This window comes from Pseudomonas sp. GM33, from assembly GCF_000282295.1.
Taxonomy (GTDB): Bacteria; Pseudomonadota; Gammaproteobacteria; order Pseudomonadales; family Pseudomonadaceae; genus Aquipseudomonas; species Aquipseudomonas laurylsulfatiphila.
Window position 1 is genome coordinate 1 of the sequence record NZ_AKJO01000077.1, and the last position, 57,671, is coordinate 57,671.

46 protein-coding genes (1 of these 46 running past the window's edge) are annotated in these 57,671 nt (G+C 57.4%); 29 read left to right on the forward strand and 17 right to left on the reverse strand.

Annotated features, from left to right (window positions below):
• Positions 1-183: 183 nt before the first annotated feature.
• On the reverse strand, positions 184-1,647 hold the full coding sequence (locus PMI26_RS16970) for a glyceraldehyde-3-phosphate dehydrogenase (protein WP_007974029.1): 1,464 nt from the start codon (positions 1,645-1,647) through the stop codon (positions 184-186).
• Positions 1,648-2,010: 363 nt separating this feature from the next.
• Here PMI26_RS16970 and mfd point away from each other — a divergent pair, with 363 nt between their 5' ends.
• Genes mfd through PMI26_RS16955 form a run of 3 tightly spaced genes read left to right on the forward strand, consistent with a single transcriptional unit; the run spans position 2,011 to position 8,749 of the window.
• Positions 2,011-5,460, forward strand: a complete 3,450-nt coding sequence (gene mfd / locus PMI26_RS16965; protein ID WP_007974032.1) for a transcription-repair coupling factor — start codon at positions 2,011-2,013, stop codon at positions 5,458-5,460.
• Between the two features lie 10 nt (positions 5,461-5,470).
• Positions 5,471-6,049, forward strand: coding sequence for a CsiV family protein (locus tag PMI26_RS16960; RefSeq protein WP_007974034.1), 579 nt, complete (start codon positions 5,471-5,473; stop codon positions 6,047-6,049).
• Between the two features lie 6 nt (positions 6,050-6,055).
• Positions 6,056-8,749, forward strand: a complete 2,694-nt coding sequence (locus tag PMI26_RS16955; protein ID WP_007974036.1) for a DEAD/DEAH box helicase — start codon at positions 6,056-6,058, stop codon at positions 8,747-8,749.
• Between the two features lie 140 nt (positions 8,750-8,889).
• Here the strand turns inward: PMI26_RS16955 and PMI26_RS16950 are convergent, their stop codons facing one another.
• From PMI26_RS16950 to PMI26_RS16940, 3 genes are all read right to left on the reverse strand, one after another.
• The gene (locus PMI26_RS16950) at positions 8,890-9,627 is read right to left on the reverse strand and encodes an S-methyl-5'-thioinosine phosphorylase (protein ID WP_007974037.1); all 738 of its coding nucleotides are present in this window, start codon (positions 9,625-9,627) and stop codon (positions 8,890-8,892) included.
• Between the two features lie 12 nt (positions 9,628-9,639).
• Positions 9,640-10,650 (reverse strand): beta-N-acetylhexosaminidase, encoded by a 1,011-nt coding sequence (gene nagZ / locus PMI26_RS16945; protein ID WP_007974039.1) that lies wholly within the window; start codon positions 10,648-10,650, stop codon positions 9,640-9,642.
• Positions 10,651-10,808: 158 nt separating this feature from the next.
• Positions 10,809-11,516 (reverse strand): TetR/AcrR family transcriptional regulator, encoded by a 708-nt coding sequence (locus PMI26_RS16940; RefSeq protein WP_007974041.1) that lies wholly within the window; start codon positions 11,514-11,516, stop codon positions 10,809-10,811.
• Positions 11,517-11,745: 229 nt separating this feature from the next.
• On the opposite strand from PMI26_RS16940, the gene lexA reads away from it, so the two are divergent.
• Both lexA and sulA read left to right on the forward strand, forming a co-directional pair.
• Entirely contained in the window at positions 11,746-12,354 is a 609-nt protein-coding gene (gene lexA / locus PMI26_RS16935; protein WP_007974043.1) for a transcriptional repressor LexA, read from the forward strand.
• A 10-nt stretch (positions 12,355-12,364) separates the two neighbouring features.
• A complete protein-coding gene (gene sulA, locus PMI26_RS16930) occupies positions 12,365-12,841 on the forward strand; it encodes an SOS-induced cell division inhibitor SulA (RefSeq protein WP_007974046.1) in 477 nt (158 codons plus the stop codon).
• A gap of 93 nt (positions 12,842-12,934) precedes the next feature.
• Here the strand turns inward: sulA and PMI26_RS16925 are convergent, their stop codons facing one another.
• The 7 genes from PMI26_RS16925 to PMI26_RS16895 all read right to left on the reverse strand — a co-directional run bounded on the left by PMI26_RS16925 (position 12,935) and on the right by PMI26_RS16895 (position 21,582).
• Positions 12,935-13,168, reverse strand: coding sequence for a hypothetical protein (locus PMI26_RS16925; RefSeq protein WP_007974047.1), 234 nt, complete (start codon positions 13,166-13,168; stop codon positions 12,935-12,937).
• A gap of 94 nt (positions 13,169-13,262) precedes the next feature.
• Entirely contained in the window at positions 13,263-13,787 is a 525-nt protein-coding gene (locus tag PMI26_RS16920; protein WP_007974048.1) for a DUF6586 family protein, read from the reverse strand.
• 289 nt (positions 13,788-14,076) lie between these two features.
• Positions 14,077-16,704: a type I DNA topoisomerase gene (gene topA / locus PMI26_RS16915; RefSeq protein WP_007974049.1), complete on the reverse strand. Its 2,628-nt coding sequence runs from the start codon at positions 16,702-16,704 to the stop codon at positions 14,077-14,079.
• Positions 16,705-16,818: 114 nt separating this feature from the next.
• A complete protein-coding gene (locus PMI26_RS16910) occupies positions 16,819-17,055 on the reverse strand; it encodes a DUF1653 domain-containing protein (RefSeq protein ID WP_007974050.1) in 237 nt (78 codons plus the stop codon).
• Positions 17,056-17,154: 99 nt separating this feature from the next.
• Positions 17,155-18,330 (reverse strand): acetyl-CoA C-acyltransferase FadA, encoded by a 1,176-nt coding sequence (gene fadA / locus PMI26_RS16905; RefSeq protein ID WP_007974051.1) that lies wholly within the window; start codon positions 18,328-18,330, stop codon positions 17,155-17,157.
• 29 nt (positions 18,331-18,359) lie between these two features.
• Positions 18,360-20,507 carry a fatty acid oxidation complex subunit alpha FadB gene (fadB, locus tag PMI26_RS16900; protein WP_007974052.1) on the reverse strand — a complete coding sequence of 716 codons (2,148 nt, stop codon included), beginning with the start codon at positions 20,505-20,507 and terminating at the stop codon, positions 18,360-18,362.
• A gap of 637 nt (positions 20,508-21,144) precedes the next feature.
• Positions 21,145-21,582, reverse strand: a complete 438-nt coding sequence (locus PMI26_RS16895) for a hypothetical protein (protein ID WP_007974053.1) — start codon at positions 21,580-21,582, stop codon at positions 21,145-21,147.
• Between the two features lie 104 nt (positions 21,583-21,686).
• Between PMI26_RS16895 and PMI26_RS16890 the strand changes: the two genes are divergently transcribed.
• A complete protein-coding gene (locus PMI26_RS16890; protein ID WP_007974054.1) occupies positions 21,687-22,127 on the forward strand; it encodes a universal stress protein in 441 nt (146 codons plus the stop codon).
• Between the two features lie 184 nt (positions 22,128-22,311).
• Here PMI26_RS16890 and PMI26_RS16885 read toward each other — a convergent pair whose 3' ends face one another.
• Positions 22,312-24,231: an ATP-binding cassette domain-containing protein gene (locus PMI26_RS16885; protein ID WP_007974055.1), complete on the reverse strand. Its 1,920-nt coding sequence runs from the start codon at positions 24,229-24,231 to the stop codon at positions 22,312-22,314.
• 213 nt (positions 24,232-24,444) lie between these two features.
• Between PMI26_RS16885 and PMI26_RS16880 the strand changes: the two genes are divergently transcribed.
• Positions 24,445-26,373 (forward strand): transglycosylase SLT domain-containing protein, encoded by a 1,929-nt coding sequence (locus tag PMI26_RS16880; protein WP_007974057.1) that lies wholly within the window; start codon positions 24,445-24,447, stop codon positions 26,371-26,373.
• A gap of 234 nt (positions 26,374-26,607) precedes the next feature.
• On the opposite strand, the gene PMI26_RS16875 is transcribed toward PMI26_RS16880, so the two are convergent.
• Together PMI26_RS16875 and PMI26_RS16870 are read right to left on the reverse strand one after the other, a co-directional pair.
• Positions 26,608-27,651, reverse strand: a complete 1,044-nt coding sequence (locus PMI26_RS16875) for a Fic family protein (RefSeq protein ID WP_007974060.1) — start codon at positions 27,649-27,651, stop codon at positions 26,608-26,610.
• Positions 27,652-27,719: 68 nt separating this feature from the next.
• A complete protein-coding gene (locus PMI26_RS16870; protein WP_162130281.1) occupies positions 27,720-29,495 on the reverse strand; it encodes an ABC transporter transmembrane domain-containing protein in 1,776 nt (591 codons plus the stop codon).
• Positions 29,496-29,746: 251 nt separating this feature from the next.
• Here PMI26_RS16870 and PMI26_RS16865 point away from each other — a divergent pair, with 251 nt between their 5' ends.
• Positions 29,747-29,926, forward strand: coding sequence for a PA1571 family protein (locus PMI26_RS16865; RefSeq protein WP_007974065.1), 180 nt, complete (start codon positions 29,747-29,749; stop codon positions 29,924-29,926).
• 171 nt (positions 29,927-30,097) lie between these two features.
• Here PMI26_RS16865 and pdxB read toward each other — a convergent pair whose 3' ends face one another.
• Positions 30,098-31,240 (reverse strand): 4-phosphoerythronate dehydrogenase PdxB, encoded by a 1,143-nt coding sequence (pdxB, locus tag PMI26_RS16860; protein ID WP_007974067.1) that lies wholly within the window; start codon positions 31,238-31,240, stop codon positions 30,098-30,100.
• Between the two features lie 317 nt (positions 31,241-31,557).
• On the opposite strand from pdxB, the gene PMI26_RS16855 reads away from it, so the two are divergent.
• Positions 31,558-32,967 (forward strand): MATE family efflux transporter, encoded by a 1,410-nt coding sequence (locus tag PMI26_RS16855; RefSeq protein WP_007974069.1) that lies wholly within the window; start codon positions 31,558-31,560, stop codon positions 32,965-32,967.
• 48 nt (positions 32,968-33,015) lie between these two features.
• Here PMI26_RS16855 and tusA read toward each other — a convergent pair whose 3' ends face one another.
• Together tusA and rlmM are read right to left on the reverse strand one after the other, a co-directional pair.
• Entirely contained in the window at positions 33,016-33,267 is a 252-nt protein-coding gene (gene tusA / locus PMI26_RS16850; protein ID WP_007974070.1) for a sulfurtransferase TusA, read from the reverse strand.
• A gap of 191 nt (positions 33,268-33,458) precedes the next feature.
• Complete coding sequence (gene rlmM, locus PMI26_RS16845; RefSeq protein WP_007974072.1) at positions 33,459-34,532, reverse strand: 23S rRNA (cytidine(2498)-2'-O)-methyltransferase RlmM; 1,074 nt, start codon at positions 34,530-34,532, stop codon at positions 33,459-33,461.
• Between the two features lie 298 nt (positions 34,533-34,830).
• On the opposite strand from rlmM, the gene acnA reads away from it, so the two are divergent.
• From acnA to rfbA, 20 genes are all read left to right on the forward strand, one after another.
• Entirely contained in the window at positions 34,831-37,572 is a 2,742-nt protein-coding gene (gene acnA, locus PMI26_RS16840; RefSeq protein WP_007974074.1) for an aconitate hydratase AcnA, read from the forward strand.
• 222 nt (positions 37,573-37,794) lie between these two features.
• Positions 37,795-38,583, forward strand: coding sequence for a CPBP family intramembrane glutamic endopeptidase (locus tag PMI26_RS16835; RefSeq protein WP_007974076.1), 789 nt, complete (start codon positions 37,795-37,797; stop codon positions 38,581-38,583).
• Between the two features lie 214 nt (positions 38,584-38,797).
• The gene (locus tag PMI26_RS16830) at positions 38,798-39,232 is read left to right on the forward strand and encodes a low molecular weight protein-tyrosine-phosphatase (protein WP_007974078.1); all 435 of its coding nucleotides are present in this window, start codon (positions 38,798-38,800) and stop codon (positions 39,230-39,232) included.
• A gap of 24 nt (positions 39,233-39,256) precedes the next feature.
• Entirely contained in the window at positions 39,257-41,494 is a 2,238-nt protein-coding gene (locus PMI26_RS16825; RefSeq protein ID WP_007974079.1) for a polysaccharide biosynthesis tyrosine autokinase, read from the forward strand.
• A 54-nt stretch (positions 41,495-41,548) separates the two neighbouring features.
• Positions 41,549-42,055: a transcription/translation regulatory transformer protein RfaH gene (gene rfaH / locus PMI26_RS16820; RefSeq protein ID WP_007974080.1), complete on the forward strand. Its 507-nt coding sequence runs from the start codon at positions 41,549-41,551 to the stop codon at positions 42,053-42,055.
• 615 nt (positions 42,056-42,670) lie between these two features.
• Positions 42,671-44,062, forward strand: coding sequence for an undecaprenyl-phosphate glucose phosphotransferase (locus PMI26_RS16815; protein ID WP_157222266.1), 1,392 nt, complete (start codon positions 42,671-42,673; stop codon positions 44,060-44,062).
• 84 nt (positions 44,063-44,146) lie between these two features.
• Positions 44,147-45,403, forward strand: a complete 1,257-nt coding sequence (locus tag PMI26_RS16810) for an oligosaccharide flippase family protein (RefSeq protein ID WP_007974084.1) — start codon at positions 44,147-44,149, stop codon at positions 45,401-45,403.
• Positions 45,404-45,436: 33 nt separating this feature from the next.
• Positions 45,437-46,435: a UDP-N-acetylglucosamine 4,6-dehydratase (inverting) gene (gene pseB / locus PMI26_RS16805; RefSeq protein ID WP_007974086.1), complete on the forward strand. Its 999-nt coding sequence runs from the start codon at positions 45,437-45,439 to the stop codon at positions 46,433-46,435.
• Between the two features lie 3 nt (positions 46,436-46,438).
• Positions 46,439-47,599, forward strand: a complete 1,161-nt coding sequence (gene pseC, locus PMI26_RS16800; protein ID WP_007974088.1) for a UDP-4-amino-4,6-dideoxy-N-acetyl-beta-L-altrosamine transaminase — start codon at positions 46,439-46,441, stop codon at positions 47,597-47,599.
• Positions 47,596-48,291 carry a pseudaminic acid cytidylyltransferase gene (pseF, locus tag PMI26_RS16795; RefSeq protein WP_007974090.1) on the forward strand — a complete coding sequence of 232 codons (696 nt, stop codon included), beginning with the start codon at positions 47,596-47,598 and terminating at the stop codon, positions 48,289-48,291. The genes pseC and pseF overlap by 4 nt, the downstream gene beginning before the upstream one ends.
• An 11-nt stretch (positions 48,292-48,302) precedes the next feature.
• Positions 48,303-49,409, forward strand: coding sequence for a UDP-2,4-diacetamido-2,4,6-trideoxy-beta-L-altropyranose hydrolase (gene pseG, locus PMI26_RS16790; protein WP_033047802.1), 1,107 nt, complete (start codon positions 48,303-48,305; stop codon positions 49,407-49,409).
• Positions 49,410-49,417: 8 nt separating this feature from the next.
• The gene (locus PMI26_RS16785; protein WP_007974094.1) at positions 49,418-50,062 is read left to right on the forward strand and encodes a formyltransferase family protein; all 645 of its coding nucleotides are present in this window, start codon (positions 49,418-49,420) and stop codon (positions 50,060-50,062) included.
• On the forward strand, positions 50,055-51,125 hold the full coding sequence (gene pseI, locus PMI26_RS16780) for a pseudaminic acid synthase (RefSeq protein WP_007974098.1): 1,071 nt from the start codon (positions 50,055-50,057) through the stop codon (positions 51,123-51,125). Before PMI26_RS16785 ends, pseI begins: the two co-directional genes overlap by 8 nt.
• A complete protein-coding gene (locus tag PMI26_RS16775; protein ID WP_007974100.1) occupies positions 51,122-52,078 on the forward strand; it encodes a polysialyltransferase family glycosyltransferase in 957 nt (318 codons plus the stop codon). The genes pseI and PMI26_RS16775 overlap by 4 nt, the downstream gene beginning before the upstream one ends.
• Positions 52,060-53,418: a DUF6418 domain-containing protein gene (locus PMI26_RS31385; RefSeq protein ID WP_157222265.1), complete on the forward strand. Its 1,359-nt coding sequence runs from the start codon at positions 52,060-52,062 to the stop codon at positions 53,416-53,418. Before PMI26_RS16775 ends, PMI26_RS31385 begins: the two co-directional genes overlap by 19 nt.
• 17 nt (positions 53,419-53,435) lie before the next feature.
• Positions 53,436-54,299, forward strand: a complete 864-nt coding sequence (locus PMI26_RS30600) for a glycosyltransferase family 2 protein (RefSeq protein ID WP_007974103.1) — start codon at positions 53,436-53,438, stop codon at positions 54,297-54,299.
• On the forward strand, positions 54,287-55,303 hold the full coding sequence (locus PMI26_RS16770; protein ID WP_007974105.1) for an NAD-dependent epimerase/dehydratase family protein: 1,017 nt from the start codon (positions 54,287-54,289) through the stop codon (positions 55,301-55,303). Before PMI26_RS30600 ends, PMI26_RS16770 begins: the two co-directional genes overlap by 13 nt.
• Before the next feature lie 29 nt (positions 55,304-55,332).
• On the forward strand, positions 55,333-56,268 hold the full coding sequence (locus PMI26_RS16765; RefSeq protein WP_157222267.1) for a glycosyltransferase: 936 nt from the start codon (positions 55,333-55,335) through the stop codon (positions 56,266-56,268).
• The gene (rfbB, locus tag PMI26_RS16760; protein WP_007974109.1) at positions 56,268-57,338 is read left to right on the forward strand and encodes a dTDP-glucose 4,6-dehydratase; all 1,071 of its coding nucleotides are present in this window, start codon (positions 56,268-56,270) and stop codon (positions 57,336-57,338) included. The genes PMI26_RS16765 and rfbB overlap by 1 nt, the downstream gene beginning before the upstream one ends.
• Before the next feature lie 90 nt (positions 57,339-57,428).
• Positions 57,429-57,671, forward strand: the 5' portion of a protein-coding gene (rfbA, locus tag PMI26_RS16755) for a glucose-1-phosphate thymidylyltransferase RfbA (RefSeq protein WP_007974110.1). It continues 633 nt past the right edge of the window; the window shows 243 of its 876 coding nt (coding positions 1-243); the start codon lies at positions 57,429-57,431; the stop codon falls past the right edge of the window.

The following is a 57,671-nucleotide window of genomic DNA, read 5'->3' on the forward strand; positions in this document are numbered from 1 at the left end:
CGCGAGCAAGCCCGCTCCCACAATTTTGATCTTCAGTGACCGCCAATCCCACGGCCGGCCACAATCCCTGTGGGAGCGGGCTTGCCCGCGAAGAGGCCAGCACAGGCAACATATCCCTACTGACAACCCCACAAACAAAAACGCCCCGACCAAAGTCGGGGCGTTTTCATGTGCGGCTAAGGCTTAGCGCGGGAATGCTGGCGGGTTTACACCGGCCATGTCTTCCATCACGCGAACCACCTGGCAGCTGTAACCGAACTCGTTGTCGTACCAGACGTACAGAACAACGCGGTTATCCTGGGTGATGGTCGCTTCAGCGTCCACTACGCCTGCGTGGCGCGAGCCAACGAAGTCGGTGGAAACCACTTCCTGGGAGCTCACGTAGTCGATCTGCTTGTGCAGGTCCGAGTGCATGGCCATCTGGCGCAGGTACTCGTTGATCTCTTCGCGAGTGGTGGCCTTTTCCAGGTTCAGGTTCAGGATGGCCATCGACACGTTTGGCGTAGGAACGCGAATCGCGTTGCCGGTCAGCTTGCCCTTGAGCACTGGCAGCGCCTTGGCGGCTGCGGTGGCGGCACCGGTCTCGGTGATGACCATGTTCAGCGGCGCGGCGCGGCCACGACGGCTGCCCTTGTGGAAGTTGTCGATCAGGTTCTGGTCGTTGGTGAACGAGTGAACGGTTTCGACGTGGCCGTTGACGATGCCGTACTTGTCGTTGACTGCCTTGAGCACCGGCACGATGGCGTTGGTGGTGCAGGAAGCCGCCGAGATGATCTTGTCGTCAGGGGTGATGTCGCCGTGGTTGATGCCGTGCACGATGTTCTTCAGCGCGCCCTTGCCAGGTGCGGTGAGGATCACGCGGGCAGCGCCCGGGCAGGCCAGGTGCTGGCCCAGGCCGTCGGCGTCACGCCATACACCGGTGTTGTCGACGATCAGAGCGTTTTCGATGCCGTACTGGGTGTAGTCGACTTCGGCCGGGCTCTTGGCGTAGATAACCTGGATCAGGTTGCCGTTGGCGGTGATGGTGTTGTTGGCTTCATCAATGGTGATGGTGCCATCGAACGGACCATGTACCGAGTCACGACGCAGCAGGCTGGCGCGCTTGACCAGGTCGTTCTCGGCGCCCTTGCGGACAACGATGGCACGCAGGCGCAGGCCGTCGCCGCCACCGGTTTTCTCGATCAGGATGCGCGCCAGCAGACGGCCGATACGACCGAAGCCGTAGAGGACTACGTCGGTGCCTTTGCGGGCCGATGCGTTTTGCTGGCCAACCACGTCGGCCAGTTCTTCACGGACGAACTGCTCGGCAGTACGGCCATTGCCTTCGGCCTTGAACTTGGCCGCCAGCTTGCCCAGGTCCACCGAAGCGGCGCCGAGCTTGAGTTCGCTCATCGCCTTGATCAGCGGGAATGTTTCGTGGACGGACAGCTCGCTTTCGTCGGACTGACGGTGACGAGCAAAGCGGTGAGCTTTGAGAATCGCAATGACTGAACGATTGATCAGGCTGCGGCCATAGATCGAGCTCACCACGTTGTTATTGCGGTAGAGCTGACCGATAAGCGGAATCATCGCTTCTGCGAGTGCTTCACGGTCGATCCATTCACCAAGACACTGGTCGGGCTTCTGAGTCACGGGAACCTTCCACATGTAGGGGCAGAAAAAAGGGGCTACATTATGCCGCCGAGTGACAGCGGTAGCAATGCGCGCCCGTCGTGCTTTACGTAACAATTCGTCGTTCAAAAAAATTGCGCCTCGCGCAAACCCAATAAAACCGGGGCTTTCAGCGCAGTCAACTTTTTGGAGGTCGCGCTACCTTATCCGTAACCCTCCGTAACACTCGTTGTATTTGCCACTACATATTCAATAATTTCGGGTAAAAAACCCGCGAATTTTGTCTTTACCACTACATTTCGCCAAACCCGTGCTTTAGACACAGTCAGCAACTGACAGGCGGCATCCTAGACCGCTACAATTACCGACTTTGTCGCAACGCTTGGAGCTCAACCTTCCGTGCCCGTTCTGCGTCTACCGCTTCTCCCTGCCGCGGCAGGTAAACAGCACTGGGGCAACCTGCCCGGTGCAGCCCTCAGCCTGGCCATCGCCGAGGCCGCCAGCGCTGCCAAGCGCTTTACCCTGCTGCTGACCGCCGACAGCCAAAGTGCCGAACGGCTGGAACAGGAGCTGGGTTTCTTCGCCCCGGATTTGCCCGTACTGCACTTTCCCGACTGGGAAACCCTGCCCTACGACCTGTTCTCGCCGCACCAGGACATCATTTCCCAGCGCATCGCCAGCCTGTACCGGTTGCCGGAACTGAGCCATGGCGTACTGGTGGTGCCGATCACCACCGCCCTGCATCGCCTGGCACCGACCAAATTCCTGCTCGGCAGCAGCCTGGTGCTGGACATCGGCCAGAAACTCGACGTCGAGCAGATGCGCACCCGGCTTGAAGCCACGGGTTATCGCTACGTCGATACGGTGTATGAACACGGCGAGTTCACGGTTCGCGGCTCGTTGATCGATCTGTTCCCGATGGGCAGCAAGCTGCCGTATCGCATCGACCTGTTCGACGACGAAATCGAAACCCTGCGCACCTTCGACCCGGAGAACCAGCGTTCGATCGACAAAGTCGACTCGGTCAAGCTGTTGCCGGCCAAGGAGTTCCCGCTACAGAAAGAAGCGGTCACCCGTTTCAAGGCGCGCTTCCGTGAGCGTTTTGACGTCGACTTCCGCCGCTGCCCGATCTTCCAGGACCTGAGCAGCGGGATTACCCCGGCCGGCATCGAGTACTACCTGCCGCTGTTCTTCGAAGAAACCTCGACGCTGTTCGATTACCTGCCCCAGGACACGCAAGTGTTTTCCCTGCCGGGCATCGAGCAAGCCGCGGAAAACTTCTGGAACGACGTGCGCAATCGCTATGAAGAACGCCGCGTCGACCCGTCCCGTCCTTTATTGCCGCCGGACGAACTGTTCCTGCCGGTAGAGGATTGCTTTGCCCGCCTGAAAAGCTGGCCACGGGTGGTCGCCAGCCAACAGGACGTGGAGCCCGGCGTCGGCCGCGAACGCTTCCCCGCGCGGGAACTGCCGAACCTGGCCATCGAAGCCAAGGCCACCCAGCCGCTGGCGGCGCTGGCCGGTTTCCTCGACGAGTTTCCCGGTCGCGTGCTGTTTACCGCCGAATCCGCAGGCCGTCGCGAAGTGCTGCTGGAACTGCTGGAACGCCTGAAGCTGCGACCGAAAACCGTCGACAGCTGGCCGGATTTCGTCGCCGGCAAAGACCGCCTGGCGATCACTATCGCGCCGCTGGATGAAGGTCTGGTGCTGGACGATCCAGCCCTGGCCCTGGTTGCCGAAAGCCCGTTGTTCGGTCAGCGCGTGATGCAGCGCCGTCGCCGCGAAAAGCGCGCCGATGCCAACAACGACGCCGTCATCAAGAACCTCACCGAGCTGCGCGAAGGGGCGCCGGTGGTGCACATCGACCACGGTGTCGGCCGTTACCTGGGCCTGGCAACCCTGGAAATCGACAACCAGACCGCCGAATTCCTTGCCCTGGAATATGCCGAAGGCGCCAAGCTTTACGTGCCGGTGGCCAACCTGCACCTGATCGCCCGCTACACCGGCAGCGATGACGCCCTGGCCCCGCTGCACCGCCTCGGTTCCGAGACCTGGCAGAAAGCCAAGCGCAAAGCCGCCGAACAGGTGCGCGACGTGGCCGCCGAGTTGCTCGACATCTATGCACGCCGCGCCGCCCGCGAAGGCTACGCTTTCGCCGATCCGAAAGCCGACTACGCCACCTTCAGCGCCGGTTTCCCGTTCGAAGAAACCCCGGACCAGCAAACCACCATCGAGGCGGTGCGCGAAGACATGCTCGCGCCCAAGCCGATGGATCGCCTGGTGTGCGGCGACGTCGGCTTCGGCAAGACCGAAGTGGCGATGCGCGCCGCGTTCATTGCGGTGCACGGTGGTCGCCAGGTGGCGATCCTGGTACCGACCACCCTGCTCGCCCAACAGCACTACAACAGCTTCCGCGACCGCTTCGCCGACTGGCCGGTGACCGTGGAAGTGATGAGCCGCTTCAAGTCGGCCAAGGAAGTGAATGCCGCCGTCGCCGATCTGGCCGAAGGCAAGATCGACATCGTCATCGGCACGCACAAGCTGCTGCAGGACGATGTGAAGATCAAAAACCTCGGCCTGGTAATCATCGACGAGGAACACCGTTTCGGCGTGCGCCAGAAAGAACAGCTCAAGGCCCTGCGCAGCGAAGTCGACATCCTGACCCTGACCGCCACGCCGATTCCGCGCACGCTGAACATGGCGGTGTCGGGCATGCGCGACCTGTCGATCATCGCCACCCCGCCAGCCCGCCGCCTGTCGGTACGCACCTTCGTCATGGAGCAGAACAAGAGCACGGTCAAAGAGGCCTTGCTGCGTGAGTTGCTGCGTGGCGGCCAGGTCTATTACCTGCACAACGACGTGAAGACCATCGAGAAATGCGCCGCCGACCTCGCCGAACTGGTACCGGAAGCACGGATCGGCATCGGTCACGGGCAGATGCGCGAACGCGAACTCGAACAGGTGATGAGCGACTTCTACCACAAGCGCTTCAACGTGCTGATCGCCTCGACCATCATCGAGACCGGCATCGACGTGCCGAGCGCCAACACCATCATCATCGAGCGTGCCGACAAGTTCGGCCTGGCCCAGTTGCACCAGCTGCGCGGCCGGGTCGGACGCAGCCACCACCAGGCCTATGCCTACCTGCTGACGCCACCACGCCAGCAAATCACGCCGGACGCGGAAAAGCGCCTGGAAGCGATCGCCAACACCCAGGACCTCGGCGCGGGTTTTGTGCTCGCCACCAACGACCTGGAAATCCGTGGTGCCGGCGAACTGCTCGGTGACGGTCAGAGCGGGCAGATCCAGGCAGTCGGCTTTACGCTGTACATGGAAATGCTCGAGCGCGCGGTGAAGTCGATCCGCAAGGGCGAGCAGCCGAACCTCGATCAACCGCTCGGCGGTGGCCCTGAAGTCAACCTGCGGGTACCGGCGCTGATTCCGGAAGACTACCTGCCGGATGTCCACGCCCGTCTGATTCTCTACAAGCGCATTGCCTCGGCCACTGATGAGGACGGCCTCAAGGATTTGCAGGTGGAGATGATCGATCGTTTCGGCCTGTTGCCGGAACCGACCAAGAACCTGATCCGCATCACTGCATTGAAGCTGCAGGCCGAGCAACTGGGCATCAAGAAAGTCGATGGCGGCCCGCAAGGCGGTCGTGTCGAGTTCGCTGCGCAGACGCCGGTCGACCCATTGACCCTGATCAAGCTGATCCAGAGCCAGCCAAAACGTTACAAATTCGAAGGGGCCACGATGTTCAAGTTCATGGTTCCGATGGAGCGCCCGGAAGAGCGCTTTAATACTGTAGAGGCGCTGTTCGAGCGCCTCGTTCCGAAAACTGCTTGAAGGACGCCGCATGCGCCTGTTTCGCTCACTGACCTTGCTGACCCTTTTGATGCCAGCGCTGGTCGCCCCCACGGCCTTTGCCGATGACCTGTATCAGGTCGAAATGATTCTGGTCCGGCAAAACGCCGTTCCGGCGATTGTCAGCCGTGCCGCACCGGAAGACTGGGCCGCTGGCGCCCAACCCGTCAGCCCCGACAGCCTGCGTACGCCAAGCCTCAATGGCGAGGTGGAAAAGCTCACCAGCAGCGCCGACTACACGGTGTTGCTGCACAAGGCCTGGCAACAGACGCTCGGCGAAAACGCCAGCAAAGTGGCGATCAGCGACGGTAAGGAACAATATGGTCAGTTCCCGATCGAGGGCACGCTAAGCATGAAACTGGGACGCTTTACCGACGTCGACGCCGACTTCTGGGTCAATCAGATCGATGCCAATGGCATGGTGACAGCCAGCGAGCGCTTGAAACAGGAAAGCCACACCAAGAACGGCCAGTTGAACTTCCTCGACAACGGCCACCTCGGCCTGCTGATCAAAATCACTTCGCTGACCGCCCCCGCACCCCGAGCAGCTCCCGAAGAAATTCCGGACTGATTCCCTATGTCCGCGACCCTGAGCAAACCCCTGGCACCATCCTGGGTCAGTCGATTCAAGGAACAGAGCCTGGAGCGTGGTCGCCGTTACGCGCTGGAGAATCGAGTCAGGATTGTCGAGGCCGGCGACGCAACCATCGTCGCCGCGTGCGAAGGCTCGGGCGGTAACGTTTACCGTCAGACCATTCGCCTGCGCGAGTCAGCCAAAGGCACGCTGCTGATGGTCGACGCCATCTGCTCCTGCCCGGTCCACAGCAACTGCAAACATTGCGCAGCGGTGCTCCTGCAAGTGCAGGAAACCCTCGACTACCCCGCTGCCGCCAAAGACGCCGAACTCTTGGAAAAACTCCAGGCCGTCCTGGAAAACCGCAGCCCGAAAGCCCCGCCGCAAGTGCTGGTGGACAATGTGCAACCGGTACCGCGTCTGTGGCTGGCCAGCATCGAGTTCAGCGCCTTCGAACCGCGCAACGGCCGAATGCAGCGTTACATCCAGCATCGTGCGGCGCTGTCTTTCAGCTATCTGGACGAGTACGTCTCCGGACAGAAAAACACCGACATCCTGATTCGCCAGGAAACCCAGACGCTGCGGATAAAACGCCACCCGGACGTGGAACAGTCCTACCGGGAACAGCTGCGAATCCTCGGCTTCAAAGTCGCCACCCGGCAAAGCAAGGCCTTGCCGGAAAGCGCTGGCGAGCTGTTCGAAATGGTCAATGACAGCGCCTGGCTGACCTTTACCCTCAATGAACTGCCGAAGTTGCGCACCCAAGGCTGGGAATTGCAGATCGACGAGGACTTCGGGTTCGACCTGACAGCGGTAGACGACTGGTACGCCACGGTCGAACAGGCTCCGGAGCGAGACTGGTTCGACCTCGAACTGGGGATCATCGTCAACGGCGAGCGCCTGAGCCTGTTGCCGATCCTGCTCAACCTGATGCGCTCCCACACCGAAATCCTCAACCCGGAGCGCCTTGCCCGACGCCGCGACGACGAGTTGATCCTGGTCAACATCCCCCATCGCCCGAACTCCGAGCACGGCCCACTGCAAGTCGCCCTGCCCTTCGGCCGCCTGAAACCGGTGCTGGCCACCCTCGGCGAGTTCTACCTGCAGGAACCCGGCGACACCACGCTGCGCCTGAGCAAGGCCGATGCCACGCGCCTGAACCCGCTGGAAGACATGCCACTGCTCTGGGAGGGTGGCGAACAGATCCGCACCTTTGCCCAGCGCCTGCGTGACATCAAGGACCACACGGCCGTCGCCCCGGAAGGTTTGAATGCGACGCTGCGCCCGTATCAGCTTGAGGGCTTGAGCTGGATGCAATCACTGCGGCAGCTGGAAGTGGGTGGCATTCTCGCGGACGACATGGGCCTGGGCAAAACCCTGCAGACACTGGCGCACGTGCTGAGCGAGAAAAACGCCGGCCGTCTCGATCGGCCGTGCATGGTGGTGATGCCGACCAGCCTGATTCCCAACTGGCTCGACGAAGCAGCGCACTTTACGCCGCAGCTCAAGGTACTGGCGCTGTACGGCGCCAGCCGCAAAAAACACTTCGACAAGCTGGCTGACTACGACCTGATCCTGACCACCTATGCGCTGCTGCCCAAGGATGTCGAGCGCCTGGCGGCGCAGCCCTTGCACATACTGGTGCTGGATGAGGCGCAGTACATCAAGAATCCGACCAGCAAGGCCGCCCAGGCTGCCCGCGAGCTCAATGCCCGGCAGCGCCTGTGCCTGAGCGGCACACCGCTGGAAAACCACCTCGGCGAACTCTGGTCACTGTTTCACTTCCTCTTGCCCGGCTGGCTCGGCGACGTCAAAAGCTTCAACCGCGATTACCGCGTGCCGATCGAAAAACGCACCAGCGAGGTCAGGCTTCAGCACCTCAACGGCCGGATCAAGCCCTTCCTGCTGCGCCGCACCAAGGAACAGGTGGCCACCGAGTTGCCGCCGAAAACCGAGATCATCCATTGGGTCGAACTCAACGAGGCCCAGCGTGACGTTTACGAAACCATGCGCCTGGCCATGGACAAGAAAGTCCGCGACGAGATCACCCGCAAAGGCGTGGCCCGCAGCCAGATCATCATTCTTGAAGCGCTGCTGAAACTGCGCCAGGTGTGCTGCGATTTGCGCCTGGTCAACGAGGCGACCCTGCCAAGCCGTGGCAGCACCTCGGGCAAACTCGACAGCCTGATGGAAATGCTCGAGGAATTGTTCGAGGAGGGTCGGCGGATCCTGCTGTTCTCGCAGTTCACTTCAATGTTGTCGCTGATTGAAGATGAGCTGAACAAGCGTGGAATCGCCTACGCCCTGCTGACCGGCCAGACCCGCGACCGCCGCACACCGGTGAAGGAATTCCAGAGCGGCAAGCGTCAGATATTTCTGATCAGCCTGAAGGCTGGCGGCGTTGGCCTGAACCTGACCGAAGCGGACACGGTGATTCACTACGACCCGTGGTGGAACCCGGCGACGGAAAACCAGGCGACCGACCGGGCGTATCGCATTGGTCAGGAGAAGCCCGTGTTCGTTTACAAACTGATTGCGCGCGGCACGGTGGAAGAAAAGATCCAGCACCTGCAGAAGGAAAAATCCGACCTCGCGGCCGGCGTGCTGGATGGGCGCAAGGCCGGGGACTGGAAACTGCAGAACGACGATATCGAGGCGCTGTTTGCGCCGTTGCCGGAAAATCTCGGAAAGCGCTGAGATGTGCGGCGCTTATTCGTCCGCTATCGCGAGCAAGCTCGCTCCCACAGGTTCGGTGGCGTTCGTAGAATTTGCGTTCGACGCGGTCACTGTGGGAGCGAGCTTGCTCGCGATGAAGTCAACTCGATATCAAGCGGAGCTCAGCCCTTGAGCACCCGCGCCAGCGTCGATTTCACCTTGCCCATGCCGTCATGCAACGCCTGCTCGATCTCGGCCATGGTAATCACCGCCGTCGACTTACCCGCCGCCGGGTTCACCACCAGTGCCAGACAGGCGTAATCCAGTTCCAGCTCGCGGGCCAGGGCCGCTTCCGGCATACCGGTCATGCCGACGATGTCGCAGCCATCGCGCTCCAGCCGGGCGATTTCAGCCACCGTCTCCAGGCGCGGCCCCTGAGTGCAGGCATAAACGCCATGACTGCTGTAGCCCACACCCTCCGCCGCCAGCGCCGCGATCAATTGCTGGCGCAACGGCTCGCTATAGGGGTAGCTGAAGTCGATATGGGTGACATGCTCCAGATCATCGGCAAAGTAGGTGTGCTCGCGACCGCTGGTGTAGTCGATCAACTGATGCGGCACGCAAAAGTGCCCGGTGCCCATGGCAGCATGGATGCCGCCCACGGCGTTGACCGCCAGAATGGCTTCGGCACCGGCCTGTTTCAACGCCCAGAGATTGGCGCGATAGTTGACCTGATGCGGCGGGAAACGATGGGGATGGCCGTGACGCGCGAGGAACAGCACTTCCTTGCCAGCATACTCGCCGATCTGAACGTCGGCCGAAGGTGCGCCATAAGGCGTGTCCACTGCCAGTGACTGGCGAATGCTCAGGCCTTCGAGTTGAGTCAGGCCGGTGCCACCGATAATCGCGTAAACCGTCATAACGAACAGTCCTTAATCAATCAATTGAGCTTCTTTGAGCGCGCCGACAGCGGCCAGCCAGCGCGGGTCTTGACGGTATTCGGTGCTGGCGAACGACTGGCCGCGCATCCGCGCAATGCGCTCGGAAGGCTTGACCTTCAGACGCTGGGCAGCACTCAAAGCGAGCTCGGCGGCTGCACGATCGTTGCACACCAGCCCCATGTCGCAACCGGCCGTCAGAGCCGCTTCGATACGGCTGGCGGCATCGCCGACCACGTGAGCACCTGCCATGGACAGGTCGTCACTGAAGATCACGCCATCGAACTGCAATTCGCCGCGCAGGATGTCCTGCAACCAGCGGCGGGAGAAGCCTGCGGGTTGGGAATCGACCTGTGGATAAATAACGTGGGCCGGCATGACCGCGGCCAGTTGCTTGCTCAGCCTGGCAAACGGCACCAGGTCGTTGGCGCGGATCTCGTCGAGACTGCGCTCATCATTCGGGATCGCGACGTGGGAATCGGCTTCGGCCCAGCCATGGCCAGGGAAATGCTTGCCGGTAGCGGCCATCCCGGCGCTGTTCATCCCGCGGATGAATGCACCCGCGAGCAATGCAGCGCGCTCGGGATCACCTTCGAACGAACGGGTGCCGACAACGGCGCTGCGCTGGTAATCGAGGTCGAGCACCGGGGCGAAACTCAGGTCCAGGCCAACGGCCAGCACTTCAGTCGCCATGATCCAGCCGCACTGCTCGGCCAGGTATTCGGCGTTCGGATTGTCGGCAATGGCGCGCATGGCGGGCAGGCGCACGAAACCCTGGCGCAGGCGCTGCACGCGGCCGCCCTCTTGATCCACCGCCAACAGCAGATCGGGGCGAATGGCGCGAATCGCTGCACTCAGCTCGCGCACCTGACGCGGATGCTCGATGTTACGGGCAAAGATGATCAGGCCACCCACTTCGGGCTGGCGCAACAATTGGCGATCTTCAGCCGTCAGCCAGGTACCGGCGACGTCCACCATCAACGAGCCTTGCAAGCCAGCAGTCATAAAAATTCCTTGATAACAGAAAACCCGGCCCACACGCATTCGCCGCCAGGGGCAAGGCCTGGCAGATTGGCGAGTTCGATGGGAAACGGGTTCAGAACGAGAGTCGGCATGGGCGGCTAGCTTAGCGGATGTCAGCTGCCGCGCCCACCCGTGCGCGGTTAAACCTTGGCGGCAACCGGTGTCGATTTGCTGCGCGGACGCAACTGGGCAGTGGCCATGGCGGTATCGGTCACACCGGATTCGGCACGCATGCCGGCGGCCAGGAACGGCACCATCAGGCGCATGACCTGCTCGATCGAGGTGTTCACGCCGAAGTCGGTTTCGGCAATCGCGCGCAAGGCCTTGATACCGGACATGCTGAACGCCGCCGCACCCAGCATGAAGTGCACCCGCCAGAACAGTTCGATGGGCGGAATACGCGGCGCCGCTTCGTTGACCAGCATCATGTAGCGGCGGAACACCTTGCCGTACATGTCCTCCAGATAACGACGCAAGTGCCCCTGGCTCTGACTGAACGCCAGCCCCAGCAAACGCATGAAGATAGACAGGTCATTGCCGCTGCGCGGTTGCACCACCAGGGCCTGCTCGACGAGGATTTCCAGCAACTCTTCGAGGGTCGGCTTGATTTCAGGCTTGGCCTGACGCCGCTCCAGCTCTTTATCGAGGCTGATGCAGAACGGCCCGAGGAACCGCGAGAAAACCGCCTGGATCAACGCCTTCTTTGAACCGAAGTGATAGTTCACCGCCGCCAGGTTGACACCGGCCTTGCTGGTGATCAGGCGCAACGAGGTTTCGGCGAAACCTTTTTCCGCGAACAACTGCTCGGCTGCATCAAGAATGCGTTCAACGGTTTCCGACTGGGCCATGGCTACTCCGCCTGACAAACACTTGTTTGAAACATACGTTTCAGCCTGTGCCTTGTCAAGTCTGGCAGTTCGTTTCGGGAATGGTCGGTCAGATATTTAACCACACAACGGCGAAGCTTGAATCCACTGACTGATTGACCGTCTGGCGGCGACTGAAAAATGGAGCATTGCCAAGGCCGGCTTACTGTATATAATCCCAGTCACTGTATAAAAAAACAGAGCGATCAATATGCTAAAGCTGACGCCACGACAAGCAGAGATTCTGGCTTTCATCAAACGCTGCCTGGAAGACAACGGATACCCCCCCACCCGTGCGGAAATCGCTCAGGAGCTGGGTTTCAAGTCACCCAATGCGGCGGAAGAGCACCTCAAGGCGCTGGCCCGCAAAGGTGCCATCGAGATGACGCCTGGCGCCTCCCGTGGCATTCGCATCCCCGGCTTCGAAGCCAAGGCCGACGATTCCACCCTGCCAATCATTGGCCGGGTCGCAGCCGGCGCCCCGATTCTAGCGCAGCAACACATCGAAGAGTCCTGCAACATCAATCCTGCCTTCTTCCATCCGCGCGCCGACTACCTGCTGCGCGTCCACGGGATGAGCATGAAGGATGTCGGCATTTTCGACGGCGACCTGCTGGCTGTACACACTACCCGCGAAGCCCGGAACGGCCAGATCGTGGTTGCACGAATCGGCGACGAAGTGACCGTCAAGCGCTTCAAGCGTGACGGCAGCAAAGTCTGGCTGATCGCCGAGAACCCCGAGTTCGCTCCCATCGAAGTGAACCTTCAAGATCAGGAACTGGTGATCGAAGGCTTGAGTGTCGGCGTGATTCGCCGCTAAAGGAGGCACCATGCAGTTCCCACAGCCATCACCACAGCAAACCCAACTGCCGTTGTTCGAAGCGTTCATGGCACAGCCATTGACGCCGATCCTGAAAGACGTAGTCGAGTCCCCCTGGAGCGCCGAACCTGACGTTTTCAGCGAGCTGTCACTGCGTGGTGCAGCCGGGAACTGCCTGAGCCTTCTGGCACCGATCCTCAGGGAATTGAGCCAGGAGCAGGACGCACGCTGGCTGACACTGATCGCGCCGCCCGCCAGCCTGACCCAAGCCTGGCTGCGAGATGCCGGCCTCAACCGCGAGCGCATTCTGTTGCTGCACCCCCGAGGCACCCAAAGCGCTCAGCAACTGACCTGCGAAGCCCTGCGTCTTGGGCGCAGCCATACGGTTGTCAGCTGGCTCAACCCGCTGAGCAGCCAATCCCGGCAACAGCTGATCAGCGCCGCCCGGACCGGGGACGCTCAGAGCCTGAATATTCGTTTGGGATAACTGACAGCCGGGGCGCGAGCTTAACCGCGCGAGGCTTCTCCAGGGAGAGAGAAGCCGATGTGTAGCAACATCAGGAAAACCGACGGACGGGGATCAATGAAGAACCCGAGGCCCCTCGTCCTTGTCGAGTTCGCCTTCAACCAGGCGACCTGCCATCTGGACTCCCACGCTCAACATCGCCTTGGCGACTTCCACGTGCTGCCCTTGCAGGAACGCTTTGGCGTCCTCGGAGAAATCCAAAGTAACCAGAGAACCCTCGTCCTCGGCCCTGCGCAGCTCGATACGGCCGTCTGGTAACTCGACAATTTCTAGAAAGGACGTTGGCATAAAGGACTGTTCTCCACGAAAGGCGGGGATTATATAGGCATCGGCCAGGCTTCGCTCGGGATCTTGACCAGATGCCATCCCAAAACTGTTTCTGTCAGCACTCGTTCAAGCCTTCGCGAAAGCGGATCGCCAATCCTTTCAGATTCTGGCGCCAGCTCTCCAGCTCTTCCCGACTCAGCTCCTCTGGCTCATCCACTTCATCCAGATTGACCGCCTGAATCAGTGGCTGGGTCACGTCCCCTTTTGGCTTGTGGGGCGCGCGCGGCGGCTGAAACAACGCAGCATGGGCAGCCAACAACTTGGCCAGCCAGGTCTCCGGGTTATTGGCCAGTTCGACCAGCTCGGCCATTTCCGGAATGGCGATGGATTCCAGCACTTCGCGAGTCAGCAGCAGCTCCGCACGAGGTGCATTGGCCTGAGGCAGGCGATAGAAGCCGGCGATTTCATGACACAGGCCCAACAGCGCGCCGTACAGGTGAAACAGCGCAGATTCACGTCCGGCCTGGATCAGCGCCAGGGAATTCATCGCCCGCCCCTCTTCAGTGCGCGCCAGTGCTTCCAGCGACAAGCCGGCGAAGTAAATCTTCTGATTGGTGCGGGTATAAAGTTCGTGGGCCATGACGGCAGCCTCCACAACGAAATAATTGCTTCACGCAGGTCCTGCAGGAGCGAGCCTGCTCGCGATGGACTCGAGAGCAACGCGGGCATCCTGAAAGCCCGCGTTATCGTTGACGACCATCGCGAGCAGGCTCGCTCCTACAGGGGTCTTGCGATTCTACGCCTTCGCAGTTCCCATGCGGCCTTTTGTAGGAGCGAGCCTGCTCGCGATGGACTTGAGAGCAACGCGGGCATCCTGAAGGCCCGCGTCATCGTTGACGACCATCGCGAGCAAGCTCGCTCCTACAGTTTCAAGCCTTCGCAGCCGGGCGCTTGTCTTCAACCGTCCACTTGCCGCCGTCGTAGAACGCTTTCCAGCCAGTCGGCTTACCGTCAACTTCGGTCTGCACGTACTGTTCCTTGGTCTTGCGGCTGTAACGAATCACAGCCGGGAGGCCATCGGGATCTTTCTTCGGCGCTTCGCAGAGGAAGTGGTACTTCGGATCGATCTCATCCTTGTGCGGCACGATCTCGATAACCAGCGGAGCACGCGTCTCACGGTTTTTCGGGAACTGGCTGGCCGCCAGGAACAGGCCGGATGCACCGTCGCGCAGGATATAGGTGTCGTTGACCTTTTCGCATTTCAGCTCAGGCATCTTCACCGGGTCCATCTTCGGCGGCGCCGCATCACCGCTCTTCAGCAGTTTGCGGGTATTCTTGCAGGTCGCGTTGGTGCAACCGAAGAACTTGCCGAAACGGCCGGTCTTGAGCTGCATCTCGCTGCCGCACTTGTCGCATTCCAGGCTCGGACCTTCATAGCCCTTGATGCGATAGGTGCCCTCTTCGATTTCGTAGCCGTCGCAATCCGGGTTGTTACCGCAGATGTGCAGCTTGCGCTTCTCGTCCAGCAGGTAGGCATCCATCGCCGTGCTGCAGATCGGGCAGCGATGCTTGCCACGCAATACCAGCGACTCCGACTCACCTTCGTCGTCCGCGGCGATTTCGTCGCCCGGCACCAGGTTGACGGTGGCCTTGCAGCGTTCTTTCGGCGGCAGGCTGTAGCCCGAGCAACCGAGGAACACACCGGTCGACGCAGTACGAATCTGCATCGGACGACCGCAGGTCGTGCACGGAATGTCAGTCATCACCGGCTGGTTGGCACGCATGCCGTTTTCCGGGTTTTCGGCTACTTCGAGCTTCTTCTTGAAGTCGCCGTAGAACTCGTCAAGCACGTTTTTCCAGTCGCGTTCGCCCTGGGCCACGTCATCGAGATGCTCTTCCATGCCGGCGGTGAAACCGTAGTCCATCAGGTTCGAGAAGCTCTCGGCCAGGCGCTCGGTGACGATGTCGCCCATCTTTTCCGAGTAGAAGCGACGGTTGTGCAACGCCACGTAACCACGGTCCTGAATGGTCGAAATGATCGCTGCGTAGGTCGAAGGACGACCGATGCCGCGCTTTTCCATTTCCTTGACCAGGCTGGCTTCCGAGTAACGCGCCGGCGGCTTGGTGAAGTGCTGGGTCGGATCAAGCTTGATCAGCTTCATCGCGTCGCCCTGGGCCATGTCCGGCAGCACATCGTCGTCGCCTGGCTTGGCGATTTGCGGCATGACGCGGGTGTAACCGTCGAACTTCAGGATGCGGCCCTTGGCACGCAGCTCGAAGTCGCCAGCGCCCACAGTCACGGTCGTCGACAGGTATTGCGCCGGCAGCATCTGGCAAGCCAGGAACTGGCGCCAGATCAGCTCGTAGAGGCGTTCAGCGTCACGCTCCATGCCCGACAGCTTGCTTGGCTCGGTATTGGCGTCGGAGGGACGAATCGCTTCGTGAGCCTCTTGTGCGCCTTCCTTGCTGCTGTAGACATTCGGGGTTTCCGGCAGGTACTTCTTGCCGAACTCGCCTTCAATATAAGTACGCGCCATCGCCACGGCATCAACCGAAAGGTTGGTCGAGTCGGTACGCATGTAGGTGATGTAGCCGGCTTCGTACAGACGCTGGGCCATCATCATGGTTTTCTTCACCCCGAAGCCCAGGCGGTTGCTCGCGGCCTGCTGCAGGGTGGAGGTGATGAACGGCGCCGACGGCTTGCTGCTGGTCGGTTTGTCTTCGCGCTTGACGATGCTGTAGCTGGAAGCCTTGAGCTTCTCCAGCGCAGCCATGGCCTGGGCTTCGTTGAGCGGCTTGAAGGCTTCGCCTTTCTCGCGGGCCACGTCGAAACGCACGGTCGCGCCTTTTGCGGTGCCGAGGTCGGCGTGCACTTCCCAGTACTCTTCCGGGATGAACGCACGGATTTCACGTTCGCGCTCAACCACCAGCTTCACGGCAACCGATTGCACGCGACCGGCGGACAGACCGCGCGCGATCTTGGCCCACAGCAGCGGCGAAACCATGTAGCCCACGACGCGGTCGAGGAAGCGACGGGCCTGCTGGGCGTTGACGCGGTCGATATCCAGCTCGCCCGGCTGGGAGAAGGCTTCCTGGATTGCCTTCTTGGTGATTTCGTTGAACACCACGCGCTTGTAGCGGCTGTCGTCACCACCGATGGCTTCGCGCAGGTGCCAGGCAATGGCTTCCCCCTCGCGGTCCAAGTCGGTTGCGAGATAGATGGTGTCAGCATCTTTGGCGAGCCGGCGCAGCTCTTCGATGACTTTTTCCTTGCCCGGGAGGATCTCGTACTTGGCTTTCCAGCCATGATCCGGATCGACCCCCATGCGCGCGACCAGCTGCTTGCGCGCTTTTTCTTTAGGCGACAGTGCCGGCGCTTCACCCGCAGCAGCCTTGCCGCGCTTGGCGGCTGGCTCTTTGCTGGCGCTAGCCGAACCGCTGGTGGGCAGGTCTCGGATATGGCCGATACTCGACTTCACCACGTATTCGTTGCCCAAATACTTGTTGATGGTCTTGGCCTTAGCCGGGGATTCCACAATGACCAGCGATTTGCCCATGGATCAGAAAATTCCTGAATTCGAGAAGTGAAAGGCGATTGGCGCCTGACGCGGCACCGCTATATATAGTGGCTACAAGGTGAGGTCAAGCGCAGGGTATTGCGCGCACTCAGCTTATGGCTTGGTAAAAGGGCAGTCTTCGGCTTGCACCAAAGCAAAGCGTGGCACCTGTTCGCCGTCAACCTCGACCGACTCCAGGAACATGCTCAAGGGACGCACCCAAAAGCCGCAATCGCCATACAGGGCTTGATAGAAGACCACTTCTTCTTCGGATTCCGAATGCCGTGCAACACTGAATACACGGTACATCGGACCTTTGTAATGTTGGTAGAGCCCTGGTTGTATCGGCATGCTTTGGCCCTCACTCAAATTTTTTCAAAATAAAAACAAAATAAATCCGGAAAAACAAAAAACCGGGGCACTTGGCCCCGGCTTCCATCAACGAAACGCTTAAACGCGTTCGAAGACGGTGGAGATGCCTTGGCCGAGACCAATGCACATGGTGGCTACCCCGAAGGTACCGCCATTCTGCTTCATCACATTGAGCAAAGTGCCGGAGATACGCGCACCGGAGCAACCGAACGGGTGGCCCAGGGCGATCGCGCCGCCGTGCAGGTTAACCTTCTCGTTCATCTTGTCGAGCACTTTCAGATCTTTCAGCACTGGCAGGGCCTGTGCGGCGAAAGCTTCGTTGAGCTCGAAGAAGTCGATGTCGGAGATACCCAGACCCGCGCGCTTCAGTGCTTTTTGTGTGGCCGGTACTGGACCATAGCCCATGATTGCCGGGTCCACACCTGCCACTGCCATCGAGCGAATCACCGCCATAGGCTGGATGCCCAGGTCCTGTGCGCGCTGCGCCGACATCACGATCATGCACGAAGCACCATCGGTGATCTGCGACGAAGTACCCGCTGTCACGGTGCCGCCCTTCGGATTGAACGCCGGCTTGAGAGCCGCCAGGCTTTCCAGGGTGGTTTCCGGACGAATGGTTTCGTCGTAGTCGAAGGTTTTCAGGAAACCGTTCTCGTCGTAGCCCTGCATCGGGATGATTTCGTCTTTGAACTTGCCTTCCACGGTCGCCTTGTGGGCGAGTTGGTGGGAGCGCACGCCGAAAGCATCTTGCTGCTCGCGGGTAATGCCGTGCATTTTGCCCAGCATTTCCGCGGTCAGGCCCATCATGCCCGAGGCTTTTGCCGCGTACAGCGACATGTGCGGGTTCGGATCGACACCGTGCATCATGCTCACGTGGCCCATATGCTCGACGCCACCAACGACGAACACGTCACCGTTGCCGGTCATGATCGCTTGCGCAGCAGTGTGCAGAGCGCTCATGGACGAGCCGCACAGGCGGCTGACGGTCTGGCCTGCCGAGGTGTGCGGGATCTGGGTCATCAGCGACGCCATGCGCGCGATGTTCCAGCCCTGCTCCAGGGTCTGGTTCACACAGCCCCAGATCACGTCCTCGACTTCGCTCGGGTCGACCTTGACGTTGCGTTCCAGCAGTTTGCTGATCAGGTGCGCCGACATGTCTTCGGCGCGGGTGTTGCGGTGCATGCCGCCCTTGGAGCGGCCCATCGGAGTACGACCGAAGTCGACAATCACGACGTCTCTAGGATTCAAGCTCATAAGTTCACTCTCACTCTAGTTGGGGGCGCTTAACCGAAGAAGCTCTGGCCGTTCTTGGCCATTTCGCGCAGCTTCGCGGTCGGGTGGTACAGCGCGCCCAAATCAGCGTACTGGTCAGCCAGGGCAACGAACTCTGCCACACCGATCGAATCGATGTAACGCAGCGCACCGCCACGGAATGGAGGGAAACCAATGCCGTAGACCAGACCCATGTCGGCTTCGGCAGCGGTTTCGACGATGCCGTCTTCCAGGCAACGCACGGTTTCCAGGCACAGCGGGATCATCATCCAGTTGATGATGTCTTCGTCAGTGACTTCGCGCTGCTCGTAAACGATCGGCTTGAGCACTTCCAGTACCGACGGGTCGGCGACTTTCTTCTGCTTGCCCTTCTTGTCGGTCTCGTAGGCGTAGAAGCCCTTGCCGTTCTTCTGGCCCAGGCGCTTGGCTTCGTAGAGCACATCAACGGCCGAACGACGGTCGTCTTTCATGCGGTCCGGGAAGCCTTCAGCCATCACGTCACGGCCGTGGTGGCCGGTGTCGATGCCGACCACGTCCATCAGGTAGGCCGGGCCCATAGGCCAGCCGAATTTTTCCATGACCTTGTCGATACGGACGAAGTCCACACCGGCGCTGACCAGCTTGGCGAAACCGCCGAAGTACGGGAACAGTACGCGGTTGACCAGGAAGCCCGGGCAGTCGTTGACGACGATCGGGTTCTTGCCCATTTTCTTGGCGTAGGCAACGGTGGTGGCAACAGCCAGCTCGCTGGACTTCTCGCCACGGATCACTTCCACCAGCGGCATCATGTGCACCGGGTTGAAGAAGTGCATGCCGACGAAGTTTTCCGGACGCTTGAGGGCCTTGGCCAGCAAGGTGATGGAAATGGTCGAGGTGTTGGACGCGAGGATGGTGTCCTCTTTGACCTGGTCTTCAACTTCAGCCAGTACGGCCTGCTTGACCTTCGGGTTCTCGACGACGGCTTCCACCACCAGGTCCACGTGACCGAAATCACCGTAGGACAAAGTCGGACGAATGCCGTTGAGCACTTCAGCCATTTTCGCGGCGGTCATGCGACCTTTTTCAACGCGGCCAACCAGCAGCTTGGCGGCTTCGGCCAGCCCCTGCTCGATGCCGTGCTCGTTGATGTCCTTCATCAGGATCGGCGTGCCTTTGGAAGCCGACTGATAGGCGATACCGCCACCCATGATGCCGGCGCCCAGTACGGCGGCCTGCTTTACGTCCTTGGCAATTTCGTCGTAGGCCTTGGCCTTTTTCTTCAATTCCTGGTCGTTCAGGAACAGACCGACCAGGCTCTGCGCGGCAGAGGTCTTGGCCAGCTTGACGAAACCTGCAGCTTCAATTTCCAGGGCCTTGTCGCGACCGAAGTTCGCGGCTTTCTGGATGGTCTTGATCGCTTCAACCGGCGCCGGGTAGTTCGGGCCAGCCTGGCCTGCCACGAAACCCTTGGCGGTTTCGAAAGCCATCATTTGCTCGATGGCGTTCAGCTTCAGCTTTTCCAGCTTCGGCTGGCGCTTGGCCTTGTAGTCGAACTCGCCGGAAATGGCGCGCTTGATCAGTTCCAGCGCAGCTTCCTGCAGTTTTTCAGGAGCAACCACCGCATCGACAGCGCCAACTTTCAGCGCGTCTTCAGGACGGTTTTCCTTGCCGGCGGCAATCCACTCGATGGCATTGTCGGCACCGATCAGACGCGGCAGACGAACGGTACCGCCGAAGCCCGGGTAGATGCCCAGCTTGACTTCCGGCAGGCCGATCTTGGCCTTGGTGGACATGACGCGGTAGTCCGCCGCCAGGCACATTTCCAGACCGCCACCCAGCGCGATGCCATTGATCGCGGCAACGGTCGGAACGTTGAGGTCTTCGAAATCGCTGAAAATCTTGTTGGCTTCGAGGTTGCCAGCAACAAGCTCTGCATCCGGCAGCTTGAAGTTGTCGACAAATTCGGTGATGTCGGCGCCGACGATGAACACGTCCTTGCCACTGCTGACGATCACGCCCTTGATCGAAGCATCTGCCTTGATGGTGTCTACGGCCTGACGCAGTTCGTTCAGGGTTAGACGGTTGAACTTGTTGACGGACTCACCCTTGAGGTCGAACTTCAGTTCGACGATGCCACTTTCAAGAGCCTTAACCGTGATGGCTTTACCTTCGTAAATCATCAACTGATCTCCACGATATGGAAGCTGAACAGTACACGTCGGACGCAGGCGAATGGCTTGGCAGGGACGTTAATCGTCGATGCTACGCCCATTCCCCCGGCACACCCGCCAACGCGATAGTCGGGATTCTGTAGGAGCGGTCTGAAATACAAACGCTCAATTCATACGCCCGTTTGATTTGGGTACGTCACCTTCACGGAATTTCCGGCAATTGTCAATCGCCCGAAACACGGGTTGAAACGCGACTTTCCGGTCATGTCCGTACTGCGAAGACCTTAAACACGCCGAAGCATGCGGGGTCATTCATAGAATCAATTGTTAGAAAATGCGCCCTAATTCGCCGCAGCCCGTGTTTAACAAGCTACGCTGGCGGAACCAAGGGGAAAATTGTGAACGCTTTTGGCGAATGCCCAGCGTAAGATCAGCCAACACCGATTTACCGGCCTGCCTGGCCAACCCGCCCGATGATTTTGTCGGGCTTTTTATTGCGTACAAAAAAACGGCAATTGCGCTCCTCTGCACTCTGTAGGAGCGAGCCTGCTCGCGATGAACCTGAGAGCGCCACGGGGTGTCAGGCTTCAAGCATCATCGTTCACGTCCATCGCGAGCAGGCTCGCTCCTACAGGGGATCGGAGCTTCAGGCGAGCGCCTTGAGGGTGGCATCGATGTGCTGCAACACCTCGGCCTCGCCCTTCTCGCCCCAATACAAGGCGATGATTTGCTTGTCGGCCTCGACCTTGTAGACATTACCCGGCAATTTTTCGAAATGATTGAGCAGCGCCTGATCTTCACAGGTTTCCTGCCATTGATTGACCCAGACACCCGGTGATTTTTGCCAGTAACTCCAGCACGCCGGCTGACTGCCACGCCGCGGACGATGGTACTGGGCGCACGGGTTCGGCGGCTCCTGGCTGAGCCAGTGTGGCCACTCCTGGGGCGCCAGTTGCATGGCCAGCCCAATGCGCCGGGCCTCCATGCGCAGGGCGATGCGCCCGCTCTGGGCACGCGACGGGCGCAACCATGCCAGTGGGCTGAGTACCACCAGCAGGATTGACACCACTATCCACACCGTCATATCTGTACTCCCGATTCTTGATGAGCCCATTGTGTCACTTTGGAACCAATGCGCTTGAAACCAGCCATACTTACCAATATTGCAATCCTCAGGAGGAGCACCTCATGCCCTACAACCATATTCTGGTCGCTGTAGATCTGACCGAAGAGTGCGACCCTGTGATCCACCGCGCTCGCGAGCTGTCGGTGAGCAACGGCGCGAAATTGTCACTGGTGCACATTGTCGAGCCGATGGCGATGGCCTTCGGCGGCGACGTACCGATGGACCTGTCACAACTGCAACAGCAGCAGTTCGATCAGGCCAAGGAGCGCCTTGACCGCTTGATCCTCAAATACCCGGAGCTCTCCAGGGAATACAGCCACCTGACCTATGGCCAGCCACGCCAGGAGATCCACCACCTGGCCAAGGAGCAAACCTGCGACCTGATCGTGGTGGGCAGCCACGGCCGGCACGGCCTGGCACTGCTGCTCGGCTCCACCGCCAATGACGTGCTGCATGGCGCGCCTTGCGATGTGCTTGCGGTGCGCCTGCAAACCAAAAGCTGACAACACCTGCCCCTGTAGGAGCGAGCCTGCTCGCGATGAACCTGAGAGCGCCACGGGGTGTCAGGCTCCCCGTGTCATCGTTGACGACCATCGCGAGCAAGCTCGCTCCTACAGGGAACTGCAGTTCATATGAAAAGCCCGGCGTTCACGTGTGTGAAGCCGGGCTTTTTTATTGCAGGATCAATCAGGCATCCAGTTCGGCCCAGCGCTCGACCATCACGTCGAGTTCAGCCTGCAACTGCGCCAGCTGAGCGATCACTGCAGCCGTCTCGGCAGCCGGGCGCAGGTAGAAACCCGCGTCGGCCATTTGCGCTTCAACGGCAGCGATCTGCTGCTCCATGGCTTCGATCTCGCCGGGCAACGCTTCCAGCTCACGCTGCAATTTGTAGCTGAGCTTCTTCTTCGCCACTGGCGCTTCGACTGCCGCCGCAACCGGTGCCGGCTCGGCCTTCACCACTGCAGAGTTCAGGTCAGCCTTGCCGGACTTGCTTTCGGTTACGCCGAGCAGGCGCGGCGAGCCGCCCTGACGCAGCCAGTCCTGATAACCGCCGACGTATTCACGCACCTTGCCTTCACCTTCGAAGACCAGGGTGCTGGTCACCACGTTGTCGAGGAATGCCCGGTCGTGACTGACCATCAATACGGTGCCGTTGAAGGTCAGCAGGACCTCTTCGAGCAATTCGAGGGTTTCGACGTCGAGGTCGTTGGTCGGTTCGTCGAGTACCAGCAGGTTCGCCGGCTTGCTGAACAGCTTGGCCAGCAACAGACGGGCACGTTCACCGCCGGACAGCGCCTTGACCGGCGTGCGCGCACGCTGCGGGCTGAACAGGAAGTCGCCGAGGTAGCTCAGCACGTGGCGGCTCTGGCCGTCGATATCGATGAAGTCGCGACCTTCGGCGACGTTGTCGATCACGGTCTTTTCCAGATCCAGCTGATGGCGCAACTGGTCGAAGTAGGCCACATCGATCCTGGTGCCCTCTTCCACCTTGCCGCTGGTTGGCTGCAAGCCGCTGAGCATCAGCTTCAGCAGCGTGGTCTTGCCGGTACCGTTGGCGCCGAGCAGACCGATACGGTCGCCGCGCTGCAGCACCATGGAGAAGTCCTTGATCAGGAACGGACCGTCCGGGTGAGCAAAGCTCACGTTATCGAGGACCATGACCTGTTTGCCGGACTTGTCGGCGGTTTCCAGCTGGATGTTGGCCTTGCCGGTCCGCTCGCGACGTTCGCTGCGCTCGACGCGCAAGGCTTTCAGCGCGCGTACGCGGCCTTCGTTACGGGTGCGACGGGCCTTGATGCCCTGGCGAATCCATACTTCTTCCTGGGCCAGGCGCTTGTCGAACAGCGCGTTGGCGGTTTCTTCGGCCGCCAGTGCGGCTTCCTTGTGCACGAGGAAACTGGCGTAGTCGCCGTTCCAGTCGATCAGGCCGCCACGATCCAGTTCGAGGATGCGGGTTGCCAGGTTCTGCAGGAAAGAACGGTCGTGCGTGATGAACAGCACGGCGCCCTGGAAATCCTTCAACGCTTCTTCAAGCCAGGCGATGGCACCGATGTCCAGGTGGTTGGTCGGCTCGTCGAGCAGCAGCAGGTCCGGCTCGGACACCAGGGCCTGGGCCAGCAGGACGCGACGACGCCAGCCGCCGGACAACTCGGCGAGGGTCTTGTCGGCCGGCAGTTGCAGGCGGCTCAAGGTGCTGTCGACCAGCGTCTGCAAACGCCAGCCATCGCGGGCTTCGAGGTCGTGCTGGACGTGCATCAGCTTGTCCAGGTCGGCATCGGTGACGATGTTCTGGCTCAGGTGGTGATACTCGGCGAGCAGCGCACCGACGCCGTCCAGGCCTTCGGCCACCACGTCGAACACTGTCCGCTCGTCGGCCACCGGCAATTCTTGCGGCAATTCGCCGATCTTGAGGCCGGGTGCGCGCCAAACGGAGCCGTCATCGGGCTTCTGGTCGCCCTTGACGAGCTTCATCATGCTGGACTTGCCAGTGCCGTTGCGGCCGATGATGCACACCCGCTCACCACGGGCGATCTGCCAGGACACCTTGTCCAACAACGGCATAGCGCCGAAAGCAAGGGACACATCGCTGAATTTGAGCAGGGTCATGAGCTTCTCCAAAAACCGGGCGCGCATTCTACCTGACTTGAGGCTTCAGAAGGCCGGCAATTTCACTCTCGTAGCACTCTGAACGACAAATGTTGCGAACTGATGCGGGAAGACCCGCAAAGCTTTCGCCGGCTGCTGGCAAAAGGCTAAGCTACAGACAATTCAGTGCGGGCCTGCCCCGCACTTGTCATGTTTTCTCTGCCTGGACGTCTCATGCGCAGTCGCCTTTTCAATCTTTTGTCGTGTTTTTTACTTTCAGCCGCAGCGTTTCAATCCGCCCAGGCGGTGGACCTGTCCACCCAGCGCCAATATTACGATGAAGCCAAGCGCGCCCTGGCCAAGGGTGATACCGGCCCGTATTTCCGTTACAGCCAGGCCCTCGCCGATTATCCGCTGGAACCGTACCTGGCCTACGACGAACTGACCGCGCGCCTGAAAACCGCGAGCAACGCCGAAATCGAGAAATTCCTCGCCGAACACGGCGACCTGCCCCAGGCCAACTGGATGAAACTGCGCTGGTTGCGCTGGCTGGCGGATCGGGGTGACTGGGCGACCTTCGTCAAGTATTACGACCCGAAAATGAACTTCACCGAACTGGACTGCCTGAATGCGCAGTATCAGCTCAGCCACAACCTCAAGGCCGAGGGCAACGCCAACGCGGAAAAACTCTGGCTGACCGGCAAATCCCAACCCGATGCCTGCGACACCCTGTTCGGCATGTGGGCGGCCGAAGGCCAGTTGACCGAGCAAAAACGCTGGGAGCGCGCCAAACTCGCCGCCCAGGCGCGCAACTACCCGCTGGCCAACAGCCTGGTCAACGGCTTGACCACCCTCGCCCCGCGCGGTCGCTTGCTGGTGGACGTCGCGCAGAAACCGGAACTGCTCAACCAGCCATCACGCTTCACCCCGGCCGATGAAGCCATGTCCGACGTGGTCAGCCTCGGCCTGCGCCGCCTGGCCCGCCAGGACCCGGACAAGGCCATGGATCTGCTCGATGGCTACGCCAGCAGCATGCACTTCTCCCGGGATGAAAAAGTCGCGATTGCTCGGGAAATCGGCCTGACCCTCGCACGACGTTTCGACAGCCGTGCACTGGACGTCATGACCAAATACGACCCCGAGCTGCGCGACAACACGGTTTCCGAGTGGCGCCTGCGCCTGCTCCTGCGCCTGGCGCGCTGGGACGATGCCTATCAATTGACCCGCCGCCTGCCCCAGGACCTGGCCACCACCAACCGCTGGCGCTACTGGCAGGCTCGCAGCCTGGAACTGGCGCAACCACAGAATCCGGAAGTGCAGACGCTCTACAAGAACCTGGCCCGCGAACGCGACTTCTATGGTTTCCTCGCCGCCGATCGCTCGCAGTCGCCCTACTCGCTGCTGAACAAACCGCTGGTGCTCAGCCAGGCCACCATCAACAAGGTGCGCAACACCCCCGGCGTACGCCGCGCCCTGGAGCTGCACGCCCGCGGGCAGATCGTCGATGGTCGTCGCGAGTGGTACTACGTCAGCCGTCACTTCAGCCGCGACGAAATGGTCGCCCAGGCCAAACTGGCCTACGACCTGAAATGGTACTTCCCGGCGATCCGCACCATCAGCCAGGCGCAGTATTGGGACGACCTGGATATCCGCTTCCCGATGGCTCACCGCAACACCCTGGTGCGTGAAGCGAAGAACCGCGGCCTGCATCCGAGCTGGGCGTTCGCCATCACCCGTCAGGAAAGTGCGTTCATGGACGACGCCCGTTCCGGTGTCGGCGCCTCGGGCCTGATGCAACTGATGCCCGCCACCGCCAAGGAAACCGCACGCAAGTTCAGCATTCCCTATAGCTCGCCACAGCAACTGTTCGATCCGGAGAAGAACATCCAGCTTGGCGCCGCCTACCTGAGCCAGGTGCACAGCCAGTTCAACGGCAACCGCGTCCTTGCTTCAGCCGCCTACAACGCCGGCCCGGGTCGCGTGCGCCAATGGCTGCGCGGTGCCGACCACCTGAGTTTCGACGTGTGGGTCGAAAGCATCCCGTTCGACGAAACCCGCCAGTACGTGCAAAACGTGTTGTCGTACTCGGTGATCTACGGCCAGAAGCTCAACTCGCCACAGCCGATCGTGGATTGGCATGAGCGGTTTTTCGACGATCAGTGATTCAATCGACCCGCAAAAAAGCCCGCATCACAGAAGCGGGCTTTTTTTATGGTTCTTCACGCAGTACCTAGGAGCCAGCTTGCTGGCGATGTTCTCAAGTGCGCCGCGTTTACCCAGTTCTCACGCGTCATCGTTAACGACCATCGCTGTGATGCGGCGACCCGACAAACCAGCTCCCACAGGTATTGCGTTATCAGTGTTTCCCAGTATTGCGTGATGATCCTTTTTTATTCCTCAGAATTTCTTTGCTGATTTGAGCCGCGCGAAGACCTGTTTTCCAAGCTGGGTCAGGCGATACTTTTGTGCCGGACTACTTGGCGACTCGGGATGGGTCATCTCTATCCATTCAACCGCTAATGCAGGCCTGAGATAGTTAGCCCGAAAGGTCGCCTTGTGCACCAATCCGATGTCAGCCATCAATTCGCTGATCTTTCGCGGACCGTTAAGATGCAGTGCAGAAAGCAACTTCTCTACTGGGTCGCTTACTGGGTCGGTTACTGGGTCGATTCCTGGCTCACTCCGTACCGCCTCCAATAGTGCAAGGCTCATGGCTTGCAACATGAACTCCACGAAAGGCGTTGATTCGGCCAAATGATCGGCCGCCGACAATGCCGCGTAGTACGCCTCCTGCTGATCCCGAATCACGGCCTCAACCGGTAAATAAGACAATACCGGGCGCCACTGACTGAGTATCAGGGTTTGCCAAAGGCGCCCCATACGTCCGTTACCGTCAGCGAAGGGATGGATGAGCTCAAATTCATAGTGAAAGACGCAACTGGTAATCAGCGGATGCCAGTCCGAGGCACCAAGCCACGCCAACAAGTCCTCAATCAAGTGCACAACGCGACTCGGCGGCGGCGCCATATGGATCAACTTGTCGCCACGATAGATACCCACGCCGGCTCGACGAAACTGCCCGCATTCATCAATCAATCCGCCCATCAGCAATTCATGGGCACGCAGTAAATCGGTCCGGCTGCTTGGCTGCCAATCAGGTATGGCTTCGTATGCAGCAAACGCATTTCGTACTTCCTGGATTTCCCGAGGTAACCCCAGCACACGCTGTCCTGCCAGAACGGCAGTCACCTGCTCGATGCTCAGCGTATTGTTTTCGATGGCCAAAGAAGCCTGAATCGTTCGAATCCGATTGCCACGGCGTAACTGAGGTGTCTGCAGGCGTTCGTCCATAGCCGTAAGCTGACCGATCTGTTCGCTGATATCGGCGATCAGCGACAACATTTTCGTCGTCAAGGTCAACGGTGGTTGATAACGGCTCATATCCTCATCCGGGGTCATTACAGAGGACGACATAATGCCCGAACCGGGCGTCATTCATCAGCAGTCATTCATGCCACTTCATGTCCGTCACTGAACTGCAACGCCGCCAAACGCGCATACAAGGCATTGCTGGCGATCAGTTCCTGGTGCGTCCCTACCGCCACCAGTTTCCCCTGATCCATCACCGCGATCCGGTCGGCGTTTTTGACCGTGGCCAGGCGATGGGCGATCACCAGAGTGGTTCGATTCTTCATCAGGCTCGGCAGCGCCTGCTGGATCAGGTGCTCACTCTGGGCGTCGAGGGCGCTGGTGGCTTCGTCGAGGAGCAGGATCGGGGCGTCCACCAGCAACGCGCGGGCGATGGCCAGGCGTTGGCGCTGGCCACCGGACAAGCCGAGTCCGCCATCCCCCAGATGAGTCTGGTAACCGTTGGGCATGGCTTCGATAAAGTCATGGGCGTAAGCGATTTTTGCCGCGTCCTGTACCTCGGTCAGCGTCGCCTGCGGATTGCCGTAGCGAATGTTGTCTTCAATGCTGCCGAAAAACAGCGCCGGGGTCTGTGACACCAGGGCGAAGCAGCGGCGCAGATCCAGCGGATCGAGTTGAGTCAACGGCACGCCATCGAGCAGGATGCGCCCCTCGGCCGGGTCGTAGAAACGCAGCAGCAAGTCATACACCGTCGACTTGCCGGCCCCGGAGGGCCCGACCAGCGCCAGCGTTTCACCGGCATTGACCGTCAGGCTCAAGTCGTCGACGGCATAGCTTTCCGGCCGCGACGGGTAGGAAAAACGCACATTTTGCAGTTGCAGGCGGCCGTCGACCCGTTCCGGCAGCGTCACCGCGCCTGCGACCGGTGGCAGGATGATGTTTTCCGAACGCAGCAACTCGGCAATCCGCTCCGCCGCGCCGGCTGCCCGCTGCAACTCCCCGATCACCTCGCTCAAGGTGCCGAACGCACTGCCGACGATCAGGCTGTAGAACACGAACGCCGCCAGCTCGCCGGCGGAAATTCGCCCGGCAATGACGTCCATCCCGCCGACCCAGAGCATCACCCCGACCGCGCCCAGCACCAGCACGATCACCAGGGTAATCAGCCACGCCCGCTGGAAGATGCGCTTGCGTGCGGTGTTGAACGCCTCCTCCACGGTCACGGCAAACCGTTGCTCGTCCTGGACCTGATGGTTGTAGGCCTGCACGGTCTTGATCTGCCCCAGGGTTTCGGAAACATAACTGCCGATATCGGCAATCCGGTCCTGACTCAGGCGCGAGAGGTTACGCACCCGGCGACCGAAGATCAGGATCGGCGCGATCACCAGGGGCAAGGCCACTACCACGATACTGGTGAGTTTGGGGTTGGTGATGAACAACAGGACGATCCCGCCGATCACCATCAACAGGTTGCGCAGGAACAACGACAGCGAAGAGCCGATGACCGATTGCAGCAGCGTGGTGTCGGCGGTCAGGCGGGACTGGATTTCGGAGCTGCGATTGTCTTCGTAAAAACCCGGGTGCAGGTAAATCAGATGATTGAACACGTCACGCCGGATATCGGCAACGCAGCGCTCGCCGATCCACGACACCAGGTAAAACCGTGCAAAGGTTCCGATCGCCAGCCCTACGACCAGCAACATGAACAAGCCAATGGACTGATTGAGCAGATGTGGCGACTGGGTCATGAACCCCTTGTCCACCAGCAGGCGGATACCCTGCCCCATGGACAAGGTGATGCCGGCGGTGGCGATCAACGCCAGCAAGGCGCCGAAGGCCTGCCAGCGATACGGCGCAATGAAACGACTGGCCAGGCGAACAGCACGGCGGTGACGGGCAGAGAGCATCGCAAACATCCGGGACAAGACAATCATTAGGGTCAGCCTACACCGCTCAATGGGGTGGCTCGCTGCAAATCACAATGAGTCAGGTTAATTATGTCCACCAACACTAGAGGCTAGACGCTATTGGTCTAAAGTTCGGCTAGCCACGCGAAGGCATTTCTGCTGGACTGGTCCTGTCCCCCCGGAAAGATCGCAGGGAGTTGTCATAGCCCGGTCACCTGGCGGTTCTACAGTAAGCACACAACCTGAAGAGGAGACAGGCCATGTCCTTGCAACACAGCAGCGATGACAAGATTCAAGTGATCCGCACGCAACCAGACCAGTCTCTGGGCTGCTCGATTATCGACGAGCAGGGCCGCGAAGTACCGATCACTGAAGAAATGATCCAGAAAGCTTGCAGCGAACTGGAAAAGCGATTGGTCAAGCCTGCCGAACAAGAGTGATATAGCCACCGTCTTCTTGACCCGGCCCATTGTTGGCCGGGTTTTTTATGGGCGCCCGTCTGGACATTGGGGGGCGCCCTTCGCGAGCAAGCCCGCTCCCACACTGGATCTTCATGCACCACAAGCCCCCTGTGGGAGCGGGCTTGCTCGCGAAGGGGCCGCTGCGGTCTATCAGATTGCCGCAGCCCCCAACGCCACCACAATCCTCTGCAACTCAGGCGCATCCCCCTCGATCCGCACCTGCAACCCGTCGATCTCACGGCGCGAAGGATAATTCTTGCGCAGCACATCGAATGCCGCGCGCTGCTCGCTGACACTGCCGACAAGGCTGCGACGGAAATCCGCATCGTCACGACGCGGGTCATACACGCCACGGCACAGCATCGCCAAGGCCCAGGCCGGGTCGCTTTGCGCATTCAGGGTCACGTGCGACAGCCAGGGTGCCGGCAGCAAATCGCTCAGGCTGACGCGGGCCGGTTGCCCGAGGAAATCGCAATACGCCTGATAAACCTGCGCGGTGCCCCGCTGCTTGCCGTCGAGGCTGTAACCGGCAATGTGCGGCGTGGCCAGCACGCACAGCTCGGCCAGCGCCACGTCGACTTCAGGCTCGCCTTCCCAGACATCGAGCACTGCTTGCAGGTCCTCGCGCTCCAGCAGCACATCGCGCAGTGCCGCGTTGTTGACCACCGGTCCGCGGCTGGCATTGATCAGCCAGGTACCGGATCTGAGCTGGTTCAGGCGTTTTTCATCGAACAGATGCCAGGTCGATTGAGGACCCTGCTTGGTCAGCGGCGTGTGCAGGCTGATGACGTCGCACGCTTCGATGATCTGCTCGAGGCTGACGTAGTCACCGCCTTCAGTCGCCTGCCGTGGCGGATCGCACACCAGCACCTTCCAGCCCAGGCCCTGCAGGACCTTGACCAGTCGGCCACCCACCTCGCCGGCGCCGACCACGCCGTAGGTACGCCGGGTCAGATCGACCCCTTCGATTTCGGCCAGGGTCAGCAAGCTGCCGAGCACATAGTCGACCACGCCGCGGGCATTGCAGCCCGGCGCGCTGGACCAGGTGATGCCGGCCTGCTGAAAGTAATCCAGGTCCAGATGATCGGTGCCGATGGTGCACGTACCGACAAAGCGCACCTTGCTGCCTTCGAGCAGCGCGCGATTGACGTTGGTCACCGAACGCACCAACAGCACATCGGCCTGCTCGACCACGGCACGGTCGATGGCGCGACCCGGCACCCGGCGGATTTCACCGAAGCCTCCAAAGAAGGCATCGAGCAGGGGGATATTTTCGTCGGCAACAATCAGCATGGCAGGCTCCTTTGGCGGATCGGCAGTGTAGGCGTAGATGGCCGTTGTGAGCCAGCAAGCATTACGCGCCCCTTGTGGCGAGGGGGCTTGCCCCCGTTCGGCTGCGAAGCAGTCGCGAATTCAGTCTGCATGGTGTACCTGAAAGAATACTGAAGATGATTTGGGGCCGCTTCGCAGCCCAACGGGGGCAAGCCCCCTCGCCACAGAGATCGGGTACCTGTTTTGATTACAAATCGGTAACACGAGCTTTTTCCTGACTGCCGCGTCAACGCGTAGAATGCGCGGCTGTGCATCAAAACCTCTTGGACGTTTCGCTATTGAATCCTGTTATTGAAAGTACCGTCGCCACTGCTCCCGCGCGGACGACACCCGTTCGCCTGGAACTCAAGGGCCTGCTCGGCCTGGCCCTGCCCATCATGATCGCGCAACTGGCCACCACGGCCATGGGCTTCGTCGATGCGGTGATGGCCGGCCGCGTCAGCCCGCGGGACCTGGCCTCGGTGGCCCTGGGCAACTCGATCTGGATTCCGGTCTACCTGTTGATGTCCGGCGTTCTGCTGGCGACCACACCCAAGGTCGCGCAACGCTTTGGCGCCGCGCAGTTCGACGAGATCGGCCCGCTGGTACGCCAGGCGCTGTGGCTGGCATTGTGTGTCGGCTTGATCGGCAGCGGCCTGCTGCTCGGCGCCGAGCCGATCCTGCACTGGATGAAAGTCGATCCGCAATTGATCGAGCCGAGCATGGGTTACCTGCACGGGATCGCTTTCGGGTTTCCCGGGATGGCGTTCTATTACGTATTGCGCTGCTACAGCGATGGCATGGGGCGTACCCGCCCGAGCATGGTCATCGGCTTGTGCGGCCTGCTGCTGAACATCCCGCTGAACTATGCGTTGATCTACGGCCATTTCGGCGCACCGGCCCTGGGCGGCGTCGGTTGCGGCTGGGCCAGCGGCATCGTGATGTGGTTCATGGCGTTGAGCATGGCCGGCTGGACCTTCTGGGCCCCCTTCTATGCCCGCACCCGGGTGCTGGTGCGCTTCGACCGCCCGCAATGGGCCGTGATCAAGCGCCTGGTCGGCATTGGCCTGCCGATTGGCATCGCCGTCTTCGCCGAGTCCAGCATCTTCGCGGTCATCGCCCTGTTGATCGGCAGTCTCGGCTCGACCGTGGTCGCCGGACATCAGATCGCCCTCAATATCAGCTCGTTGCTGTTCATGATTCCTTATTCGCTGGGCATGGCGGTGACCGTGCGCGTCGGTCAGGCACTGGGGGCCGGCAATCCCTGGCAGGCGCGTTTCGCGGCGAAGGTCGGGCTCGGCGCGGCACTGGTGTTCGCGGCGTTCTCGGCGAGCCTGATCCTGCTGCTGCGCGAACCTATCGCCTCGATCTACACGCCTGACAAGGCCGTGATCCAGATTGCGTCGATGTTGATTGTCTATGCCGCGCTGTACCAGTTTTCCGATGCCATCCAGGTGATTTGCGCGGGTGCATTGCGTGGGTATCAGGACACCCGGGTGACCATGATCCTGACTTTGTTCGCCTATTGGGGCATCGGCCTGCCGGTCGGCTACGTGCTGGGGCTGACCGACTGGTTCGGTCCGGCCAGCGGCCCGAGCGGGCTGTGGGAAGGGCTGATTGCCGGTTTGAGCTGTGCGGCGCTGATGTTGTCGATCCGCCTGACGCTCAGTGCGCGCCGGCGAATTCGTAACAGCCGCTCGGCGGGCTGACTGCACAAACAAAAAGACCTGCGTTTGCAGGTCTTTTTTTGGGTGTCATCAGCCGGACTTCTTGCGAATCCAGTAGAGGTAGGTGCCCTCCTCCTCGTGCTGCGCCACCAGTTCGTGGTCGAGAAACACACAGAACTTGGGAATGTCACGACGGGTCGACGGGTCTGTGGCGATGACCTTGAGCAGGCCGCCGGGCACCAGGTCACGGATGTGCTGGTGCAGCATCATCACCGGCTCGGGGCAGTTGAGGCCGGTGGCATCGAGGGTGCCGTCTACCGGCGTATCAAGCATTTCACTCATGATTCACTCCTGAAACTGGCCGGCATTGTCGCGCATTGCCGGGTGTAACGTCATCTGTGGCATAACGCCGTACCCTTGTAGGAGCGAGCTTGCTCGCGATGATCGTTAACGATAACGCTGGATGCCTGACACCCCAATGCGCTCTCAAGTCCATCGCGAGCAGGCTCGCTCCTACAGGGGGTTGCGGTGCTTCAGCGGGACTTGGGTTTCTTCACGTCCAGCCGGCGCAAATGGCAGGTTACTTCCTCGCGGTCGTGGTACAGCTGCTTGCAGCCGATCTCGACCTTGATGCCCCGCGCCTTGAAACCCTCGGCAATGCGCTCGAGCAGACGCTTCACCTCGGCATAGCGCTGTTTCATTGGCAGCTTGAGGTTGACCACCGCCTCGCGGCAATGGCCGTCACCGATCCACTCTTCCAGCATCGCCGCATTGCGCGCCGGCTTCTCGACGATGTCGCAGACCATCCAGTCCACCGGCTGCTTGGGCTTGAAGGTGAAACCGTCGGCCATCAGGTGTTGCACCAGACCGGTGTCCATCAGGCTTTCGGCCATCGGGCCGTTGTCGATGGCGGTCACCAGCATGCCGCGGTTGACCAGTTGCCAGGTCCAGCCACCCGGAGCGGCCCCGAGGTCGACGCCGGTCATGTCGCTGTGCAGGCGCTCGTCCCACTGGTCGCGCGGGATGAAGTGGTGCCAGGCCTCTTCCAGCTTCAGGGTTGAGCGGCTCGGCGCCTCCCGAGGAAACTTCAAACGGGGAATGCCCATCGGCCACATCGCCGAGTTGTTCGACTCGGCCAGCCCCATGAACACCTCACGGCCGCTTTTGAAGGTCAGCAACAGCCGCGGCTTGTGAGCGTCTTCCACCAGTTTGCCGGCGGCCATCAGCGCCTTGCGCAGGTGCACTTCGAACTTTTTGCAGAAGTTCGACAGTTCCTTGCCATCATTGGTGTCGACCATTTCCAGCCACAGGCTGCCGCACAACGGAAAGTCCGCCATATGGGCGAGGATCACGCTGATGCGGTCGGTTTCCGGCAGATCGATGAAAATCCCCCGGGCCCATTGGCGCGGGAAGATCAGCTCGGCGAAACGCTGCCCGCGCATCAGGCGCTCGGCGCCGTCTTCTTCGGTGCAGACGAATTCGGCGCAAGCGGTGGCGGCTTTGGCCTTGGCGTAGCCGGCCACGTTCAAGCGCGCGGCGAGGTCGGAAATCTCGGAACAGACTTCACCTTCGAAGCCCGGCCGGCAATGCATGAATAGGGTGTTCATTCTTACTCCTGGACCCTGTAGGAGCGAGCTTGCTCGCGATGGACTCCAGGGCGGCGCATTTATTCAGGAAACACGCGTTATCGTTAACGTCCATCGCGAGCAGGCTCGCTCCCACAAAGAGAGACCGCTTGCCCTGAAGCAAAGCCTGTCACGAAAACCGGCGCATGATAGCCGAGATCGGAACCTGGGGTCTGTCCATAGAGTCCAGTTATTAGCCAGCTACCGAAAACAGGGCTAGGTTTAAGGCTCTGTCCGTCCCCTCAGTCCGTAGCCGTGCGGACTTCAAGGAGTGATCGCAATGCCGTCCCTCGATAGCCTGAAGACGTTGAAAACCCTGCAGGTCGGCAACAAGACCTACCACTACTTCAGCCTGCCCGACGCCGCCAGGAGCCTGGGCGAGCTGGACAGGTTGCCGATGTCGTTGAAAGTCCTGCTGGAAAACCTGCTGCGCTGGGAGGACGAAAAAACCGTCACCGGCGCCGACCTCAAGGCACTGGCCGCGTGGCTCAAGGAGCGTCGCTCCGACCGCGAAATCCAGTACCGCCCGGCGCGGGTGCTGATGCAGGACTTCACCGGCGTTCCCGCCGTGGTCGACCTGGCCGCCATGCGCGCGGCGATGGCCAAGGCCGGTGGCGATCCACAGCGCATCAACCCGCTGTCGCCGGTGGACCTGGTGATCGACCACTCGGTGATGGTCGACAAGTTCGCCAGCAGCAGCGCCTTCGAGCAGAACGTCGACATTGAAATGCAGCGCAATGGCGAGCGTTATGCGTTCCTGCGCTGGGGCCAGAGTGCCTTCGACAACTTCAGTGTGGTGCCGCCGGGCACCGGGATCTGCCACCAGGTGAATCTTGAATACCTCGGTCGCACGGTCTGGACCAAGGACGAGGACGGCCGCACCTATGCCTTCCCCGACACCCTGGTGGGCACCGACTCCCACACCACCATGATCAACGGCCTCGGCGTGCTCGGCTGGGGCGTCGGTGGCATCGAGGCGGAAGCGGCGATGCTCGGACAACCGGTGTCGATGCTGATTCCCGAAGTTATCGGTTTCAAACTCACCGGCAAGCTCAAGGAAGGCATCACCGCCACCGACCTGGTGCTGACCGTCACCCAGATGCTGCGCAAGAAAGGCGTGGTGGGCAAATTCGTCGAATTCTACGGCGACGGCCTTGCCGACCTGCCGTTGGCCGACCGCGCAACCATCGCCAACATGGCGCCGGAATACGGCGCCACCTGCGGTTTCTTCCCGGTGGACGACGTCACGCTGGAGTACCTGCGCCTGTCCGGCCGCCCCCTGGAAACAGTGCAATTGGTCGAGGCCTACAGCAAGGCCCAGGGCCTGTGGCGCCTGCCCGGCCAGGAACCGGTGTTCACCGACAGCCTGGCGCTGGACATGGGCAGCGTCGAAGCCAGCCTTGCGGGACCAAAACGCCCGCAGGACCGGGTGTCGCTGCCGGATGTCGCGCAAGCCTTCAGCGACTTCGTCGACCTGCAATTCAAACCCACCAGCAAGGAAGAAGGCCGCCTGGAGAGCGAGGGCGGCGGTGGCGTCGCGGTCGGCAACGCCGATCTCGCCGGAGAGGCGGATTACCATTACGAAGGCCAGACCTATCGCCTGAAAAATGGCGCCGTGGTCATCGCGGCCATCACCTCCTGCACCAATACCTCCAACCCGAGCGTGATGATGGCGGCCGGACTGGTGGCGAAGAAGGCCGTGGAAAAAGGCCTGAAACGCAAACCCTGGGTGAAGAGTTCGCTGGCCCCCGGCTCGAAGGTGGTCACCGACTACTACAAGGCAGCCGGCCTGACCCGTTACCTCGATGAATTGGGCTTTGCCCTGGTCGGCTACGGCTGCACCACTTGCATTGGCAATTCCGGACCGCTGCCGGAACCCATCGAGAAAGCCATCCAGCAAGCCGACCTCACCGTGGCATCGGTACTCTCGGGCAATCGCAACTTCGAAGGCCGGGTGCATCCCCTGGTGAAAACCAACTGGCTGGCTTCCCCGCCGCTGGTGGTCGCCTATGCGTTGGCGGGCACCGTACGCACCGACCTCAGCCGCGAACCGCTGGGCGAAGACAAGGACGGCAAACCGGTTTACCTGCGCGACATCTGGCCCAGCAGCAAAGAAATCGCCGACGCGGTGAGCCAGGTCAACACCGCCATGTTCCACAAGGAATACGCCGAAGTGTTTGCCGGAGACGAACAATGGCAGGCGATCGCGGTTCCGCAAGCGGCGACCTATGTCTGGCAGGACGACTCGACCTACATCCAGCACCCGCCCTTCTTCGACGACATCGGCGGCCCGCCGCCCGTGGTCAAGGATGTCAGCGCAGCGAACATTCTCGCGCTGCTCGGCGACTCGGTGACCACTGATCACATTTCCCCCGCCGGCAACATCAAGGCGGACAGCCCGGCAGGGCAATACCTGCGCGATAAAGGCGTGGAACCGCGGGACTTCAACTCCTACGGTTCGCGGCGTGGCAACCATGAAGTGATGATGCGCGGCACCTTCGCCAACATCCGCATACGCAATGAAATGCTCGGCGGCGAGGAAGGCGGCAACACCCGCTACATTCCCACCGGGGAAAAAATGCCGATCTACGACGCCGCCATGCGCTATCAGGCATCGGGCACACCGCTGGTGGTGATTGCCGGCCAGGAATACGGCACCGGATCGAGCCGCGACTGGGCGGCCAAAGGCACCAATCTGCTGGGCGTCAAAGCGGTCATCGCCGAAAGCTTCGAGCGCATCCACCGCTCCAACCTGGTGGGCATGGGCGTGTTGCCGTTGCAGTTCAAGCTGGACCAGAACCGCAAGAGCCTGAACCTGAACGGCAGTGAAACCCTGGACATCCTCGGCTTGACCGGTGTCGAGTTGACACCACGGATGAACCTGACACTGGTCATCACTCGCGAAGACGGCAGCCGCGAGAAGGTCGAGGTGCTGTGCCGCATCGATACACTCAATGAGGTGGAGTACTTCAAGTCCGGAGGGATTCTGCATTACGTGTTGCGGCAGTTGATTGCGTCGTAACTGACGAGCAATACACAGACACACACCGCCTTCGGGCGGTGTTTTTATATATGTCGCCTACATCCCTATAATCGCGCGCCGCAATCCCTTGTGGGAGCGAGCCTGCTCGCGATGGCGGTGTGTCAGTTGGAATCAATATTGACTGGCACAACGCTATCGCGAACAGGCTCGCTCCCACAGGGGGTTGGCGGTGCATCGCACATTCAGACACAAGGACTTCAAATGATTGCCCTGCCATGGACGTTTCTGGCCCTGCTCACCCTCGGCTACGGATTGGCGCTGAGCTATGGTCACCTCGATTGGCGGGCGGCAATCTCGGTGATGCTGCTGTTGACCGCAGGCTTCACCGTTCGCCAGCACGTGATTCCTGGTCTACGCATCCTCGGCCATGGCCTGTTCATCGTCCTGGCGCTGGCGCTGGCCTTGCACTGGCTACCGGGCTTCCATAACGGTCGCGGCATTGCGCCGCAGCGTTTCACCGACGACGCCGTGCCGTTTTCCATGTTCCTGAACCTGGACAAACCCCTGATCGGCTTCTGGCTGCTGTTGGTCTGCCCATGGATTGTCGGTCGTTGCTCGTTGCGCTCCTTTCTATATGTCACCGCACTGGCACTGACCTTGAGCACAGGGCTGGCACTGGGCAGCGCGCTGCTGATGGGCATCATCGCCTGGGCGCCGAAATGGCCGGACCAGGCCTGGTTATGGATGTCCAACAACCTGCTGCTGGTCACCCTGGTCGAGGAAGCGCTGTTTCGGGGCTATATCCAGGGCGGCCTGAGCCGGCTCATGAAAAACCTGCCCCGAGGTGAAAACCTCGCCCTGCTGCTGGCGTCTCTGATTTTCGGCCTGGCCCACGCGGGGGGCGGCTGGCAATGGGTTGTACTGGCCAGCCTGGCCGGGGTCGGTTACGGCTTCGCCTACCGTTTCGGTGGATTGGGCGCTGCCATCCTCAGCCACTTCGGCTTGAACCTGATGCACTTCGCACTGTTCACCTACCCGATGGCAGGATAATCACCGCAACGAACCAAACAACCGTATGACAGAAAGTAACAGCCGAGCCTTGACCCTCCATCCCTTCGTCACTAGAGTGCACGCTTTTAAAATGGCCCCGGTAGCAGTAAGCCATCGGAGATAGCCGTACAGTTGCGCGGGAAAGGAATCCACACGCCCTCTCCCTCCTGCCTGTGCGGTTTTCACACTTGATATCGCAACTTGCGCAGCCCCTATGTTCAATAAAATCCTGGTCGTTTGCATCGGCAACATCTGCCGAAGCCCCACCGTCGAGGCCCTGCTTAAAAGCAGACTGGCCGAGCGCGGCATTGATGTAAGTTCAGCAGGCATCCACGCCCTGGTGGACAAGCCCATGGACAGCACCGCGCTGGAAGTCTTGCGCGAACACAACGGCGACCACCCGGACCACAAAGGCCGGCAACTGACCCGCGAACTGCTGCAACAGGCTGACCTGATCCTCACCATGGAAACAGGCCACGTCAAACGCATCGTGCAAATGGCGCCGGAAGCACAGGGCAAAACGTTCCTGCTGGGCAAGTGGCAGAACAACCAGGAAATCCCCGACCCCTATCGCCAACAGAAGGTCGCCTTCGAACACGTCTACCAACTGATGACGCAAGGCGTCGACAGCTGGTCGCAAAAACTATAATCACCTCTTGCAAAAGTACCCCCCATGCAAAGCCCTAACAGCCTCCCCATCCAGGAACACCGCGACGACGATGACGACATCGATCTGCTCGCACTCTTCGGCACCTTGATCGACAGCAAGTGGATCATTGTTGGTATCACTGCGTTCTTTTGCGCGGTGGGTGTTGCTTATGCCCTTTTGTCGACGCCAGTTTACCAGGCGAATGCGCTGGTTCAGGTTGAAGAGAAAAAAGGCGGCATGGCTGCGCTGGGCGGCATGGCGGAAATGAGTGAGATGTTCGGCGGCACCTCTCCGGCGGTGACCGAGATTGAGCTGCTTAAATCCCGCGCGGTTCTGGGCAAGGCTGTGGAGAACCTGAAGCTCGATATTATTGTTGAGCCGAACTACTTCCCGCTGGTTGGCCAATTCTTGAGCCGACGCTTTGAGCCAGTGAGTGAAAACCAGGTGGCCTCGCCCCTGCTCGGCCTCAACGGCTTCACTTGGGGTGGAGAAAAACTCGATATATTCCAACTGGACGTGCCGGATGCCTACCTGGGCAAGGGGCTGACACTGCGCGCGGAAGGCAATGGCGCCTTCACCCTGCTGAATGACGATGACGAAGTGCTCCTCCATGGTCAGGCGGGCGAGAAACTTGAGCAAAATGGCTTCAAGCTACAAGTTGCCACCCTGAACGCGAATGCTGGTGCGCTGTTCCACGTCACTAAGCAGCGTCGCCTTAATGCAATTTTGCAATACCAGGAAGATGTGTCTGCCGCTGAACGTGGCAAGGAATCCGGCATCATCGCACTGTCGCTGGAAAGCCAAGATCCCGATCTGGCCAACAAGGTGCTGGACGAGATCAACCGGCTCTACGTACTGCAGAACGTCCAGCGTAACTCTGCCGAAGCCGCACAAAGCCTGGAGTTTCTGCGCACCCAGTTGCCGGATGTACGCAAGCAACTTGAGAAGGCCGAAGGTCAGTTGAATGCCTACCAGAGCAGTGCTCGCTCCGTAGACATCACTATCGAAACCAAAGCTGTACTCGATCAGATCGTTGCCCTGGAAACCCTGATTTCCGAGCTGAAGCTCAAGCAAGCCGAGATGGAACACCGCTTCACCCGCGAACACCCGTCCTACCAGGCACTGATGACCCAAATGGGTCAGCTCGATCAACAGAAACGCGGACTGGAAAAGAAGGTCAAGAACCTGCCGGAAACCCAGCAGGAATTACTGCGCCTGACCCGTGACATGCAAGTCACCACCGACATCTACACCCAGTTGCTGAACAAAACCCAGGAGCTGGATATTGTCCGAGCCGGTACGGTAGGTAACGTCCGCGTGATCGACTCGGCGGATGCGAACATCGAAAAACCGGTCAAACCGAAAAAAATGCTGATCGTTTTGATCGCAACGCTGCTCGGTGGCTTGATTGCCGTGGCCTACGTACTGGTACGTAAAGCGATGAATCGTGGCGTTGAAGACCCGGAGATCATCGAGCAACTCGGCATCCCGGTTTACGCATCGATCCCTCTCAGCAAGGGCCAGTCGCAGATTGAAGGTACGTTGAAAGGCAGCAACCGCGCCTCTACCGGTTCCCTGTTGCTAGCCGTGAACAACCCAGCAGACCTCGCCGTGGAGTCGTTGCGCAGCCTGCGTACCAGCCTGCACTTCGCAACCCTTGAGGCGAAGAACAACATCCTGATGATTTCCGGCCCAAGCCCGGCCGTGGGTAAATCCTTCGTCTCGAGCAACCTGGCCGCGATCATTGCCCAGACCGGACAAAAGGTACTGCTGGTCGACGCCGACATGCGTAAAGGCTACCTGAACAAAATGTTCCGCATGGACGTGAACAACGGCCTGTCCGACCTGCTCGCCGGCAAGATTGATCTGATCAAGGCAACCCTCTCCACCGAAGTGGACAACCTGCACGTCATCACCCGCGGTCAGATCCCGCCAAACCCGTCGGAGTTGCTGATGCACAGCAACTTCACCCGGTTCCTGGAGCAAGTCAGCAGCCAGTATGACCTGGTGATCATCGACACCCCGCCAATCCTCGCCGTGACTGATGCCGCCCTGGTGGGCCGCCAGGCCGGCACAAGCCTGATCGTGACCCGTTTTGGCGTCAACGCCGCCAAGGAAATCGCCGTGACCAAACGTCGCTTCGAACAGAACGGTATCGTGGTCAAGGGTGCGATTTTCAACGCCGTGGAACGCAAGGCTTCAGCCTACGGCTACGGCAGCTACAGCTACTATCAATACGAATACGCGTCGGACAAGAAGTGACACCGGATATCAGGGCAGCGCAGCTGCCCTGATTCACCCATGAGAGCCCTTAGCATGCCTCGCCCGCACCCGCCCCCACGCTGGTACCTGATCCAGTGCAAACCCCGGCAAGATGCCCGCGCCGAGGAAAATCTGATTCGCCAGGGTTTCACCTGCTACCGACCTACGCAACAGGTCGAACGCATTCAACGCGGTCGCCGCAGCACCTCAGTGGAGTCTCTCTTCCCCGGCTACCTGTTTATCCAGCTCGACCAGCTCAACGACAATTGGCACCCGATCCGCTCTACCCGCGGAGTCAACCAACTGGTGACGTTCGGCAAACTACCGATTGCGGTCGCTGACGATCTCATCGAGCAATTGCAACAGCAACTCAACGAGGCACCCGCAGAGCCCGCAACATTCGAACCCGGCGACAGAGTGCGCATCAACCGCGGCAGCTACAAGGAACTGGAAGCGATTTTCCTGGCCCGCGACGGCGCCGAACGCATCGTGATCCTGCTCCAGCTCCTGCACCGCGAACACACCCTCAGCATCCCGATCGACGCAATAGAAAAAACCTGATCCCCCCTATCGTTTTGCTCACCTAAAACAACAAAAATAAACACCAATGACTGACTTGTGAGTGCTGAAACTGCTTGCAATGTCGACCCCTGCCCGAACCACAGCAAGCCTGGCAGAAAACGGCTCCTCGCCCAATAAAAACGCGGCTTTTATTGGATCCATCCTACATATCAGTCTTCACTTTTCCTACGAACTCGGTAGAATACTCCCTCGGCTGAGGCTAACCACTTCATTCCGGCAGGATGCCTTGCACAGCCCCCGTTGTGCAGCCGTCAAGGAACAGACGCATAGTCCTCTGCTGAGCCATGGCTCGGCCTGCCCGATTGACTCCCTCACCCCCCAAATAAACTGCCAGCGCTCGCGCATCGGCTCATTCGTCGCACCCACGGCGCACGTTCTCAGGAAACCAACGGTCAATCCTGGGGCGGTAGCGTGCCCAAAACCTTGATATTGGCCAAGGCGAGTGCGTTCCCTGTCAAGGAAAAGGGAAACGCCACGACACAGACCGGTTTGCGCCAGAGGCTCAAACAGCAACTAAAGCGGCATGGAGTGAACACTCCAGACAGCAGGCATGCCCAGGAAGGCTATGTCCAAATCGACGCAAGGGACATTATTTTGATTCGCAAGCGCAATACCACGCTACCAGCCGGTCGCGGTCTTACGTTCTGGACCCAATGGCTTGGCGCAATCTCCGCACTCATCCTCCTGCTCTGTGCACTGGCAACCATAAAGACCGGGGAAGTCGAAGCCCACTACCGGATACTCGCGGCATTCATGCTGCTCGGTTCGGTACCCGCCTACTCCATGATGCAGGTCTACCATAAACACCATGGCTATTTGGTAGGACTAGGCCGATTGTTGGCTGGCTGGCTGGTGCTACTCTCCGGCTTGACCGTCGTGGCGTTTATCACCAAAACCAGTGAGCTTTTTTCCCGCGAAGTGATTATCAGCCTCGCGCTCGGTGGTTTCGTACTCCAAGCCTGTCTCTATGTGCCGCTGCATAACTTCTCCCGGCGTTACCAGCAAAAGCTGCAACTGGAACGTACGTCCCTGATTATAGGCACCGGTGACCTGGCCCAGGAACTCGCGGACAAATTGGTTCGCAACAGAAACGAACCACTGGTTGGCCTGGTAGCCGCGGACGACCAGCCCTCGCCCAGCAACGGCCTGTACCCGGTGATTGGCAGCCTTGCACACCTGCGGGACCTGATCGCAACCCACCGGATTCGCCGCCTCTACATCGCTTTGCCGCTGACAGAAGCCGAACAGATCGAAGGCCTGTACATCGACCTGTTGGACTCCAGCGTCGACGTCATCTGGACCCCGGATCTGCAAAGCCTGATCCTGCTCAACCACTCCGTCAGTGATATCGAAGGCCTTCCCGCCATTCACCTGAACGAAAGCCCACTGACGTCCTACCCCACCGCCGCCGCCTCTAAAGCGATAATGGACCGGACCGTCGCACTCATCGCGATCATCCTCCTCAGCCCGGTATTGCTGGCCACCGCCATCGCCGTCAAATGCTCATCCCCTGGCCCGATCCTGTTCAAACAGAAACGCCACGGCTGGAACGGCAAGATCATCAAGGTCTGGAAGTTTCGCTCGATGCGCATGCACGACGACCAGGAAGTCAAGCAGGCCAGCCGTGACGACCCTCGCGTAACCCGCGTCGGTCAGTTCATCCGCCGCACCTCCCTCGACGAACTGCCGCAACTGTTCAATGCCCTGCAAGGCCGCATGTCACTGGTAGGCCCTCGCCCTCACGCCGTGGCGCATAATGATTACTACACCGGAAAAATCGATGCCTACATGGCTCGACACCGAATCAAACCGGGGATTACCGGGCTTGCTCAAATCAGTGGTTGTCGCGGCGAGACAGAAACCATCGACAAGATGGAGAAACGCGTAGAACTTGATCTTGCGTATATCAATAATTGGTCGTTGTGGTTGGACATCAAAATATTGATAAAAACTCCCTTTACATTGTTGTCGAAAAACATCTACTGACCCCTGCAGAACGTGCTCAAGAGCGTCGCCTTGACGCGCAGTAACAATTCCATTAAATGAATCAAACTAGAAATTAGCCCCTGAATGCCAGCTAACAACATCACCCGCCTCATCAATATCGCCCTGCGAGGTCTGACACTAGCCAGCAAGTTCCTATTGATATTTTTTCTGGCAAGGTTCCTTGAGCCCGCCGAGCTTGGACTATATGGGCTACTCGCGGCTACCATTGGCTATGCGCTCTACCTACTGGGCTTCGATTTTTACACCTTCACCACCCGTGAAATTCTCAAGCGCGACCGGTGCGAATGGGGTGGTCTACTAAAGGACCAAGGCGCACTTTCACTGGTGCTCTACGCAATTTTTCTACCATTGCTTAGCCTCATATTCTTTAAAGGACAATTGCCCTGGCATGTCGCAAGTTGGTTTTTTGCACTACTGGTGCTTGAACATCTGACCCAAGAGCTAGGCCGTCTGCTGATTGCTATCTCGGAACAGTTGTTGGCAAGCACTGTTTTGTTCTTACGCTCAGGAATCTGGGCAGTGGCGGTTACCGCCCTCATGTTTTTTTCACCAGAGTCGCGCTCGCTAAATTTCGTTCTAGGGGCCTGGACTATAGGCGCGTTTGTCGCATTACTACTGGGTATCTACCGGCTCAACCAACTCGGGATAGCGGGTTGGCATAAGGAAATTGACTGGAAATGGATCCGCAAGGGACTGAAAGTCGCTATTCCGCTTCTGATAGCGACACTTGCCATTCGTGGTTTGTTCACCCTAGATCGCTATTGGTTCGGAGCATTAGCAGGGCTCGATATTCTCGGTGCCTATGTGCTCTTTATGGGCGTTTGCAACGCTTTAATATCGTTTCTCGATGCTGGTGTGTTCGCCTTCATCTACCCAGGATTGATCAGCGCTTACAACAAACAGGATTCAGACGCTTTTCGCCAAGGTTTACGAAAAATGCTGATACAAACCCTACTGCTGACAATTATCTTTGTCGCGGTTGCGATTGTATTGATTGCCCCACTGCTAAGTTGGTTGAACAAACCCCTTTATCTCGAGCATCAAGATCTATTCCAGTGGCTTTTGCTGGCTACACTGCTATATGCGGTCGGAATGGTTCCGCATTTCGCACTTTATGCCCAAGGACAAGACCGTCCAATTATTCACAGCCACATCGCCAGTTTGATGTGTTTCATTCCGACAACATGGCTGCTTTCCACCCATTGGCCCTACCTCGCAGTACCACTTGGTCTGTGCACAACATTTGCTCTAATCCTTATCTGGAAGTCTTGGGCGTACTTCGTCCTGACACCAACACAATATCGCCTGCTTCAATCCTGAATCACACCAGGCATCAACATAGGAAATCGTTGAATGTTCACCAACAAAACCATTCTCATCACTGGCGGCACTGGCTCCTTTGGCAACACTTTCGTGCCAATGACGCTGGCCAAATACAACCCGAAGAAGATCATCATCTTCTCCCGTGATGAGATGAAGCAGTGGGACATGGCGAAGAAATTCGAGGGCGACTCCCGCGTTCGTTTCTTCATCGGTGATGTGCGCGACAAGGATCGTCTGTACCGCGCACTGGATGGTGTCGATTATGTCGTTCATGCTGCCGCGACCAAAATTGTTCCGACCGCGGAATACAACCCATTCGAATGCGTGAAAACCAACATCAATGGCGCTATGAACCTGATCGATGCGTGCATCGATAAAGGCGTGAAAGGTGTAGTTGCGCTTTCTACGGACAAAGCGAGCAGCCCTATCAACCTGTACGGGGCGACGAAGCTAGCATCGGACAAACTGTTCGTTGCCGGTAACTCCTACGCTGGTGGTCATGACACCCGTTTTTCCGTAGTCCGCTATGGCAACGTTATGGGTTCGCGCGGCTCGGTGATTCCGTTTTTCATGTCGATCAAGGACAAGGGTGTACTGCCAATCACCGACGATCGGATGACACGCTTCATGATCTCCCTTGAAGAAGGCGTAGAGCTGGTTTGGCATGCCTTTGAAGATATGGAAGGCGGCGAAATCTACGTTAAAAAAATCCCGTCCATGAAGGTCACAGACCTGGCTCGTGTGGTTGCACCTGAAGCACAACAGGAAGTGGTCGGCATCCGCCCAGGCGAGAAGCTGCACGAGCAGATGATCAGCGCCGAAGACGCCTACTACACATACGAATATCCAGAACACTTCAAAATTCTGCCAACCATCAACGGTTGGGCGACTTGCGCCAAACGCATCAAAGATGGCCAAAAAGTGCCTGAAGGTTTCGTCTACGCCAGCGACAACAACAGCGAATGGATGAGTGATGAAATGCTGGCAACCTGGATCGATCGCAACTACGAAAAAATCGGGAGCATCTGATTCATGATCCCGTACGGTCGCCAGGACATCACTCAAGCGGACATCGATGCCGTTCTGGAAGTATTGCAATCCCCCCATCTCACTCAAGGGCCCATGGTGCCGCGTTTTGAGCAGGCAGTGCTCAGCCACGTTGGCGCACAGCATGCACTGGCCGTTAACAGTGCTACCTCAGCGCTGCATATCGCTTGCCTGGCGCTCGGTCTCGGCATTGGCGATTGGCTGTGGACTACTCCGGTCACATTCGTAGCTTCAGCCAACTGCGGGCTTTATTGCGGCGCTCAGGTCGACTTCGTTGATATCGACCCGCGTACCTACAACCTTTGCCCACAGGCGCTGGAGCGCAAACTCGAGCAGGCAGAGCGCGAAGGCAAGCTACCCAAAGTAGTGGTGCCTGTGCATCTGTGCGGTCAGCCTTGCGATATGCAGGCAATTCATGTTCTAGCTCAGCGTTACGGCTTCAAGATCGTCGAAGATGCTTCCCACGCCATTGGTGGTAAATACCAGGGCGAGCCGATTGGTAACTGCCGCTATAGCGACATCACTGTCTTCAGCTTCCATCCGGTAAAAATCATTACCACCGCTGAAGGTGGCATGGCACTGACCAATGACGCTGCTTTGGCCCAGCGTATGGACTTGTTGCGCAGTCATGGCATTACCCGCGATCCCGCGCTGATGACCAAGGAAATGGAAGGTCCTTGGTATTACCAGCAAGTTGATCTTGGCTACAACTATCGCATGACTGACCTTCAAAGTGCACTGGGCGTAAGCCAAGTAACGCGCCTGGAGCAATACGTTGCCCGTCGCCATGAATTAGCACGGCGTTATGACGATCTTTTGTCAGATCTGCCCGTTACGACACCATGGCAGCACCCAGACAGTTATTCGGGCTTGCATTTGTATGTGATCCGTCTGCAACTGGACAAAATCCGCAAAAGCCATCGCGAAGTGTTTGAAGCGTTACGCTCGCAGGACATCTTGGTTAACCTGCACTACATCCCGGTGCATACCCAACCGTACTACGAGCAAATGGGCTTCGAAGTTGGTCAGTTCCCTGAAGCGGAGAATTACTACAGCGAAGCTATCAGCATACCGATGTACCCTACCATGACCGAAGCGCAGCAGGACCAAGTGGTTGAAGCTTTGCGCGAGGTGACGCAGGCATGAAATTGGCGGTCATTCCTGCCCGTGGTGGCAGCAAGCGCATACCACGCAAGAACATCAAATTGTTCTGCGGCAAGCCAATGATTGCTTGGTCCATCGAAGCGGCGCTGACAAGCGCCTGCTTTGACGAGATTATCGTCTCCACTGACGATATCGAGATTGCCGAAGTGGCACGTCAGTACGGTGCTTCTGTGCCATTTATGCGCCCAGCCGAGCTGTCAGATGATTATACCGGCACCATCCCGGTTATCAGTCATGCCATTGAATGGTTAAACGGCAAGGGCCATCGGATCGATCAAGTTTGCTGCCTTTATGCTACAGCTCCATTCGTAAGCCCCGAAGATATCCGTCAAGGCTTGGACATACTTACAGAAAAGGGCTGTGACTATGCCTTCTCGGTAACCAGCTATGCCTTCCCGATACAGCGCGCCATTCGTATCAACGCTGAAAGCCGGGTCGAGATGTTCACCCCTGAACACTTCAATTCCCGCTCACAAGATCTTGAAGAGGCTTGGCATGATGCCGGCCAGTTCTATTGGGGTCAGTCCGATGCATGGGTGAGTAAAAAAATGTTTTTCACTCCAAACTCAGCCCCGGTGCAGCTGGCGCGCCATCGCGTGCAGGATATCGACACCCCTGAAGACTGGCTTCGTGCAGAATGGATGTTCAAGGCGATGCAGGCCCAAACCAACTGATGGTGGCCAAAATGAACGTGATCTTTCGAGTCGACGCCTCGTTACAAATGGGTACTGGTCATGTCATGCGGTGCCTTACTCTAGCGGAGGCATTAAAGGCCAAAGGTGCGGAGTGCCAGTTCATCTGCCGCGAGCATACTGGCAATTTGATAGAACTCCTTAGGCACAAGGGGTATCGCGTACATGTGCTAGCGATTGCATCACCTGCATCGATCTTAACTGCGATGGATGAGTCACCAACCAGGCCGCAACTCGCTCATGCCGGCTGGCTGGGCGCCACTCAGGAACAGGACGCTTCGGAGTGCGCCTCGCTGATCGCAGAACTGCAACCCAACTGGCTGATCGTTGACCACTACGCACTGGATGCGCGCTGGGAAATAGCTCTACAACCTCACTACCGCAAACTGATGGTAATTGATGATTTAGCGGATCGCCAACACGCCAGCGACTTACTACTGGACCAAACTTTCGGCCGCGACCCGAAGGCCTACCAACCATGGGTTTCCGCTAGCTGTAGTGTTCTGTGTGGTTCTCAATACGCCTTGTTACGCCCCGAGTTTTCCGCTCTACGCGAATATAGCCTCAAGCGCCGCGAGCCCCCTCAGCTGGAACACTTACTCATAACCATGGGCGGTGTAGATAAAGACAACGCAACTGGGAATATTCTTATAGCACTCAAGTCCTGTGAGCTGCCAATCGGCTGCCGCGTTACTGTCGTCATGGGTGCAAGTGCACCTTGGATCAACGATATTCGTCAAAAAGCCGAACAGCTACCTTGGCCAACCGAAGTTCTGGTGAACGTTAGCGACATGGCTCAACTGATGGCAAATAGCGATCTGGCAATTGGTGCTGCGGGCTCAACATCTTGGGAGCGTTGCTGTTTAGGATTGCCTAGTTTAATGGTCGTACTGGCAGATAATCAAAGATCAATTGCGAAAGCGTTACAGGATACCGGAGCTTCCAAAATAATTGGTGACTCATCGTCCGATATAACAATCTACGAATTGATTACTGAACTTGTTAGCAATACGCAAAATCTTGGATGTATGAGTGATGCCGCCAGACATGTCGCAGATGGAAAGGGTACAGCGCGTGTAGTTTCTTACTTGTTCGCATAAGGTCATGCATGAAAATCACTCTGTTGTGTAGCGACGAGCAGCACCCCGTTAATAATCACCTATTACGATGGATCAAGCTTAATTGCGACTCACATCAGATCGCATTAACTCGAAAAAAAACAGAACTACCGGGTGGCGATATTCTGTTTTTAATTTCCTGTTCGGAAATCGTGAACGCTCAAGACAGAGCCAAATATCGGTCTTGCCTGGTACTTCACGCAAGCGATCTGCCAAGAGGGCGCGGCTGGAGTCCTCATATATGGCAGATAATCGAAGGCGCACATGAGATAACTCTGACCTTACTAGAAGCCGAAGACAGTGTGGATAGCGGTAAAATCTGGAGCCAGATTTCATTTCCACTACCAAAACACGCCCTGTGGAACGAGCTCAACGAAAGGTTATTTGACGCCGAGATCGAACTTATCGACTTCGCCGTTGAAAACTACGAAAAAATTGAACCGCGCCCTCAAAATCTCGATATTAAGCCGACTTACTACGCTCGACGCACTCCTGAAGACAGCAGGTTAGACCCTGACAATTCGATTGCCAGTCAATTCAACAAAATTCGCGTATGTGATCCAAAACGCTTCCCTGCATTCTTTGAATTGCATGGACACCGATATAAAATTAGTTTGGAGAAAATCAGTGACTAAACATATCAAAATTGACGGACGTGACATTGGTGACGGTTATGCTCCATATATAATTGCAGAGATGTCAGCCAACCATAACGGTAATTTAAATGTCGCAATGCGCATTATCGAAGAAGCTAAACGCGCAGGTGCAGATGCTGTAAAAATTCAGACATACCGCCCCGATACAATTACTTTGAAATCTGATCTTCCTGATTTTCAAATTACTGATGGGTTGTGGGCTGGCCGTACTTTGTATGATTTATATGAGTGGGCTCACACCCCTTGGGAATGGCATGCACCACTTTTTGAGTACGCCCGCAAGCTTGGGATCACCATTTTTAGCTCACCGTTCGACCATACTGCAGTCGACCTACTTGAAGCTCTAAACGCCCCTGCCTATAAAATTGCTTCTTTTGAAGCGATAGATTTGCCTTTGATAAAGTACGTCGCGAGTACTGGTAAGCCGATGATCATCTCGACCGGTATGGCTGACGCCGAAGAGATCGAAGAGGCTATAGATGCTGCGCATGAAGGTGGTTGCAAGCAACTGGCTATCCTTCATTGTGTCAGTGGCTACCCGGCACCTGCACAAGACTACAACCTAAACACGATCCCCGACATGATTAGGCGCTTCGGCCTTGTCACCGGCTTGTCTGACCATACGCTGGACAACACCACTGCCATCGCCAGTGTGGTACTCGGTGCTTCTATTATAGAAAAACACTTTACGCTAGATCGCAATGGTGGCGGACCAGACGACAGTTTTTCGCTCGAACCCGCAGAGTTAGTGGCCCTATGCAGGGACAGCAAAACAGCTTGGTCGGCCATGGGAAAAGTTGATTATGGGCGGAAGTCCAGCGAGATGGGAAACGTGAAGTTCCGTCGCTCACTCTATTTTGCTCAAGACATTAATGTGGGCGAAACAATAACTGCCGCCAACTTGAAAAGTGTCAGACCGGGATTCGGTTTGCCACCGAAATTTTTACCGCAATTGATAGGACAACGAGTTACCGAGCGCGTTAATGCAGGGACACCTGCAACATGGGAAGTAGTTACAAAACTGCCGAGCACTGAAAAGTGAGATCGATAGTAATTGCGCACTGCAGCTCCTGGTACCATTTTCTTGGCTTATACGCGTACCTAAACAGCCAGAAAAAAAAATACTCAGAGATACATCTGATTCATGAAGGCTTTCTTCAAAAAAAAGCAAAAATCCCAACGTACGCCGTTAGTATTTTTTGCGACAACCTAAAAGTATATGAGAACATTGACCATCTTCAAAAGGCTCTAGCTCCCAAGGGCGAAATAAAACAAGACGTTATAATCATAACCACAAACGCACACCCAACTAAGCTTTTATCAATCACAAAAAAAGCAAACTCCGTAGAAACCATACAAATTGAGGAGGGAATCGGTTCTTATGGAAATTTCAAACAATTAGTCCTTGCAAGACTCCGAGAATCAAAAGGCTACAAACGCAAACTTATTGCGTTACCCAAAATAGCGCTAAGAGAGTTAGCAATAAAAATAGTCCCTCACCTTGCAAAAAAAACATCATTTTTAATGTTTTCTAGAGATGGTAAAACAATAAATAACGAGGTGGTTAGCTCGTACAGAGAAGCACTCCACGACCTATCGACACATACGGATTGCTCGCATCTAGATATATCAAAGCTAGTGATAAGCTCGCCCTTCACCGAACTTGGCATGATCAGCGCTGACAAGTATACAAAAACGTTAACGCAGTGCCTAGGTGATATATCTGGCAACATATTTATAAAAGCCCACCCCTTAGAAGAACACGAAAAATTCAAACACTTAAACTTAGTCACAGACGAAATACCCGTCGAATTACTAATATTAAAAAACTCACAGCATCTAAAAGAAATTTACTGCTTCAGCAGCACCGCTATTTATACATGCCACCTTTTATTAGGAATTACCCCCAAAAGGATTAGTGAGCTTGACTTGTTTTATAAAAACTTCAGTCTAGAACAGAGAAGAATCATTGATAAATGCTGCGATATAATCTAGCCTCAAAAGATATTTTAAGTGCGACAGGTGGGAAGCTTAATACACAAAAGGCTTCGCTAGCACTACTCTTGTTAGCCAGCCTAATTTTAGGCCCGCTTTATTCTATGTTTGGAATATCCGTAGACCTACAATACTCTAGCATTCTAGGCCTGCTAGCTCTTACACTCTTTATAAAGGTACAATTCCAAAAAAAACCGAAAAAAACGCTAACCTCATACTTTTACATTTATTACTTCTTTTCCATGCTGATAAGTGCCGCCGTAATAGAAAACGGAGCATTAATGTTTGAAATAGGAGAACAAGGCAGTTACAACGGCACATTTTGGACAATCTTATTTTATTTTCTACTTGGCTTTACTTCAATCAGTTTTGGATTTTCATTACACAGCAAAATTAGCAATGGCCCAATCCTAAAAGCGAGATACTCAATCAAATTAGAAAGACTAGTAGTAGCAATCTTTCTGATTGCAACCTTACTAGTATCCGCACTGATACTAATTAAGTATTCAAGCCCAATACTTCTCGGAGTTGAAAGATTTACTTTTTGGAATACAATAGTTCCACCAGGACTACAAATTGCTAAATCCTTAATTACTCAAGCTTTTTATTTTGTCCCTGCATTAATAATTGTCGCAAATAGTAAACAGCGCAAAACGATGACACTTCTTGCCACTTTCACCTGGATCGGCATTACACTTTTTGTGCTCGGAGAAAAATTTACGGCTTTTCAGTACTACTTAGCCATCGCAGCTTTCTATTTCGCTGCTTTAGGAACTCATTCGAAAAAACTTAAAATCCCTTACAAAACTCTTGCAACAATATTCACCGTCCTAATTAGCATCCTTGCATATGTATACAGCGCGACCGGGTATTCAATAGATTTTGTTTACAGCAGGATAGCGCTTCAATCGCAATTAACGTGGATTACGATAGAGAAAAACATGAATGTCAGCTCCATCTGGACAGGAGCATCTGAACTAACTATGGCCGTACTTCCCGGCGATCGATTTGACCGATACGCCGACGCGGGTGTCAGTCTGACTGGATTTTTTCCAGCCGTTCAAATTGCAGCTCTGGGTTACACCCTCAGTTCGATCTTACACATTTTAATTTTCATTATTGCAGGATTTATCCAAGCCGAAATACTTAAATTGATCAGCAACAAATGCATCACCCAAAGTTTTTTTCTCTTCAAATTATACATTTCACTGATCTTTTTTTGGTTGGCCTTGGACGCTGCACAACTCTACAACGGTGTAAACCTTGTTTGTCTAGTCTTACTATTGGCAGGGTTCATCATGCAAAAATTTGCCAAAAACAGAACAACAAGCCATATTTAAAGCAGGTAGGATCCCAATTGAAAGATAATTTATCAATAAGCTGTATCCTTGCGACTTATGGCAGACAAGAAGAAGTATTGGCATTCATAACCTCACTAGAATCCCAGACACTGCCAACCTCCCAATTTGAGTTGATCATAGTTGATCAAAACTCAGAAAATATTTTAGATGAATACGTCGCGAAATTTTCAAGCTCAATAAAAATTGTGCATATCAGGTCATCAGTTAAGGGACTATCAACAAACAGAAACATAGGACTTTCCTATGCACAAGGAGCATATGTTTGTTTCCCAGATGATGACTGCACTTATTACCCCGACACGCTTTCTAATGCGCTGGAAAAGCTGAAGTCCACAAACAAGCAGATGATATTAGGTGCAATAAGAGATCGGAGCACGGGCGAAAAGCTAATAAAGAACTGGCCAGACATCATAAAAACGGTGAACAGGTGGAACTTTCAGAGATACTCCACCTCTATCACTATTTTCGCAAAACGCAACGATCTTAAATTCTGTGAGGCGTTAGGTGCAGGAACATCAAACGGTTCATGCGAAGACCTTGACTACATATACAAATCCATCAAGACCTTCGGGCCCGCCATTTATTTTCCAGATTTAGATGTCTGGCACCCCGCACCTGAAATATCGGAAATACCGTCGAATAAAGTTGCGTCTTACGGTCGAGGGTTTGGCAAGTTTTGCAGAATCAACAGTCCGGACATGGCAATAGCTTCTATACTAATCCTTACTCTAACTTACCACGCGACTCAGTTCTTTATTGAACTTACAAGACTCAACATACGCGGTGCAAAAAATCGGGCTATAGCATTCTCCTCCCGCGCAATTTCGTTTCTATATCGAGACAAATCATGGAATCAGTAGTTATCTTTGGCGGCACAGGTTTTATTGGTGCGTTCTTTGCCAACTTCATCCTCCAAAACACTAAAATAAACAAAGTATATTTATTCGACCTCGAACCTATAACAGAAAAAAAAAGCTCATTCAGAAAAAGGTTACTTCTGGACCCACGTTTAATCTTTGTTAAAGGCGATATTAGGAATCCAATCTGGTGGCAACCTGCGGAAAAGATCTCACTTATAGCTAACTTTGCTGCTGTTCATCGTGAGCCTGGCCACGTAGATCGCGAATACTACGAAACCAACCTGCTTGGCGCCGAAAATGTCTGTGCGTGGGCGGAAAGAAGCGGTTGCAATCAAATAATTTTCACCAGCTCCATTTCTCCCTATGGACCGAGTGAAGATGTCAAGGACGAGCGCTCGCTTCCGATACCAGCCACTGCTTATGGTGGGTCGAAACTCGCCGCTGAAAAAATCCATCAGATCTGGCAAGCACGCAATGCCACGCAGCGTCGCTTGGTAATCGCTCGCCCCGGAGTTGTTTTCGGACCGGGAGAAGGTGGCAACGTTTCACGCCTGATCAAAGCAGTACTGAATCGTTACTTCTTTTATATGGGCAACCGCGAAACCCGTAAGGCCGGCGTCTATGTCAAGGAGCTGTGCAATGCCATGTGGTGGGTCTTGCAACAGCAGGAGGCAAAGGGTGAATACGTCAGTCTATTCAATATGTCTATGAACCCAGGCCCTTCCATCGAGGAATATGTGAATACCGTCTGCAAGGTGGCGTGCGTAAAACGTACTATTCCAGGGGTGCCATTTCGGCTCTTGGCCACAGCAGCCTATATTATCGAAGCCGTTGCCAAGCCCTTGGGGATCAATCACCCTTTCAGTCCGGTACGCATACGCAAACTAGTGCGTTCCAATAATATCCTACCTGCCTATTTGGTGGAAAACGGGTACCCCTATATGTACACCTTGGAAAGTGCTTTTGCCGATTGGAAGCAAAACTGTCCTGAAGAATGGAAATAATGGCGAGCAGAATGTCGATTTCAGCTGATATACCCCAAATACGTATCGCTTGTATCGTACCCACCTACAACGGTCGAGATGATCTTGCTCGTTTGCTGGATTCACTCGATAAGCAGAGCGTCCAGTTCGACCTGTACGTGGTCGACTCTAGCTCCAAGGATGGAACTGGTGACCTGGCTCGCTCCCGCGAAAAGAATGTTGCAACCATTCCAAGCAGCCAGTTCAATCATGGCGGCACTAGACAAATGATGGTGAATCAAAACTCCGGATATGACGTTTATGTGTTCATGACTCAGGATGCATATTTAGAGGACTCTACTGCAATTGAGCGATTGATCGCTCCTTTCGCTGATGAGCAGGTCGGGGCAGTCTGTGGACGGCAGTTGCCGCATCCCAATGCCTCCCCTCTGGCGCAGCATGCTCGGTTGTTCAATTATCCCGAGACCTCGCAAGTAAAGTCTTTCGGGGATGCTCCTGTTTTAGGGTTGAAGACGGCATTTATGTCTAACTCCTTTGCCGCTTATCGTGGTCGAACCCTGAATGCAGTCGGGGGTTTTCCTGAGCACGTAATCTTTGCTGAGGATATGTACGTAACGGCCAAGATGTTGCTAAGCGGTTGGAAAGTTGCCTATGCGGGGGACGCTAGCTGTCGGCACTCACACAACTACTCACTAATGGAAGAATTTCGACGCTATTTCGACATGGGGGTGTTCCATGCTAGAGAACCTTGGATTCGCGAGCGCTTTGGCGGTGCGGGGGGTGAAGGCCTACGCTATGTGAAATCTGAATTGAGTTTTCTCGGCCTGTCTCACATTCATTTTTGGTCCTCGGCCATCCTGCGTAATGCCTGCAAGCTACTCGCCTACAAGCTCGGTCAAAAGGAGCATCGCTTGTCGATTGGGTTAAAGAAGAAACTAGGCATGTACAAAGGCTATTGGAATAGTCCCTACGCGGAGAAACAGTGATGCGGGTTCTTGTTACCGGCGGCGCAGGCTTTATCGGCTCGGCCGTGATTCGCCACCTGATCGACAGTACCGTCACGGAAGTCGCCAACCTCGACAAACTCACCTATGCCGGTAACTTGGAGTCGCTGGCTTCAGTAGCTACCTCGTCACGCTACCGCTTCTATCAGGTGGATATCTGCGACAGCATTGCGCTCGATATGGTGTTCCGCGAGTTTCAGCCCACGGCGGTGATGCACCTGGCGGCCGAGTCCCACGTGGATCGCTCCATCGACGGGCCGTCTGACTTCATCCAAACCAATATTGTCGGCACTTACAGTTTGCTCGAAGCGACCCGCCGTTATTGGAGTGACTTGCCGGCGACGGAGAAGAGTGCATTCCGCTTTCACCACATCTCCACCGATGAGGTGTATGGCGACCTGGAAGGCACGGATGACCTGTTCACCGAAACAACGCCCTACTCACCTAGTTCGCCGTATTCCGCCTCCAAGGCCAGTTCGGATCATCTGGTCCGCGCCTGGCAGCGTACCTATGGGCTGCCGGTTCTGGTCACCAACTGCTCGAACAACTACGGGCCGTACCACTTCCCGGAAAAGCTGGTGCCGCATGTAATCCTTAACGCCTTGGCGAGCAAGCCGTTGCCGGTGTATGGCGATGGTTCGCAGATTCGCGACTGGTTGTATGTGGAAGACCATGCTCGGGCGCTGGTCGAGGTGGTGAGCAAAGGCATAGTAGGTGAAACCTATAATATCGGTGGGCATAACGAGAAGCGCAACCTGGAGGTGGTCGAGGCCATTTGCGAGTTGCTGGATGAATTGGTGCCGCTAGAGGCGGATCGCGAGCAAGCTCGCTCCTACAAGGAGCTGATCACTTTCGTGAAGGATCGGCCGGGACATGATCGGCGCTATGCCATTGATGCGTCGAAAATCGAACGTGAACTGGGCTGGGTGCCTCAGGAAACATTTGAGACCGGTCTGCGCAAGACCGTGCAGTGGTATCTGGATAATCGCCAGTGGTGGCAACGCGTGTTGAGTGGGGACTATCAGTTAGGCCGTTTGGGTAGTGATCTTTAGCTCAACATTTGCGCATCGGGGGTGGCGTTCCTCCGGAACGGTGCTCCCCTGGATCCAGGTTTAATTCAGATTTTTCAAAGGACATTTCATATGAAAGGCATCATCCTGGCCGGTGGCTCCGGCACCCGCCTGCATCCCATCACCCGCGGAGTATCCAAGCAACTGCTGCCGGTTTACGACAAACCAATGATCTATTACCCATTGTCGGTGCTGATGCTCGCGGGCATCCGCGAAGTGCTGATTATCTCTACTCCTGAAGATTTACCGAACTTTCGCAAGTTGTTGGGTGATGGTTCGGAGTTTGGTATTGAACTCAGCTATGCCGAACAACCT

Bases quoted from the DNA above. Each gene is read 5' to 3' on its own strand.
- PMI26_RS16970 (WP_007974029.1), bottom strand. From the start codon at position 1,647: ATGTGGAAGGTTCCCGTGACTCAGAAGCCCGACCAGTGTCTTGGTGAA.
- PMI26_RS16960 (WP_007974034.1), top strand. From the start codon at position 5,471: ATGCGCCTGTTTCGCTCACTGACCTTGCTGACCCTTTTGATGCCAGCG.
- PMI26_RS16955 (WP_007974036.1), top strand. From the start codon at position 6,056: ATGTCCGCGACCCTGAGCAAACCCCTGGCACCATCCTGGGTCAGTCGA.
- PMI26_RS16950 (WP_007974037.1), bottom strand. From the start codon at position 9,627: ATGACGGTTTACGCGATTATCGGTGGCACCGGCCTGACTCAACTCGAA.
- nagZ (WP_007974039.1), bottom strand. From the start codon at position 10,650: ATGACTGCTGGCTTGCAAGGCTCGTTGATGGTGGACGTCGCCGGTACC.
- PMI26_RS16940 (WP_007974041.1), bottom strand. From the start codon at position 11,516: ATGGCCCAGTCGGAAACCGTTGAACGCATTCTTGATGCAGCCGAGCAG.
- lexA (WP_007974043.1), top strand. From the start codon at position 11,746: ATGCTAAAGCTGACGCCACGACAAGCAGAGATTCTGGCTTTCATCAAA.
- sulA (WP_007974046.1), top strand. From the start codon at position 12,365: ATGCAGTTCCCACAGCCATCACCACAGCAAACCCAACTGCCGTTGTTC.
- PMI26_RS16925 (WP_007974047.1), bottom strand. From the start codon at position 13,168: ATGCCAACGTCCTTTCTAGAAATTGTCGAGTTACCAGACGGCCGTATC.
- PMI26_RS16920 (WP_007974048.1), bottom strand. From the start codon at position 13,787: ATGGCCCACGAACTTTATACCCGCACCAATCAGAAGATTTACTTCGCC.
- topA (WP_007974049.1), bottom strand. From the start codon at position 16,704: ATGGGCAAATCGCTGGTCATTGTGGAATCCCCGGCTAAGGCCAAGACC.
- PMI26_RS16910 (WP_007974050.1), bottom strand. From the start codon at position 17,055: ATGCCGATACAACCAGGGCTCTACCAACATTACAAAGGTCCGATGTAC.
- fadA (WP_007974051.1), bottom strand. From the start codon at position 18,330: ATGAGCTTGAATCCTAGAGACGTCGTGATTGTCGACTTCGGTCGTACT.
- fadB (WP_007974052.1), bottom strand. From the start codon at position 20,507: ATGATTTACGAAGGTAAAGCCATCACGGTTAAGGCTCTTGAAAGTGGC.
- PMI26_RS16895 (WP_007974053.1), bottom strand. From the start codon at position 21,582: ATGACGGTGTGGATAGTGGTGTCAATCCTGCTGGTGGTACTCAGCCCA.
- PMI26_RS16890 (WP_007974054.1), top strand. From the start codon at position 21,687: ATGCCCTACAACCATATTCTGGTCGCTGTAGATCTGACCGAAGAGTGC.
- PMI26_RS16885 (WP_007974055.1), bottom strand. From the start codon at position 24,231: ATGACCCTGCTCAAATTCAGCGATGTGTCCCTTGCTTTCGGCGCTATG.
- PMI26_RS16880 (WP_007974057.1), top strand. From the start codon at position 24,445: ATGCGCAGTCGCCTTTTCAATCTTTTGTCGTGTTTTTTACTTTCAGCC.
- PMI26_RS16875 (WP_007974060.1), bottom strand. From the start codon at position 27,651: ATGAGCCGTTATCAACCACCGTTGACCTTGACGACGAAAATGTTGTCG.
- PMI26_RS16870 (WP_162130281.1), bottom strand. From the start codon at position 29,495: ATGTTTGCGATGCTCTCTGCCCGTCACCGCCGTGCTGTTCGCCTGGCC.
- PMI26_RS16865 (WP_007974065.1), top strand. From the start codon at position 29,747: ATGTCCTTGCAACACAGCAGCGATGACAAGATTCAAGTGATCCGCACG.
- pdxB (WP_007974067.1), bottom strand. From the start codon at position 31,240: ATGCTGATTGTTGCCGACGAAAATATCCCCCTGCTCGATGCCTTCTTT.
- tusA (WP_007974070.1), bottom strand. From the start codon at position 33,267: ATGAGTGAAATGCTTGATACGCCGGTAGACGGCACCCTCGATGCCACC.
- rlmM (WP_007974072.1), bottom strand. From the start codon at position 34,532: ATGAACACCCTATTCATGCATTGCCGGCCGGGCTTCGAAGGTGAAGTC.
- acnA (WP_007974074.1), top strand. From the start codon at position 34,831: ATGCCGTCCCTCGATAGCCTGAAGACGTTGAAAACCCTGCAGGTCGGC.
- PMI26_RS16835 (WP_007974076.1), top strand. From the start codon at position 37,795: ATGATTGCCCTGCCATGGACGTTTCTGGCCCTGCTCACCCTCGGCTAC.
- PMI26_RS16830 (WP_007974078.1), top strand. From the start codon at position 38,798: ATGTTCAATAAAATCCTGGTCGTTTGCATCGGCAACATCTGCCGAAGC.
- PMI26_RS16825 (WP_007974079.1), top strand. From the start codon at position 39,257: ATGCAAAGCCCTAACAGCCTCCCCATCCAGGAACACCGCGACGACGAT.
- rfaH (WP_007974080.1), top strand. From the start codon at position 41,549: ATGCCTCGCCCGCACCCGCCCCCACGCTGGTACCTGATCCAGTGCAAA.
- PMI26_RS16810 (WP_007974084.1), top strand. From the start codon at position 44,147: ATGCCAGCTAACAACATCACCCGCCTCATCAATATCGCCCTGCGAGGT.
- pseB (WP_007974086.1), top strand. From the start codon at position 45,437: ATGTTCACCAACAAAACCATTCTCATCACTGGCGGCACTGGCTCCTTT.
- pseC (WP_007974088.1), top strand. From the start codon at position 46,439: ATGATCCCGTACGGTCGCCAGGACATCACTCAAGCGGACATCGATGCC.
- pseF (WP_007974090.1), top strand. From the start codon at position 47,596: ATGAAATTGGCGGTCATTCCTGCCCGTGGTGGCAGCAAGCGCATACCA.
- pseG (WP_033047802.1), top strand. From the start codon at position 48,303: ATGAACGTGATCTTTCGAGTCGACGCCTCGTTACAAATGGGTACTGGT.
- PMI26_RS16785 (WP_007974094.1), top strand. From the start codon at position 49,418: ATGAAAATCACTCTGTTGTGTAGCGACGAGCAGCACCCCGTTAATAAT.
- PMI26_RS31385 (WP_157222265.1), top strand. From the start codon at position 52,060: ATGCTGCGATATAATCTAGCCTCAAAAGATATTTTAAGTGCGACAGGT.
- PMI26_RS16770 (WP_007974105.1), top strand. From the start codon at position 54,287: ATGGAATCAGTAGTTATCTTTGGCGGCACAGGTTTTATTGGTGCGTTC.
- rfbB (WP_007974109.1), top strand. From the start codon at position 56,268: ATGCGGGTTCTTGTTACCGGCGGCGCAGGCTTTATCGGCTCGGCCGTG.